Source organism: Rhodoferax koreense (genome assembly GCF_001955695.1).
GTDB lineage: Bacteria > Pseudomonadota > Gammaproteobacteria > Burkholderiales > Burkholderiaceae_C > Rhodoferax_B > Rhodoferax_B koreensis.
The window spans coordinates 5,143,527-5,199,588 of record NZ_CP019236.1 but is presented as its reverse complement, the minus strand read 5'-3'; the positions used below and the strand labels follow the sequence as shown (position 1 = coordinate 5,199,588).

Genomic DNA, 56,062 nt, shown 5'->3' with positions numbered 1-56,062 from the left:
AAGCCATGCGCCATCTTCAAGACCTCCACGTTCTGATCCTCGGCCTCGGCGCCTCCGGCCTGGCCATGGCCCGCTGGTGCGCGCGCCATGGCGCGGTCGTGACCGTGGCCGACACGCGCGAAGCGCCGCCGCAGCTGGCCGCGCTGCAAGGCGATCTGTCCGCGGTCCGCTTCATCGCCGGCCCGTTCGATGCCGCGCTGGTGCATGGCACCGAAATCCGCGCCGTCTACCGGTCCCCCGGCCTGTCGCCCGAGAGCATCGCGCCGGTGGTCGACGCCGCGCGCGCCATCGGCCTGCCGGTCGGTGGCGAGCTCGATCTGTTCGGCATGGCCCTGGCCGATCTGGCCCAGCCACCTGTATCCGAAATCCAGGCCGACGAGGCGTGGACCGAGCCGGATGAAAGCACGAAACCGGTGCCGCAACCCGATGCCGACGACCCCGAACTCGAACAGGCCGACGGCCAGCCCCTGCCCGAAGGCGAGGCCGACGGCGATGCACCGGTGGACGACGACAACGCGCCGCTGCCCGAGCCGCCCGCGCCCAAGCAGCCCACCGGCTACCACCCCGTGGTGCTCGGCATCACCGGAACCAACGGCAAGACCACGGTCACGTCACTCACCGGCCAACTCATTGCGCGGGCCGGCAAGACCGTGGCCGTGGCCGGCAACATCGGCCCGACGCTGCTCGACACGCTCGCCGCGGCCATCGATGCCGCCGGTGACGACCTCGCCGCGCTGCCGCAGGTCTGGGTGCTGGAGTTGTCCAGCTTCCAGCTCGATGCCGCCAACACCTTCGAGCCCACGGCCGGCACCGTGCTCAACATCTCGCAGGACCACCTCGACTGGCACGGCAGCATGGCCGCCTACACCGCTGCCAAGGCGCGCGTGTTCGGCGCCAGGGGCCTGATGCTGCTGAACCGCGAAGACCCGGCGGTGATGGCCATGTTGCCCGCGCCGATCAAGGTCAAGCTGCAGAAGCCGCAGGTCCGCGCCCACGTCACCTTCGGCGGCGACATGCCGACGCGGCCCGGTGACTTCGGTCTCGAAGTCGTCAACGGCATGACTTGGCTGGTGCGCGCCATGGAGGCCGACGAGACCAAGCGCAAACGCAGCGAGGCGGCTGACGACCTGCACATCCAGCGCCTGATGCCGGCCGATGCGCTGCGCATCCGCGGCCGGCACAACGCCGTCAACGCACTCGCCGGCCTGGCATTGGCCGTCGCCGCGGGCTGCGCGCTCGCGCCGGTGCTGTACGGTCTGCGCGAATACACCGGCGAGCCGCACCGCGTGGAGCCGGTCGCGACCGTGCAGGACGTGGAATATTTCGACGACAGCAAGGGCACCAACGTCGGCGCCACCGTGGCGGCACTCAACGGCCTGGGCGCCGAGCGGCGTGTGGTGCTGATCCTGGGTGGCGAAGGCAAGGGCCAGGACTTCGCACCGCTGGCCGCGCCCGTATTGCGCTACGCGCGCGCCGTGGTGCTGATCGGCCGCGACGCGCCGTTGATCCGCGCCGCACTCGAAGCTGCCGGCGTGCCGCTGCACGAAGCCGGTTCGATGGCCGAAGCCGTGACCCTGGCCAGCGAAAGTGCGCAGGCCGGCGACGCCGTGCTGATGTCGCCGGCCTGCGCCAGTTTCGACATGTTCAAGGACTACGCGCACCGTGCGCAGGTCTTCGTCGACGCCGTGCACGCGCTGGCCGATGACCTAGCCATGTTCGATGCCGCCATGGAGAAGACGCGATGAGCGCCCAGTCGATGCGCTGGGCCGGCTGGTTCAAGGGCCTGCCCAAGGCCGCGGCCGATGCGTTGCCGGTGCGGCTGGGCGCAAGCAGCTTTTCGCGCACGCCCAGCCAGCCCAAACACGTGAAGGGTTTCGACCAGCCGTTGCTGTGGGTCACGGTGGCGCTGCTGGCCTGGGGCCTGGTGATGGTGTATTCCGCGTCGATCGCCATGCCCGACAACCCGCGGTTCGCCAACTACACGCACAACTTCTTCCTGATCCGGCATGCCGCGTTTCTCGGCGTGGCCTTCGTGGCCGCGCTGATCACCTTCCAGGTGCCCATGCGCACCTGGGAGCGCTGGGCGCCGTGGCTGTTCGTGTTTTCGCTGATCCTGTTGGTACTGGTGCTGGTGCCTGGCGTGGGCCGCGTGGTCTATGGTGCGCGGCGCTGGCTGCCCCTGGGCATCATGAACTTCCAGCCCTCCGAGATGGCCAAGTTCGCCGTGGTGCTGTATGCCGCCGACTACATGGTGCGCAAGATGGACGTGAAGGAAAACTTCTGGCGTGCCGTGTTGCCGATGGGCGTGGCCGTCGGCGTGATCGGCATCCTGCTGCTGGCCGAACCCGACATGGGTGCGTTCATGGTGATCGCCGTGATCGCCATGGGCATCCTGTTCCTGGGCGGCGTGAACGCGCGCATGTTCTTCCTGATCGCCACCATCCTCACGGGCGCGTTCTGCCTGATGATCGCCTTCAACGACTACCGTCGGGCGCGCATCTTCGCCTACCTCGATCCGTGGAGCGACACCAATGCGCTGGGCAAGGGCTACCAGCTCACGCATTCGCTGATCGCCATCGGCCGCGGTGAGATTTTCGGCGTGGGGCTGGGCGGCAGCATCGAAAAGCTCAGTTGGCTGCCCGAGGCCCACACCGACTTCCTGCTGGCCGTGATCGGCGAGGAATTCGGCCTGGTCGGCATGGTGGTGGTGATCGGCCTGTTCTTCTGGCTGATCCGCCGGATCATGCACATCGGCCGCCAGGCCATCGCGCTGGACCGCCTGTTCGCGGGCCTGGTGGCGCAGGGCGTCGGCATCTGGATGGGTTTCCAGACCTTCATCAACATGGGCGTGAACCTGGGCGCGCTGCCGACCAAGGGCCTGACCCTGCCGCTGATGAGCTTCGGCGGCTCGGCGATCCTGTGGAACCTGATTGCGCTGGCCGTGGTGTTGCGGATCGACTTCGAAAATCGGCAACTGATGCATGGGATACGCGCATGAGTCACACCGATTTCACCCCAATGGGCAGCACCGCGAACGTGGTGGGCGGCGCAGTGATGCACGGAGGCAGGGCATGACCCAACACTGCGCCCTCGTCATGGCTGGCGGCACGGGAGGGCACATCTTCCCGGGCCTGGCCGTGGCCGAGGCCCTGCGCGAACGTGGCTGGCGCGTGCACTGGCTGGGCGTGCCCGGCAGCATGGAAAGCCAGCTCGTGCCGCCGCGGGGTTTCGCCTTCGAGGCCATCGACTTCTCCGGCGTGCGCGGCAAGAGCCTGGCGACCCTGGCGCTGCTGCCGCTGCGGCTGTTGCGCGCCTTCTGGCAAAGCATCAAGGTGGTGCGCCGTGTGCAGCCCGACGTGGTGCTGAGCATGGGCGGCTACATCGCGTTCCCCGGCGGCATGATGGGCGTACTGCTCGGCAAGTCGCTGGTGCTGCACGAACAGAACTCCGTGCCCGGCCTGGTCAACAAGGTGCTGTCGGGCGTGGCCGACCGGGTGTTCACTGCGTTCCCCAACGTCTGGCCCAAGGCCGCGTGGGTCGGCAATCCGCTGCGCGCGCCGTTCCTGTGCCAGCCCGGCCCGGCCGAGCGTTTTGCCGGACGCAGCGGGCCGTTGAAGCTGCTCGTGGTGGGCGGCAGCCTGGGCGCGCGTGCGCTCAACGACACCGTGCCCAAGGCCCTGGCCATGATTCCCGAAGACCGGCGTCCGATCGTGCTGCACCAGAGCGGCGCCAAGCAGATCGACGAACTGCGCGCCAGCTACGCCGACGCCGGCGTGCAGGCCGAACTCACGCCTTTCATCGACGACACCGCCCGGGCCTATGCCGAGGCCGACATGGTGATCTGTCGCGCCGGCGCCAGCACCGTGACCGAACTCGCCGCCGTGGGCGTGGCCGCGCTGTTCGTGCCGTTTCCCGCGGCGGTGGACGACCACCAGACCACCAACGCCAGGTTCCTCGTCGAGCAGGGCGGCGGCTGGTTGATCCCGCAAAAGGAGCTGACCCCGGTGGGGCTGGCGGCCATGCTCAACAAAATGGAGCGCAGCACCTTGCTGCAATGCGCCCTGAAAGCCAAGAAGATGCAAAAGATCGGCGCCACCGAAGCCGTGGTCGCAGCCTGCGAGGAGCTAGCCAAATGAAGCATGCCGTCCGTCATCTGCATTTCGTGGGCATCGGTGGTTCGGGCATGTCCGCCATCGCCGAAGTGATCCACAAGCTCGGCTACACCGTCTCCGGCTCCGACCAGAGCGACAGCGCGACGCTGCGCCGACTCGCGGGGCTGGGCATCCACACCTTCGTCGGCCACGACCCGGCGAACGTGCAAGGTGCCGATGCCATCGTCACGTCCACGGCCGTGAAGGCCGACAACCCCGAGGTGCTGGCTGCGCGCGAGAACCGTGTGCCCATCGTGCCGCGCGCGCTGATGCTGGCCGAGCTGATGCGCCTGAAGCAGGGCATCGCCATCGCCGGCACGCACGGCAAGACCACGACCACCAGCCTGGTGGCCAGCGTGCTGGTCGAGGCCGGGCTCGATCCGACCTTCGTCATCGGCGGCCGCCTCAACAGTGCCGGTGCCAATGCGCGCCTGGGCAGCGGCGACTACATCGTGGTCGAGGCCGACGAATCCGATGCCTCCTTCCTGCACCTGCTGCCGGTGATGGCGGTGGTGACCAACATCGACGCCGACCACATGGAGACCTACGGCCACGATTTCGGCAACCTGAAGAAGGCCTTCGTCGACTTCCTGCACCGCATGCCCTTCTACGGCACGGCCATCCTGTGTACCGACGACCCGGCGATCCGCGAGATCCTGCCCGACGTGACCTGCCCGGTCACGAGCTATGGCTTCGACGAGGGTGCCCAGGTGCGCGCGATCGACGTGCGCGCCGTCGGCGGCCAGATGCATTTCAACGTGCAGCGGCGCAATGGCGTGACCCTGCCGGACCTGGCCGTCGTGCTCAACCTTCCTGGCCGGCACAACGTGTTGAATGCGCTGTCGGCGATCGCCGTGGCGGTCGAACTCAACGTGCCCGATGCGGCGGTGCAGCGGGCGCTGGCCACTTTCCAGGGCGTGGGCCGGCGCTTCCAGGCCTACGGCGAATGCACGGCACGCGACGGCGGCAGCTTCACCGTGGTCGACGACTACGGCCACCATCCGGTGGAGATGGCGGCCACGCTGGCCGCCGCGCGCGGCGCGTTCCCGGGCCGGCGGCTGGTGCTGGCCTTCCAGCCGCACCGCTACAGCCGCACGCGCGACTGCTTCGAGGATTTCGTCAAGGTCATCGGCGAGGCCGACATCGTGCTGCTGTCCGAGGTCTATGCGGCCGGTGAAGCGCCGATCGTCGCGGCCGACGGCCGCGCGCTGGCACGGGCCCTGCGTGTGGCCGGCCGCGTGGAGCCGGTCTTCGTCGACGACATCGCCGCCATGCCGCAGAGCATCTTCGACGCGGCACAGGGCGGCGACGTGGTGTTGTGCATGGGCGCGGGCTCGATCGGCGCCGTGCCCGGCAAGCTGGTCGATCTGCTATCGAAAAAAGAGCTGCAGGCGGTGGAAGAATGAGCGCTACAGGCCAAAATCATTCAAATCTGGGTAAGGTTGCCGTACTCATGGGCGGCGCTTCGGCCGAGCGCGAGGTGTCGCTGATGTCGGGCACCGGCGTGCTGGCCGCACTGCGCAGCCAGGGGGTGGACGCGCATGCGTTCGACCCGGCCGAGCGGGATCTGGTCGAGCTCAAGCGCGAGGGCTTCGCGCGCTGTTTCATCGCGCTGCACGGCCGCTTCGGCGAGGACGGCACGGTGCAGGGTGCGCTTGAACTGCTGGGCATTCCCTACACCGGCTCGGGCGTGATGGCGTCGAGCATCGCCATCGACAAGATCATGACCAAGCGGGTCTGGATCGCCGAGGGCGTGCCGACGCCGAAATACCGCCTGCTCGCCCAGGGCAGCATCGACCGGCGCCAGGTGATCGAGGTGCCGGACGAGCTCGGCCTGCCGGTGATCGTCAAGCCGGCGCGCGAAGGTTCTTCCATCGGCGTGAACAAGGTCGAGGGCTACTCGGGCATGGTGGAAGCGGTGGACGCCGTGCTGCGCCTCGATTCGCAGGTGCTGTGCGAGGCGTTCATCGAAGGCGACGAGGTGACCTGCCCGGTGCTGGGCACCGGGGACGAGGCGCAGGCCCTGCCGGTGATCCGCATCGTCGCGCCCGAAGGCAACTACGACTACCAGAACAAGTACTTCACCGACACCACGCAGTACCTGGTGCCCTGCGGCCTGCCCGCCGGCGAAGAGGAGGCGATCCAGGCTCTGGTGCTCAAGGCCTACCGCGTGCTCGGCTGCCGCGGCTGGGGGCGCATCGACGTGATGATCGACAAGGCCACGCGCAAGCCCTACCTGCTGGAGATCAACACCTCGCCCGGCATGACCAGCCATTCGCTGGTGCCGATGTCGGCCCGTGCCGCCGGCCTGTCGTACGAAGCCCTGTGCCTGCGGCTCTTGCAGGCCGCGGCGCTGGACAACGCACCGGGAGCGCCTCAGCCATGAGACCCCAGCTGGCCGTGCCGACGGACGTCAAGCTCATGAACGCGACCGCTTCGGTCCTGTTCCTGGGCTTTGCCGTGCTGTTGCTGGCCAGTGGCGTGTGGTGGGCGCTGCGCCAGCCGATGTTCACCATCTCGGGCATCACCGTGCAGGGCGAAGTCAGCCACAACAACGCATTGACGCTGCGCGCCAACATCGCCAACAAGGTGCGCGGCAACTTCTTCACGATCGACCTGGCCGCCACCAAGAGCGCCTTCGAGACCGTGCCCTGGGTGCGTCAGGCCGTGGTGCGGCGCGAGTTCCCCAACCACCTGCGCGTGATCCTGCAGGAGCACCAGGCGGCGGCCTATTGGGGGCCGGAAGGCGAGTCGCGGCTGCTCAACAACTACGGCGAGATCTTCGAGGCCAACGTGGACGAGGTCGAGCGCGAAGATCTGCCGCGCCTGACCGGGCCGGCCGAGGAGTCGGGCCAGGTGCTGGGCATGTACCGCGTGCTCGCGCCGCTGTTCGAGCCGCTCGACGTGGGCCTGGAAGAGGTGGACCTGAGCAACCGCGGTGGCTGGCGCGTGGCCACCGACGGCGGCGCGGTGATCGAACTCGGGCGCGGCACGAGCGACGAGATCGTGCAGCGCGCACAACGTTTCATCGCCACCATCAGCCAGGTGGCGGGGCAATATGGGCGCACGGTCGAGGCGGTGGAACGCGCCGACCTGCGGTATGGCGAGGGTTATGCGTTGCGCATGCGCGGGGTGAGCACAGGGACGGCACCACCGCCGCCCAAGAAGAAAACAGCAACAACGACGCACTGAGCAGAACGAATACGGGAATACAGGACGCACTTATGGCAAAAGAGTACAAGGATCTGGTCGTCGGACTCGACATCGGCACCGCCAAGGTGATGGTGGTGGTGGCCGAGGTCATGTCGGGCGGTGAATTGAAGCTGGCCGGCTTCGGCGTGGCGCCGAGCAACGGCTTGAAGCGCGGCGTGGTGGTCAACATCGACGCCACGGTGCAGAGCATCCAGCTCGCGCTGAAGGAGGCCGAGCTGATGGCCGACTGCAAGATCTCGCACGTCTACACCGGCATCACCGGCAGCCACATCCGCGGCATCAATTCGAGCGGCATGGTGGCGGTGAAGGACCGCGAGGTCACGGCCGCCGACGTGGCGCGCGTGGTCGAGACGGCCAAGGCCATCAACATCAGCACCGACCAGCGCCTGCTGCTGGTCGAGCCGCAGGAATTCGTGATCGATGGCCAGGACGTGAAGGAGCCGATCGGCATGAGCGGCATCCGCCTGGAAGCCAAGGTGCACATCGTCACCGGCGCGCAAAGTGCGGCCGAGAACATCATTAAGTGCGTGCGCCGCTGCGGCCTGGACGTGGACCAACTGATGCTGAACCCGCTGGCCAGCAGTCTTTCGGTGCTGACCGAGGACGAACGCGAACTCGGCGTGGCGCTGGTGGACATCGGCGCCGGCACCACCGACGTGGCGATCTTCACCAACGGCGCGATCCGCCACACGGCCGTGATCCCGATCGCCGGCGACCTGATCACCAGCGACATCGCGATGGCGCTGCGCACGCCGACCAAGGACGCGGAAGACATCAAGGTCGAAAGCGGCTATGCCAAGCAATTGCTGGCCGATCCCGACGCGCAGGTGGAAGTGCCCGGCCTCGGCGACCGTGGCCCGCGCATGCTGAGCAAGCAGGCGCTGGCCGGCGTGATCGAGCCGCGTGTCGAGGAAATCTATTCGCTGGTGCAACAGGTGATCCGTGAGTCGGGCTTCGAAGAAGTGCTGTCCTCGGGCATCGTGCTCACCGGCGGCAGCGTGATCATGCCGGGCATGGTCGAACTCGGGGAGGACATCTTCCTCAAGCCGGTGCGCCGCGGCGTGCCCAAGTATGCGGGCGCCTTGTCCGACATGGTGTCGCAGCCACGCGCCGCCACCGTGATGGGCCTGCTCGAAGAAGCGCGCATCGGCCGCCTGCGCGGCTTCAAGGTGGCGCAGAAAAACGGCTCGATGAAGACCGCCGTCGGCCGGGTCAAGGACTGGTTCGTGGGGAACTTCTAGGCCATGAACGACAAACTCTGGCTCGCCCGCGGCAGCCCCCCTTTTCTGACTGGGCGATGGCGTCACTGCCATCCCCCGTGGAGGTGTTGATGCCTCTTTCAAAAAAATAAGACCAGACCGAACCCTTCAAAACAAGCAACTGCACTTAATGGAACATCAGGAGAAAAACATGCCTATCGAAATGATTGAAGTCGAAGAATTCAACCTCGGCACCCAGATCAAGGTGATCGGCGTCGGCGGTGGCGGCGGCAATGCCGTCGAACACATGATCGGCTGCGCCGTGCAAGGCGTGGAATTCATCAGCGCCAACACCGACGCCCAGGCCCTGGGCCGCAGCGTCGCGCACAAGACCATCCAGCTCGGCCAGAGCGGCCTGGGCGCGGGCAGCAAGCCCGACAAGGGCCGTGAGGCCGCGGAACTCGCCGTGGACGACATCCGCGCGGCGATCGCCGGCGCCCACATGCTGTTCATTACCGCCGGCATGGGCGGCGGCACCGGCACCGGCGCTGCGCCCGTGATCGCCCGCGTGGCCAAGGAAATGGGCATCCTGACCGTGGGCGTGATCACCAAGCCCTTCGAGTTCGAAGGCCCGAAGCGCATGGCCAATGCCGACACCGGCCTGACCGAGCTCGAAGCCAACGTCGACTCGCTGATCGTGGTGCTCAACGAGAAGCTGCTCGAAGTGCTGGGCGAAGACGTCACGCAGGACCAGGCCTTCGCCTATGCCAACGACGTGCTGAAGAACGCCGTGGGCGGCATTGCCGAAATCATCAACGTGCCCGGCCATGTGAACGTCGACTTCGAAGACGTGCGCACCGTGATGGGTGAACCCGGCAAGGCCATGATGGGCACGGCCGTGGCCGAAGGCCCGGACCGCGCGCGCATCGCCGCCGAACAGGCCGTGGCCTGCCCGCTGCTCGAAGGCATCGACCTGTCGGGCGCCAAGGGCGTGCTGGTGCTGATCACCGCCGCCAAGGGTTCGCTGAAGCTGAACGAATCGCGCCTGGCCATGAACACCATCCGCGCCTACGCTTCGCCCGACGCGCATGTGATCTACGGCACGGCCTACGACGACAGCCTGGGTGACCAGATCCGCGTGACCGTGGTCGCCACCGGCCTGAGCCGCCAGGGCGCGCGCCGCACGGCGCCTCCGCTGCAGGTGGTGCAACGCACCGGCACCGACAACGTCGGCTACCAGATCCCGAACCTCGGCGGTGGCATGGCCACCGGCCTGGGCGGGACGGGCGTCGCGACACCCGACTACGACTCGCTGCGCGGCCCGGCCGTGTGGCGCACGCCGAACCGCACGCAGGCCAGCGCACGCGTGGACGCGCTGTCTTCGGGCGGCATGGACGACTACGAGATTCCAGCCTTCCTGCGCAAGCAAGCCGATTGAGCTTGCCTATGCGGGTGATCGGGATATTCCGATCATCCGCATGAGGCGCGCCGGTAAAATCAAGGGATGCTGCAGCAACGTACCCTCAAGTCCCTGACCAGCGCCATCGGCGTGGGTCTGCACAGCGGCCAGCGCGTCGAGTTGACGCTGCGCCCGGCCGCACCGGACACGGGCATCGTCTTTCGCCGGGTCGACCTGCCGGAGCCGGTGGACATTCCGATCTCCGCCATGGCCGTGACGGACACGCGCATGGCCTCCACCATCTCGACCGGCAGCGCCAAGGTGCACACGGTCGAGCATCTGATGTCGGCCTGCGCGGGCCTGGGCATCGACAACCTGTACGTGGACATCAGCGCCGAGGAAGTGCCGATCCTCGACGGCTCGGCTTCCTCCTTCGTGTTCCTGCTGCAGAGCGCGGGCATCGAGTTGCAGCGCGCGCCCAAGCGTTTCATGCGCATCGTCCAACCCGTGGAGGTGCGCGAAGGCGAGGGCGCCAACGTCAAGTGGGCGCGGCTCGATCCCTACCACGGCTACAAGCTCAGCTTCGAGATCGACTTCGACCATCCCGCCGTGGACTCCACCGGCCAGCGTGTCGAGTTCGACATGGGCGAAGGTTCGTATTCGCGCGACATCGCCCGGGCGCGCACCTTCGGCTTCACCAAGGACGTGGAGATGATGCGCGCCAACGGCCTGGCGCTCGGCGGCGGCCTGGACAACGCCATCGTGATGGACGATTACAAGGTGCTGAACGCCGACGGCCTGCGCTACGACGACGAATTCGTCAAGCACAAGATCCTCGACGCCATGGGCGACCTGTACCTCGTCGGCAAGCCGCTGCTGGCCGCCTACAGCGCCTTCCGCTCGGGCCACGCGATGAACAACAAGCTGCTGCGCGCCCTGCTGGCGCAGCCCGACGCCTACGAGATCGTCACCTTCGAAGACGAGAAACGCGCGCCGCGCGGCTTCGCGCAACTCGCCCGCGCCTGGTAGGCCCGCGCAGGTCTTCCGATGCTGCTTTTCCGTTGGGCCATCCTGCTGTTGCTGCTATCTGCGGCCGTGTCTTTCGCGTTCTACATCGGCACGGGCCAGCCGCGCTTCAAGCGTTATGGCTGGGTGGTGCTGAAGTGGACGCTGCTGGCGGCGGGCGGCTTCTTCACCGTGCTGATCCTCGAGCGGATCTAGCCCATGTAACGCTTCATCCGGGCGCCGCGAGCGTGCCGCGCCGGTCGATCTTGCGGCTCAGCACGATCGAAGTCTGCGTCTGGTTCACACCGTCGATCAGGCCGATGCGGTCGAGCAGCGCATCGAGTTGCTCGTGGGTTTCGCAGCGCAGGAACACCAGGTAGTCGAAAGGTCCGCTGACCGCCGAGGCTTCCTCGACCTCCGGCATGCGCATCAGCGCACTCAGCACGGCCGCGGTGGTCTTGGGCTGAATGCTCAGGCCGCAATAGGCGCGTACCGCCGAACCTTCGAGCCGCTGTCCCAGGCGCACGCCGTAACCGGCCACCACACCTTCCCGTTCCAGCCGCGCGATGCGGGTGACCACCGTGGTGCGCGCCAGCTTGAGTTTGCGTGCAAGCTCGGCCACGGGCTCGCGCGCGTTGGCCTGCAGCAGGCTGAGCAGGCGGCGGTCGGTATCGTCCAGCGTAGCCATGGCGTGAAGTCGTTTTGATTAGTAATTAAGTCGTTCTGTCAAAAACTATACGACTTTTTGACGCTATGTGCGCTACGCATCGACGCCCCTGTTGCCTACGATGGGCCATCGCAACACGTCAAGGGCCGACCATGAACACCTCCACTACTTTCCGTCGCACGGTCACCGTCCTCGGTGCGGGCAAGATCGGTTTCGCGATTGCGCTGTTGCTGCGGCGTTCGGGCGCCTACGAGGTGTGTGTCGCCGACCAGGACGCGGGCAGCCTGCGGCGCCTGCAGGCGCTCGGCTTCGAGGTGGCGCTGATCGAGAACGGCGACGACGACGCTTCGTTGCGCCAGGCCGTGACGGGCCGTTTCGCGGTGCTCAATGCCTTGCCGTTCCACCGCGCCGTGGCCGTGGCGGCCGTCTGCGCGGCGGAAGGCGTGCACTACTTCGACCTCACCGAGGATGTGCAAAGCACGCAAGCGATCCGCGGCCTGGCCAAGGGTGCGCGCAGCGTGCTGATGCCGCAATGCGGGCTGGCGCCGGGCTTCATCGGCGTGGTCGGCAACGACCTGGCGGGACGTTTCGACCGCGTGCTCGACCTGCGCATGCGCGTCGGTGCGTTGCCGCGCTATCCGCTGAACACGCTGCGCTACAACCTCACCTGGAGCACCGAAGGCCTGATCAACGAGTACTGCAACCCCTGCGAGGCGCTGGTCGATGGCATGCCGGTGCAGGTCCCGGCGCTGGAAGGACTCGAGACCTTTGCGCTCGACGGCGTGGAATACGAAGCCTTCAACACCTCGGGTGGGCTCGGCACGCTGACCGAAACCCTGCGCGGCCGCGCCCGCAACGTGGACTACAAGTCGGTGCGTTACCCGGGCCATTGCGCCATCATGAAGCTGTTGCTCAACGACCTGCGCCTGCGTGACCGGCGCGACCTGCTGAAGGACATCTTCGAGGCCGCGATTCCGGCCACCGAGCAGGACGTGATCGTGGTCTTCGCCACCGCCTCGGGCTACCGTGGCCAGCGGTTGATCCAGGAGTCGTATTCGGCGCGCATCGTCGGCCAGCCGCTCGACGGGCAGACGCTGAGCGCGATCCAGCTCACCACCGCCGCCGGCATCTGCTGCGCGATCGATCTGGTGGCGCAGGAGGTTTTGCCGACCGCCGGTTTTGTCGGCCAGGAGCAGATGACCCTCGACGCCTTCCTGCACAACCGCTTCGGCTGCGTGTATGCCGAATCGAGAATGCCGGCCTCGGTACTGGCCTGAGTTCAGCCGGCTGTGCGATGGCTTGGCCAGGGCAGCCTGGGGCAGTTTGGAAATTTCAGTACGGAAGTGGCGATTTGTGCCGAAAAGCAAGTGCGTCGGGAATTAAAGTTGCTTTGGCTTCAAATTGTTACTTCATCTGGAAAAATCAGTGCCACTCTTCAACCGTTTATCCATCCGGGCCCGGCTGTACTTCAGCATGGTGTTTTCTCTGCTGGCGCTGGTGCTGATCGGCGCCATGGGTTATGTCGCGCTCGACAGCACGCGCGGCACCATGACGGAACTGCTGACCCAGAAAGTGCCCGCACTCACCGATGTGGGTGATCTGCGCACCACGCTGGGTCAGGTGCGGCGCCTGGAGAAGGACGTCATCATCAGCGGCAACAACGCCGTCGAGGTGGCGGCCCTGCGCGAAAGCTGGGGCAAGTCGCTGGCGGCGCTGCGCACCGGCATGGCCACCCTGCGCAAGCGGCAGGCGTCGGACGCAGGCTTCGTGAAAGGCATCGATGGCGTGACCGCGCTGCTCAAGCAGTACGAGGACGGCATCGCCCCGGTGCTCGAGCAGATCGAGCGGGCGCAGATCGACGGGGCGGTGGCCGGCGCCTACGCCGACCGGGTGAAAGCCCACATGGAAAACGCCGACAAGCTGCTCTCCGAACTGGTGGCGGCTTCGCGCAGCCAGATGCAGGCGGCGCAGCAAGGCCTGGAGGAGCGCACGGCGATGCTGGCCGGCTGGCTTGCGGCCATCCTGGCGCTTTCGCTGGCCGTGCTGATCCCGCTGACCCTGTTCAGCGTGCGCGCCATCTCGCGTTCGCTGGCGCGGGCCAGCGCGCTGGCCGACCGCATCGCCCAGGGCGACCTCTCGGTGGACGTGGACACCAGCGCCCAGGACGAAGTCGGCCAGCTCGTGCAGGCCATGGCGCGCATGCAGGAGTCGCTGCGCGGGCTGGTGCGCGAAGTGCAGAGCGCCGGGGAAAGCATCTCGCTGGCCAGCAGCGAGATCGCCAGCGGCAACCAGGACCTGAGCGAGCGCACCGAACAGACGGCCAACAACCTGCAGCAGGCCGCGTCGTCGATGGCGGAACTCATGGACGGCGCCGAGAAGAGCGGCAGCGCCTCGCGCCAGGCGAACACTTTTGCCTCGACGGCGGCCGAGGTGGCCGAGCGCGGCGGCAACGTGGTCTCGCAGGTGGTGCGCACCATGGACGAGATCAACACCAGTTCCAGGAAGATCGCCGACATCATCGGTGTGATCGACGGCATCGCCTTCCAGACCAACATCCTGGCGCTCAACGCGGCGGTGGAAGCGGCCCGTGCAGGCGAACAGGGCCGCGGCTTCGCCGTGGTGGCCAGCGAGGTGCGCGGCCTGGCCCAGCGCTCGGCCCAGGCGGCCAAGGAGATCCGCGACCTGATCGGCGCCTCGGTGGAGCGGGTGCAGGGCGGCGCGCGGCTGGTCGGCGATGCGGGCCAGACCATGGACGAAATCGTGAAAAGCGTGCGCCAGGTGACCGGCATCATGGGCGAGCTCGCCGCCTCCGCCGCCGAGCAGGGCCGGGGCATCGGCGAGATCAGCGGTTCGATCCAGCAGCTCGACCAGATGACGCAGCAGAACGCCGCGCTGGTGGAGCAGTCGGCCGCGGCATCGGCCTCATTGGCCGATCAGGCCGTGCAACTGTCGCGTGCCGTGAGGCTGTTCAAGCTGAATCCTCAAGGTACGCGCAGCGTGGCGGAGGCCCCCGGCCTCGGCCACGCTGCGCCGCTGCGGTTGTCTCCCGGCTGAGCAGTCGCGAGCGCTAGTGCGTGCGCCCGTCGCGGTACATGCCGCTGGTCTTGCGCGCCAGCGGGGTGGCTGCGGCAAGCCGGGCCATGGCATGGCCCACATGGGCGTGGGTGATGGCCATGCCCAGGGCATCCGCCGCGTCCTTGCCGGGCAGCACCGGCAGCTTCAGCAGCCGCTTCACCATCTCCTGCACCTGCGACTTGTCGGCCCGGCCGTGGCCGACGATGGCCTTCTTCATCTGCAGCGCGGTGTATTCGGAGACCGGCAGGTTGTTCGACACCAGCGCCGTGATGCACGCGCCGCGCGCCTGGCCGAGCAGCAGCGTGGACTGCGGATTGACGTTGACGAAGATGATCTCGACCGAAGCCGCGTCGGGTTCATAACGCGCCGTGACTTCGCGGATGCCGTCGAACAGCACCTTGAGCCGCGCCGGCAGTTCACCCAGATCGAGGTGCGTGGTCTTGATGGTGCCGCTGGCCACGTAGGTCAGTGCCGAGCCATCGACGTCGATCACGCCGAAGCCGGTGGTCTGCAGGCCGGGGTCGATGCCGAGGAGTCGCATGGGATGGGGATGGGGGTGGGGAGCGGCTACAGGCGGAAGAACCACCGCACCGAGTGAAAGAAGATCGGCGCGGCGAAACACAGCGCGTCGACGCGGTCGAGCAGGCCGCTGGCGCCGGTGACGGACTGGCCCTGCAAACCCCAGTTGGTGATGCCGCGGTCGCGCTTGAGCGCCTTCATCACCAGGTGGCCGAGCGAGCCCGAGATGCAGGCGATCAGCGCCATCGCCACCGCCTGGCCGGGCTTGAAAGGCGTGATCGCCGACAGCAGGCCGCCGAGCAGGCTCGCCAGCACCACGCCGATCAGCCAGCTCAGCCAGTTGAAGCTCTGGCTGATGTGCGGCGCCTGCGGCGGCCGCTTGAGCTTGCGCCAGGCCAGGTGCTGCACCAGCATGCAGGTCTGCACCACGAACACCAGGAAGAAGACGAGGAAGGCGCTCTTGTCGCGGTAGCCGGGGAAGTCGAGCAGCAACAGCGCCGGCACATGGCTGATGCCGTAGACGCACACCATGATGCCCCATTGCAGCTTGGCATTGCGTTCGAGGAAGCGGTGCGGATCGTCGGCCAGCGCGCTCACCACGGGAATCGCCAGGAACACGTAGACCGGGATGAACACCGTGAACAGATCGAAATGCTCGGTGCCGACGAGCCAGAACTGGATCGGCAGCACCACGAAGAAGGCCAGGATCAGGCTGCGGTGGTCGCCGCGGTGCGTGGGCGACAGCGTGATGAACTCGCGCAGCGCCAGGAAAGCCACCAGCCCGAACAGCACGGTGGCCGCGCGTTCGCCGAGCGCCCAGCCGATCCAGAAGATCACCGCCATGGTCCAGGTGGTGCGCAGCAGGCGCGCATCGTCGAGCAGTTCGAGCTTGCGGGCCTCGCTGCGCGCGTCGGCCGCGCGTTCGCGCAGCGAGACGATGAACAGCGCCGCCGAGGCCAGCACCAGGACACCGAAGACGATGATGAACAGGGCGGCGACCTGTTCGGTGCCGGTCAGGCTGCGGAGATATCTGTTCATCTAGACGTCCCGCAAGGCGACGACGGCGCTGCGCGCGCGATCGAGGAAGGCGCGGCGTTCCTCGCCGGGTTCGACCTGCATCGGCGCGCCGAAGGTCACGGAGCACAGCACCGGCACCGGAATCACCTCGCCCTTGGGCATCACGCGCTGCACGTTGTTGATCCACGCCGGGATCAGCACCACCTGCGGGAACCGCAGCGCCAGGCTGAACAGGCCCGACTTGAAGGGCTGCGGCTCGCCGGTGTGGCCGCGCGTGCCTTCCGGGAAGAGGATGATCGAGTCGCCGCTCTGCAAGGCGTCCGCCAGGGGTTCCAGCGGGTCCTGCTCCACCCCGGCGGCGTCCTTGCTGCGGTTGCGGTCCACGTAGACGGCATTGAACACCTTGGTGGTGAGCCACAGGCGGAACGGGCTGGTGGTCCAGTAGTCCTTGGCCGCGATCGGCCGTGTGATGCTGCGCAACTCCTGCGGCAACGCGGCCCAGATCAGCACCAGGTCGGCATGGCTCTGGTGGTTGGCGAAATAGATGCGCTGCTCCGCCTTGGGCGGGCAGCCGTGCCAGCGCGCCTGGGCGCCGGTGAGCAGGCGCACCAGGCCCAGCAGGAAAAGACTCATGAACTTGGCAAGCATGGCGGCGATCATAAGATGCCCCTCGTACCACTCCTCTTACCATCCCCTGCTTCTCTTCCCGTAGTGATGCCCCACCGCATGCCAGACATATCTTCCACTGCGCCTTGCCCCTGCGGCCGGCTCGACGCCCGGCGCCGACCGCTGGCCCATGCGGCCTGCTGCGCGCGCTACATCGACGATTTCGCGGCGCAGCCCGCGCCCGATGCCGAGTCGCTGATGCGCTCGCGCTATAGCGCCTTTGTGCGCGAGCGTGCGGATTACCTGCTGGCGACCTGGCATGCGAACCAGCGGCCGCCCAGGCTGGATTTCGATGCGGGCGCCAGGTGGCTCGGCCTCACGGTGAAATCGCACCGGCCGATCGATGCCGACCATGCCGAGGTCGAATTCGTGGCGCGCCAGCGCGGCGCGGACGGCCGTGCCACACGCCTGCATGAACGCAGCCGCTTCGTGCGCGAGCAGGGGCGGTGGTTCTATGTCGACGGCGATCAACTGGCCGGTGGATAGACGGTCCGATCAAGGCTTTATGCAGGCCGGCCGGGCGACGACAGCTCCTGATTCAATAGCGTAACAAGGGTTGCGGATTGTTTTTTTCGCGGGAAATCCCCAATAGGGGATTTAATTAATTAATGAAAAATTACAATCCTCGCCGCGACATGCCCGTCGCGCGAAATTGCAACCCCTTGCCGAGCGCCCTGACCAGTCGCGCGCCGGCAGTTCAGGAGACATGATGTTGAAGCTTTCCAAATTGGCCACCGCCGTGGTGCTGGCCGCGTCCGCCGGCACCATTCCCGCCATCGTGCATGCCGGCGAAGTCGAGGTGCTGCATTACTGGACTTCCGGCGGCGAAGCCAAATCGGCGGCCGAACTCAAGAAGATCATGCAGGGCAAGGGCCATGTCTGGAAGGACTTCGCCGTGGCCGGTGGCGGCGGTGATGCGGCGGCCACCGTGCTGAAGAGCCGGGTGGTGTCGGGTAATCCGCCGGCCGCTGCGCAGATCAAGGGCCCGGCGATCCAGGAATGGGCTGCCGAAGGCGTGCTGGCCAACCTGAACGCGGTGGCGACCGCCGAGAAATGGGACACGTTGCTGCCCAAGGTCGTGGCCGATGCCATGAAGTACAAGGGCAACTACGTCGCCGTGCCGGTCAACGTGCACCGCGTGAACTGGGTCTGGGCCAACCCCGAAGTGCTGAAGAAGGCCGGCGTCGCTGCCATGCCCAAGACCTACGACGAATTCTTCGCCGCTGCCGACAAGATCAAGGCCGCCGGCCTGATCGCCGTGGCCCATGGCGGTCAGAACTGGCAGGACTTCACCACCTTCGAGTCGGTCGTGCTCGGCGTGGGCGGCGCCAAGTTCTACAGCGACGCGCTGGTCAAGCTCGACCCCAAGGCCATCAACAGCGACACCATGAAGAAGTCGCTGGAGACCTTCCGCAAGATCAAGAGCTACACCGACCCGGCCTCCAGCGGCCGTGACTGGAACCTCACCACCGCCATGGTGATGCAGGGCAAGGCTGGCTTCCAGTTCATGGGCGACTGGGCCAAGGGTGAATTCCTGGCCGCGGGCAAGGTGCCGGGCAAGGACTTCCTGTGCGCCGCCGCTCCTGGCACGGCCAACGCCTTCACCTTCAACATCGACTCGTTCGCCATGTTCAAGCTGAAGTCGGCCGACGCGCAGAAGGCACAGAACGACCTGGCCGTGGCCATCATGAGCCCGGCCTTCCAGGAGACCTTCAACCTGAACAAGGGTTCGATCCCGGTGCGGCTGAACATGGACATGAGCAAGTTCGACGATTGCGCCAAGACCTCGGCCAAGGATTTCGTCGAAACCGCCAAGGCCGGCAGCCTGGTGCCTTCCATCGCCCACAGCATGGCCGTGAGCCCGGCCGCCGAAGGCGCGATCAAGGACGTGGTGAGCCAGTTCTGGAACGACGACAAGATCACGGTGGCGGATGCGATGAAGAAAATTTCATCGGCAGCAGCCACGAAGTAACACCGGTCCTCACCCCGACCCTCTCCCGCGCGCGGGAGAGGGGGCAAGACTGGGCCGGTGACGGCCTTGAAAGTCGCTCCGCATGAAATCAAGTTTTGAAAACACCTTGCCCAAGCTGGTGATCGCCCCGGGCTTCGTGCTCGGCTTTGCGTTCATCTACGGGCTGATGGTCTGGAACGGCGTGTTGTCGGTCACGGCTTCGCGCATGTTGCCCAACTACGACGAGTTCGTCGGCCTGGAGCAGTACGTGAAGCTCTGGGAGATGGACCGCTGGTGGCTGGCCTTGAAGAACCTCGGTATCTTCAGCGTGCTGTACGTCGGCGGCGCGATGCTGATCGGCATGGCGCTGGCCATCCTGCTCGACCAGAAGATCCGCGCCGAAGGCTGGCTGCGCACCATCTATCTCTACCCAATGGCGCTGTCCTTCATCGTCACCGGCACAGCCTGGAAGTGGATGCTGAACCCCAGCCTGGGCCTGGAGAAGCTGATGCACGACCTCGGCTGGGCCAGCTTCAGCTTCGACTGGCTGGTGCAGGGCGAAACGGCCATCTACTGCGTGGTCATCGCCGGCATCTGGCAGTCGGCCGGCTTCGCCATGGCGTTGTTTTTGGCGGGCCTGCGCGGCATCGACGACAGCATCATCAAGGCCGCGCAGATCGACGGCGCCAGCCTGCCGCGCATCTACTGGCGCATCATCCTGCCGATCCTCAGGCCGGTGGTGTTCTCCACCATCATGGTGCTGTCGCACCTGTCGATCAAGAGCTTCGACCTGATCATGGCACTCACCGGCGGCGGCCCCGGCTTCGCCACCGATGTGCCGGCCACCTTCATGTACGTGATGAGCTTCACGCGCGGCCAGATCGGCCTGGGCGCGGCCAGCGCCACGATGATGCTGGCGACCGTGGCCGCCATCGTCGTGCCCTACCTCTACAGCGAGCTGCGGAGCAAACCCCATGACCGCTAAATCCCTTCTGCGCGGCCTGCTGTATGCGGTGCTGCTGCTCGCGGCGCTGTTCTTCCTCGCGCCGCTGTACGTGATGCTGGTCACCGCGTTCAAGGATGCCGAGGAGATCCGCAGCGGCAACCTGCTGAGTCTGCCTTCCGCGCTCAATTTCGACGCCTGGCGGGCCGCCTGGGGCAGCGCCTGCACCGGCACCGACTGCCGCGGCCTGCAGCCGTTCTTCATGAACTCGGTGGTGATGGTGTTTCCGGCCGTGCTCATTTCCACGCTCTGGGGCGCGGTGAACGGTTATGTGCTGAGCCTGTGGAAGTTCAAGGGCAGCGACGTGCTGTTCGGTTTCATGCTGTTCGGCGTGTTCATGCCGTTCCAGGTGGTGCTGCTGCCGATGAGCCAGGTGCTCGGCTGGCTCGGTATCTCGAGCTCGATCGGCGGCCTGATCTTCGTGCACTGCCTGGCCGGGCTGGCGGGCACCACCCTGTTCTTCCGCAACTACTACGCCGCCGTGCCCAAGGAACTGGTGAACGCCGCGCGCATCGACGGCGCAGGCTTCTGGCGCATCTTCTTCCGCATCATCGTGCCGCTGTCCACGCCCATCGTGATGGTCACGCTGATTTGGCAGTTCACCAACATCTGGAACGACTTCCTGTTCGGCGTAGCCTTCAGCGGCGCCGACAGCAAACCCGTCACCGTGGGCTTGAACAACATGGTCAACACCAGCAGCAGCGTGAAGAGCTACAACGTCGACATGGCCGCGGCGCTGATCGCCGGCCTGCCGACGATGCTGATCTACGTGCTGGCCGGGCAATATTTCGTCAAGGGACTTACAGCTGGTGCTGTGAAAGGGTAAGAGAACATGGCATCCGCACTGCAAATTTCCGGCATCCGCAAGACCTTCGGCAACGGCGACAAGGCCGTCGAAGTGCTGAAGCGCATCGACATCGACGTCGCGCCCGGCGAATTCCTGATCCTCGTCGGCCCCTCGGGCTGCGGCAAGTCGACCTTGCTCAACATCATTGCCGGCCTGGACGAGCCCACCGAAGGCGCGATCCGCATCGGCGAGCGCGACGTGGTGGGCGTGCCGCCGGCCGCGCGCGACATCGCCATGGTGTTCCAGAGCTACGCGCTGTACCCCACGATGAGCGTGGCCGACAACATCGGCTTCGCGCTCGAGATGCGCAAGGTGCCCAAGGCCGAGCGCACCAAGCGCATCGCCGAGGTCGCAGCCATGCTGCAGATCGAACACCTGCTCGATCGCCGGCCCTCGCAGCTCTCGGGCGGGCAGCGCCAGCGCGTCGCCATGGGCCGGGCGCTGGCGCGCCAGCCGCAACTCTTCCTGTTCGACGAGCCGCTGAGTAACCTGGACGCCAAGCTGCGCGTGGAGATGCGCGCCGAGATCAAGCGCCTGCACCAGGCCAGCGGCATCACCAGCGTCTACGTCACGCACGACCAGATCGAGGCCATGACGCTCGGCAGCCGCATCGCGGTGATGAAGGGCGGCGTGCTGCAGCAGCTGGGCACGCCGGACGACATCTACCGCCGCCCGGCCAATACCTACGTGGCGACCTTCATCGGTTCACCAACCATGAACTTGATAGCGGGCCACGCAGGCAGGGAAAGCGCCAGAGGCCAATTTGATATCGAAGGCGGCAGCCTGGCTCTGGCATGCCCGTCGCCGGCGGAGGGCACGCTGATGGGCCTGCGGCCCGAACACATCACGTTCGGCGACAACACCGGCTGGCGCGGCCAGGTCAGCCTGGTGGAGCCGACCGGCGCCGACACCTTCGTAGTGGTGCAGACCGGTGCGGGCAACGTCACCGTGCGGACCTCACCCGAGACGCGCGTGCGGCCCGGCGACCACGTGGGGCTGGCGGTGCAGGCCGAGAACGTGAGCTGGTTCGACGCACAGAGCGGCGCCCGGCTCTGAGTCGAAAGCCTCAAAAGCCTTTTCAACGGCCGGTCTCGGCTTCCAGCGTGTCCCAGTAGCCGGCTTCGTGCAGCCGGTACATGGGCTGCTCGTAAGCCGGATTGGCGATGCGGATCAGTCTGCGGCCGCGCAGGTCGAGGCCGTGCAGGATGTCCTTCTTGAACGCGGTGTACATCTTCTCCATGCGGCCGTCGGCCCGCAGGCGCTCCAGACCCAGTTCCAGCCGTCGCCTGAGCCTTTGGCCCTCCGGGCTTTGGCTGACCAGGAAGTAGCGCGCCAGCGGATAGGCCAGCAGCAGGCTGCGGTCGATGGCCAGCGCGGGTTCGGCCGTGCGGTGGCGCTGGTATTCGGCCACGACCTCGTTGATGCCGCGTGGAAAGATGTCGAAGCGCTTGCCGGCCAGCATGTCGAACAGGCCTTCGTAGTTGCGGCCCGACACCACGCGGAGCTGGGCATTCGCCAGGATGTCGATGTCGGCCCAGCCCAGGCCCTGTCCCACCGTGAAGGCGCGCAGGTCGGCCAGCGTGCGCACGCCAGCGAGCCGGGCCTGCGTGTCCTTGTGGATCAGCAGCACCCGGTAGCCGGACAAGCCCTTGTCCAGCGGCACCGGCACCAGCGCGAGCCGGTCCGCATAGTCCGGCGGCAGCAGCACCCGCAGATACACCTGGATCTGGCCGCCGACCAGGGCCTCCATCGAGCGCTGGTGGTTCATGACCGCCGGCGCCTGTTCCAGGCGGAACGGGCCGTACTCGGCCTCGGTGGCCTGCAGCGCGGCTTCCAGCAGCCGCCAGTAGTAGCCGTAGCGCACATCCGAGCCGGATTCGGGCCGCGGATGGATGATCGTGGTGGTGGGCAAGGTTCCGGATCGCGCGGCCTGGGATGCGGCCGCGCCGTCACCGCCGGCCGACAGCGCCACCCCGATGAGGAGCACAAGAAACCGCCTGAATGGATTCAACGCCGTTCTCCGTTCGTCCCGCTTGCCGCCCAGCCCTGTCCCCGGTGTCAATTTACATCGAAGCCAGGTCGCCGGAAAGCCTTTGGCCGAAGTCTGCCGGCCCGGTGGCCGCCGGCAGCTGGATGCGCACCAGCAGGCCATGCGGCACCACCGGTGCCACGGCCACGGTGCCGCCGTGCCGCTGCACGATGCCTTCGACGATGGCCAGGCCCAGGCCGCAGCCGCCCGGCACCTCGCTGGCGCGCCAGAAGCGTTCGAACACATGGGCGAGTTCATCGGCGGCCAGGCCAGGGCCGTTGTCCTCCACCTCGATCACGGCCAGGCCCGGCTCGGTGCGGCTGGCATCGGCGCGCAATGTCACCGTCGCGCCGCGTCCCGCGTAGTGCAGCGCGTTGTCGATGAGGTTGATCAGGGCTTCGCGCAGCAGCAGTTTTTCACCGAGCAGCGGCAGCGTCTCGGCGCCCTCGAAACCGAGATCGATGCCTTGCGCGATGGCACGCGGCGTGCTCTCGCGCGCCACCTCGCGCACCAGCGCCGCGGCGTCGAACGGGGCGAAGCTGATGTCGGCCTCGGTGCGTGCGAGCGACAGCATCTGGTGCACCAGGTGCGCGCTGCGCAAGGCACCGGCATGCACCTTCTGCAGCCGCTCCCGCAGCGCGGCCGGGTCGGTCTCGCGCAGCGCCAGCTCGGTCTGGCCGATGAGCCCGGCCAGCGGCGTGCGCAACTGGTGCGCCGCGTCGCTGAGGAAGCGTTTTTCCTGGCGCACGCTGCGCTGTACCGCGGCCAGCAACTGGTTCACCGCGCCGGCCAGCGAATGCACCTCGAGCGGCGCCTCGGTGAGCTCGATCGGCGCGAGTGCACTCAGCGTGCGGCCGGTGCGGTCGCCCAGCGAGGCCTCGAGTTTCTTCAGTGGCCTGAGGCCCCGCGTGATGCCGGCGGTGATCAGCACGCCGAGCAAGCTGCCGGTGAGCAGCAGCGGCAGCAGCATGTCGGCCACCAGTTCCCGCGCGATGCGGTGCTGCACCGTCATGCTCTTGGCAATCTGCACGCGCAGGCGCTGCGGTGCACCGGCCTCGCCGTAGTTCACCTCGAGCAGCGCCACGCGCACCGGCTGGCCGTCGAGTTCGGCGCTGTAGACGCGCGTCTCGCCGGCGGGCGGCGGGTCGGTCCACGGCGGCGGCGGCATGCTGCGGTTGCCGAGCACGAACTGCCCCGGCGGCGACGACACCATGTAGCGCACGCGGTCGCTCGGGTCCTGCTCCAGGATGTCCTGCGCCGCGCGCGGGAAGTCCACCAGCAGGCCAGAGCCCATCGGCTTGACCTGCCGCGACAGCGAAAGCACCGTCTGCGTCAGCGACTGGTCGATGGTGTTTTCGGCATAACTCAGCGCGATGCGGTAGGCCAGCGCGCCTCCCACCAGCCACAGCAATACCTGCGGCAGCAGCAGCCACAGCAACAACAGCCGCTTCAGCGACAGGCCGGGCGCCCGGCCCGCGGCGGGCGGGGTGGTCATGGCCCCGAAGGTTCCAGCAGATAACCCAGGCCGCGCACGTTGCGGATGGACAGGCCCGACTCGCCGAGCTTGCGGCGCAGCCGGTGCACGTAGACCTCCAGCGCGTTGGAGGCCAGGCCCGCATTGACCGCGCTGGCGGTGCCCGCGGCGTTGTCGGCGGGCTCGGCCTGCCAGGCCGTGATCACATCCTCGCGGCTCACCACCTGGCCGGTATTGGCCACCAGCAGCGCCAGCAGGGTCCATTCGCGATGCGTCAGGTCCAGCGGCTCGTCGCCGAGCCAGGCCAGCGGCTGCACCGGGTCCACGCGCAGGTGCCGGCCGCCGGGTTCGGCCACCTCGAGCGAGCCACCGAAGGCCGGCAGCCGCGAACGGCGCAGCAGCGCCTGCAGGCGCGCTTCGAGCTCGGCCATGCTGAAAGGCTTGGTGAGGTAGTCGTCGGCGCCGGCGTTCAGCCCTTGCACGCGGTCTTCCACGCCGTCGCGCGCGGTGAGGATCAGCACCGGCAGGGCCAGCAGCCGCCGGCGGATCCAGCGCAGCACCGCCATGCCGTCGACCACCGGCAGGCCGAGGTCGAGGATCACGCCGTCGAAGCGCGCGGCTTCGAGCTGGGCCTGCGCGATGGCCCCGTTGGCCGCCGTGTCCACGCTGTGGCCGGCCTGCGCCAACTGCGCCGCCAGCGCGTCGCGCAGCAATTCGTCATCTTCTACGATCAGCAGGTGGGCCATGGGGGGGAGCATAACAAGGCGGCGCCGTTCGGGCGTGGAAGGCCGCCCTGCAGAAGCACGCGCGCGGATCGCTTGTTACCATCCTCCGCTTCTGAAAGGGACGGGATGAAATTCGAAGCGGTGTTGTTCGATTGTGATGGCGTGCTGGTCGATTCCGAGCCGATCACCAACGGGGTGTTGCGCGACATGCTCGAGGAACAAGGCTGGGTGCTCACGCCGGCCGAATGCATGCACATCTTCGTCGGCAAGGCGGTGAAGGACGAGGTGGCGGCCATCGAGGCCAACACCGGCAAGCCGGTCACCGAGGCCTGGATGTCCGAGTTCCGCGCCAGGCGCAACCAGGGCCTCGAGGAGCGGCTCCTGGCCGTGCCCCAGATCCACGGCGCGGTCGAGGCCATCCACGCCTACCACGCCGGGCGCATCGCGTGTGCGTCGGGCGCGGACCGCTTCAAGGTGGAGTTGCAGCTGGCCAAGGTCGGGCTGATGCGCTATTTCGAGGGGCGGGTTTTCAGCGGCCACGAGATGCCGCGCTCCAAACCCGCGCCCGATGTCTACCTCGCCGCGGCCGCCGCACTCGGCGTGGACGCTGCGCGCTGCGCGGTGGTGGAGGACACGGTCACCGGCGTGATGGCCGGCGTCGCTGCCGGGGCCACCGTGTTCGGCTATGTGCCCGGCACGCCGGAGCACGATGACCCGCATCCGCTGCTGGCCGCGGGGGCGGTGGCCATTTTCGGGCGCATGGGCGAACTCCCCGCGCTGGTGAACGGCGTCTAGACGCCGGTCAGGGCGCCGGCTTGTGGAACAGCACCAGCCGGGTGGTCACCGTGGCGCTGTCGCCGTTTTCCGATGTGCTGGTGGTGAATTCCTTGGTCGCCATGACGTCGCCGCCGACGATGGTCCAGTTGCGGATGGCCAGGCCGAAGTTCGGATCGGCCAGGCTTTCGAGCCAGGTCGGGTAGCCGTTGATCACCCAGTTGTCGTACTGGGGCGAGGTCGATGGGTCGTTTTCGCAACCGCCGCTACTTCTGGGGGTGCGCAGCGTCCGGCTGTAGCCCGAGCCGAAGCCGTGCGGCACCACGGCCGGTGAGAAGACGAAGTCCTGCACCAGCGCGCGTTGCGCCACGCCGCCGGATTGCGCGGTGAACCCGAGGTTGCCGAGGATGCCGGCATTCACACCTTGCACACCGCTGACGGAGGCGCAGGTGTTCGGGTAGTAGACGGTGTAGTTGCTCGAGACCAGCGGGACTTCGGCCACGGTGCCCGACACGAACAGACCGCCGCTGGCGAACACGCTGACGCCGAGGTTGAACGGCATCGGCAGGCGGGCGCTCACGGTTTCGTTGACGTTGCGCGCGTACTGGTCGGTACCGCCGGAGAAGCGCAGGTCCGAGTCGATCTGCAACTCGAAATTCAGGCATTTGGCCGTGGCCGCCTCGGCGTCCTGCAGCCAAGTGGGCTCGACACCCTTGCCGTCGGACAGGCCCAGCAATTGCGCCTGCCGCGACAGGCCGAGGTAGTAGGGCAGCATGCGGGTGATGATGTGCTCGTCGCGGCACAGCGCATATTCCTCGCGGGTGCAGGCGGCGGTGGCCACGCTCATCAGCGAACCGCCCAGGGCGTCCTGCGCACTGCCGTCGTCCGCATAGCCCAGCAACTGGCGCTGGCGCGCCGTGCCCAGCACGGTCTGGATCGCCAGCCGGCCCGCGGCGCAGCTGCTGCCCGCGGCGGCCACGCGTGGCTTGACGACCTGCTCGTCGTAGGCCTTGAAGATGTCGTCCAGCAGCAGTTCGGCCGGCGCCTGGCCGAGCAGCTGGCGTTGGCGCTCCTGCGCCAGCCGTTCCGCCGCCAGGCTTTGCAGCCGCGCTTCCGCATCGCCGCCGAAGCGGTGGCGCACAGGCTCCAGCGTCGCGTTGGTGCCGGTGGTGGCCAGCAGCAGCGCGTAGCCGCTGAAATGCATCAGCTTGAGTTTGACCTCGCGCGCGGCCGGGTCGAGCGCGGCCAGCGAGACGGTGTTGTCGGCGCCGCTCCAGCCGATCGGGATCTGCCGCTCGATCGGCGCGCTGGCGCCGGCCGGCGGGGTGATGGTCAAGGTCACGAAATCAAGGAAGCTCGCGCCTTCGGGCCCGAGCTGGACGCCATAACCCGCGCCGGTGGCCAGGCCGGGCACGCTCACCGAAGAAAGCGGTGTCATCGTGATGTCAATGGCCTGCACCATGGCGTCGGCGGGCACGGTCAGCGTGAAGACCGTGCCGTCGGCACCGGTGGCCGTGACGGTGCCACCCGTGGGGGACACGGTCTGGGTGACGCTGCGCGCCGTGTCGGCGGCCAGCGTGGCGCGCAGCGGGCTGGCGTCGACCGTCAGCGTGGTGCCGGCCGCGCCGCTGGCGCCAGTTCCACCGGTTCCGCCCGTGCCGCCTGGCGTGGTGTCCGCGTTGCCGCCACCCCCGCCGCCGCATCCGACCAGCACCGCGGCCAGGCCTGAGGCCAGCCAGCGCGTGGACGGCCAGCGGCGGACGGGCCGGATCTGCCGGTGAGCCATGAGGGGTTTGTCGGGAAATGTCGGGCAGGTGGGCATGGCGAAGTGCTCCTGGAAGGACGGAAAACTCGGATGGCGGCGTGGGGCGGAAACCCTTGGGAGCGGGCCGTGCCGCAACGCGCGAGCCATCCTAAAACCAACCGGCACCGGCGCAAATGGTTTTATTACCGGCTCAATGCCCGCCCGGTTCTCCGGTCGTTTCGCCGGCCGTTGACTTGCCCGCGGCCTCGGCCCTGCGGCGTTTGCGCACCACCACTTCGGCGAGGTCGATCTCGTGCACCAGTTCGCGCAACGTGTCGTCGTTGATGCGGTGGCTGCGCCGCAGCGTGTAGAGCGCCTGGCGCTCGGCCCGCAGGCACGACAGGCGCAATTCCATCTCCAGCGCGTGCAGCCGGCGGGCCGTGGCCGGATCGGCGCCGCCGGCCGCGTCGGGCCGGTCGAGCGCCTGCCCCAGGATGCGGCGCTGGTAGTCGCCGGCCACGCGCGCGGCGACTTCGGCCCGTTCCACGTCACGGTGTGCCGCGGCCAGCGGTGGCAGCGCGTCCAGGCTGTCCACCGCCGCCTGCGCGGCCAGCACGCGGGCTTCGCGTTCCTCGCGCCGGTGCGGGTTCTCGCGCTCGGCGGGCAGCTGGCGCATCAGCAGCGGCAGGCCGATGCTCGCCGCCAGCAGCGTGAACAGGATCACCCCCGTGGCCAGGAAGATCAGCAGGCCGCGCGCCGGGAACGGGCTGCCGTCGGTGAGCGTGAGCGGCACCGACAGCGCCCCCGCCAGCGTGATCGCGCCGCGGATGCCCGCGAGCGCGGCCGCGGCGACGATGCGGCGCGAGGGCACATCGACCGGACGGCCCTTGCGCACCGCCACATGGATCGCGCGGCGCACGGCCAGCGCCATCCAGAGCCAGCGCAGGCCCAGCAGCACGAGGGAGATCGCCAGCACGTAGCCCGCCAGTGTCCAGGCGAAGCCCTCGCCGTAGCTCAGGCCGCTGCCGATGATGGCCGGCAGCTGCAGGCCGAGCAGCAGGAAGATGGTGGCGTTGAAGGTGGACTCGATCATGGTCCAGGCGCTTTGCGCCTGCATGCGCTCGGCCACGTGTTCGCTGCGTTCGAGGTCGGCGAAATTCAGGGTCATGCCGGCGCTGACGGCCGCCAGGATGCCCGAGACACCCAGGTGTTCGGCCACCAGGTAGGCCGCGAACGGCAGCAGCAACAGCAGCACCACGGTGTGGATGTTGGCGTCCTCGTGCAGCTTGGAGGTGACCGCGTCGCGCAGCCGGCTGAACAGCCAGGCCGTGACCATGCCCACCCCCAGGCCACCGCCCACCAGCCACAGGAAATCGGCCCCTGCCGCGCGCCACGAGAACACGCCGGTGAGCGTGGCCGCCACGGCGAACTTCAGCGCCACCAGACCCGAGGCGTCGTTGAGCAGCGACTCGCCCTCCAGGATGTGCATCAGCGGCCCCGGCAGGCCGACGCGCCGGCCGATGGCTGCCACCGACACCGCATCGGTCGGCGACAGCACCGCGGCCAGCGCGAAGGCCACGGTCAGCGGCATCGACGGGATCATCCAGTGCACGAAGTAGCCCAGGCCGAGCACGGTGGCGAAGACCAGCCCGAAGGCCAGCGTGACGATGGGCCGGCGCAGCGCGTAGAACTCGCGCTTGGGCATGCGCCAGCCGTCGGCGAACAGCAGCGGCGGCACGAACAGCAGCAGGAACATCTCCGGGTCCAGTGCCACGTGCAGGCCGTCCTGCGGCAGCGAGATCGCCGCGCCCAGCGCGATCTGCAGCAGCGGCAGCGGCACGGCCGGGATGTAGCGCCCGGCCAGGCCGGTGAAGGCGCCGAGCAGGAGCAGCAGCAGGACCAGTTCGACGGAGGACATCAGGTGACGGGAGGCGGCGCTGGCATGGGGTTGTGCGGATGCGGGGATCCGGCGGCGAGGAGTACGCTTGCTGTTTTCTTTATATCTGCGCTTTGGTTCCGGTCGGAACCGGTGCGGTAAAGACCGTGTAATTTTTCCCCTAGAATTGACGTTTACGTAAACGTCAATTGCCGACGTCCAGAACGCAAAGTTCGAAAAGAGAACAAGGAAAGCCGCATGCCGATCCTGGAGACACAACTCAACGCCCGCTCCGCCGATTTCCAGGCCAACGCCGCGGCCATGCGCGCACTGGTGGACGACCTGCGCACGAAGCTGGCCCAGGCCGCGGCCGGTGGCGGCGAGGCGGCGCGTGCCAAGCACACGGCACGCGGCAAGCTCTTGCCGCGCGAGCGCGTGCAGATGCTGCTCGACCCGGGCACGCCCTTCCTGGAACTGTCGCCTTTGGCCGCGCTCGGCATGTACCCCGACCGCGACGGCTCGGACAGCGCGCCCTGCGCCGGCCTGATCACCGGCATCGGCCGCGTGAGCGGCGTGGACTGCATGATCGTCTGCAACGACGCCACGGTGAAGGGCGGTACCTACTACCCGTTGACGGTCAAGAAGCACCTGCGTGCGCAGGAGGTGGCGCAGCAGAACGGGCTGCCGTGCATCTACCTGGTGGATTCGGGCGGGGCCAACCTGCCGAACCAGGACGAGGTCTTCCCCGACCGCGACCACTTCGGCCGCATCTTCTACAACCAGGCCAACATGAGCGCGCAGGGCATCGCCCAGATCGCGGTGGTGATGGGCTCGTGCACGGCCGGCGGCGCCTACGTGCCGGCGATGAGCGACGAATCCATCATCGTGAAGAACCAGGGCACCATATTCCTGGCCGGCCCGCCGCTGGTGAAGGCCGCCACCGGTGAAGTGGTGAGCGCCGAAGACCTGGGCGGCGGCGACGTGCACACGCGGCTCTCGGGCGTGGCCGACCACCTCGCGCAAAACGACATGCATGCGCTGGCGCTGGCCCGCGCCTCGGTCCGTAATCTGAATAGAAAAAAGCCTGCGACGCAGGTGGAATCTGCGCCTGATGCTCCTCATTTCGCAGCAGAAGAGCTGTATGGCGTGATTCCGGTGGACACGCGCAAACCCTTCGACGTGCGCGAGATCATCGCCCGTATCGTCGACGGCAGCGCGTTCGACGAATTCAAGGCGCGCTACGGCACCACCGTGGTCTGCGGCTTCGCGCGCATCGAGGGCATGTCGGTGGGCATCATCGCCAACAACGGCATCCTGTTCAGCGAATCCGCGCTCAAGGCCACGCACTTCATCGAACTGTGCTGCCAGCGCAAGGTGCCGCTCGTCTTCCTGCAGAACATCACCGGCTTCATGGTCGGGCGCCGGTACGAGAACGAAGGCATCGCCAGGAATGGCGCCAAGATGGTCACCGCCGTGGCCACGGCCAACGTGCCCAAGTTCACCGTCATCATCGGCGGCAGCTTCGGTGCGGGCAACTACGGCATGTGCGGCCGCGCCTATTCGCCACGCTTCCTGTGGATGTGGCCGAACGCGCGCATCTCGGTGATGGGCGGCGAGCAGGCCGCCGGCGTGCTGGCCACGGTGCGGCGCGACGGCATCGAGGCCAAGGGGGGCACCTGGAGCGCCGAGGAGGAAGAAAGCTTCAAGGCGCCGATCCGCAACCAGTACGAGGTGCAGGGCCATCCGTACTACGCCACCGCGCGGCTATGGGACGACGGCGTGATCGACCCGGCCGACACGCGCCGCGTTCTGGCGCTCGGCCTGAGCGCGGCGCTGAACATGCCGATCCCGGATGTGAAGTTCGGTCTGTTCCGGATGTGAAGGCCATGGTTTGCGTTGCCCGATCCAGCGCCGCTGTTCTTCTTCTTGGCCTGGCGCTTTGCACGCTGGCACGCGCGGATGAAGTGCCGCCGAATCCGGCGCTCGGCGAGCGTATCGAGTTCACCAAGAACGACAAGCTCTTCCCGGTGAACCTGCAGATCACGGTGTTCCAGCCTGAAGGGGCAGGGCCGTTTCCGGTCGTGGTGTTGAACCATGGCAAGGACGGCGGCAATGCGCACCTGCAGGGACGTAACCGCGCCGTGGCCGCCACGCGCGAATTCCTCAAGCGCGGTTACGCGGTGGTTGCGCCCATGCGGCAAGGCTTCGCGGGCTCGGGCGGTGCTGCTGTGGGTGAGGGTTGCAACATCGAAGGCAACGGTGAGGCTCAGGCCGAAGACGTGAAGACGGTGGTGCGCTGGCTGGGCACGCAATCCTGGGTCGACACCAGCCGCATGATGATGATGGGCCAGTCGCATGGCGGACTCACCACCATGGCCTATTCGCAGGAGCCGCACCCCGGCTTCAAGCTGTTCGTGAACTTCGCCGGCGGGTTGCGTTACCTCGTCGGTTGCCAGTGGGAATTGGCCTTGCGCGATGCGATGGGAAGTTATGGCCAGAAGAGCCATGTACCGTCGATTTGGTTTTATGGCGCAAACGACAGCTACTTCCCACCGAACGTCATCAAACCGGCGTTCGAGGCTTTCATGGCCGCGGGCGGCAACGGAGAAATGGTCGCCTATGGGCCGTTCGGCGTCGATGCGCACGCGATGTTCGGCAGCGCCGATGGGCTGGACATCTGGCTCGACAAGGTGTTGGCCAAGATGCGCAGCGTCGGCCTGCCCACCGACGTGGTGGCGCCGCGGTACGGCCTGTCGCCGGACGCGCCGCCGCCCTCCGGCTACGCGAAGGTCGATGATCTCGATGCCTTGAAGCGCGCCAATCCGGGCTCCGAGGCGTCCTACCGGATATTCCTGGCCAAACGCCCGCCGCGCGCCTTCGTCATCGCCACCAGGATCGGCCAGCAGGCCTACACCTGGGGCGGCGACGACCCGCCGAAAAGAGCGCTCGAGCTGTGCAAGCAGCGCCACAAGGAAACTTGCACCGTCTATGCCGTGGACGATCACGTCGTCTGGCAACAACCATGAGGAGACAGCCATGAGTGAGGTGGAAACAAAGATCGCGGCACATGTGGCCGTGGTGCGGCTGAACCGCCCCGAGGTGCGCAACGCCTTCAACGACGAGGTCATCGCCGGCCTGGCCGAAGCCTTCGCCACGCTGGGCGCAAACGACGACGTGCGTGCCATCGTGCTCGCCGCCGAGGGCCCGGGCTTCTGTGCGGGTGCCGATCTCAACTGGATGCGCCGCATGGCGGAATACGGTGTCGAGGAAAACCTGGCCGACGCGGCCAAGCTGGCCGAGATGCTGCGCCGGCTCTACACCTGCCCCAAGCCGACCATCGCGCGCGTGCAGGGCGACGTGTTCGCCGGCGGCATGGGCCTGGTGGCCGCCTGCGACATGGCGGTGAGCGTGGACACCGCCAGCTACTGCCTCAGCGAGGTGCGGCTGGGCCTGATCCCGGCCACCATCGGCCCGTACGTCGTGCGTGCCATGGGGGCCCGCGCGGCGCATCGTTATGCGCTCACGGCGGAGCGTTTCGGCGCGGCCGAGGCGCTGCGCATCGGTTTCGTGCACGAGGTCGTGGCCGCCGATGCACTCGACGCCAAGGTGGCCGAACTCACCGGCGCACTCGTCAACGCCGGCCCATCGGCGGTGCGTGCCAGCAAACGCCTGGTGCAGGACGTGGCGGGGCGCGACATCGACGCGGCGCTGATCGCGCGCACGGTGCAAGGCATCGCCGACATCCGCGCCAGCGCCGAGGGCCGCGAAGGGATGACGGCCTTTCTGCAGAAACGCAAGCCGGCCTGGCTGGCGGGCTGAGGGCTGCCCATGGAAGCACTGTGGCAAAACTTCGTGCAGTGGCTGCACACGCTGGGTCTGCACTTCGGCCCCGGCGCGGCCCGTGTAGCGGGTGACATGGCGGGCGAGGTCGGCGCGGGCGTGGCGCACGTGGCGCAGCGCATGGACCTGGCCAGCCTGCTGGCCCTGGCCGCCGCGCTCGGCTGGGCCAGCGGTTTCCGGCTGTATGCGGTGGTGTTCATCACCGGCCTGGCGGGGCTGGCCGGCTGGATTCCGCTGCCGGCGGGGCTGCAGTTGCTGCAGCATCCCGCGATGCTGGCCGCCAGCGGCAGCATGTTGTTCCTCGAATTCTTCGCCGACAAGATTCCGGGCGTGGATTCCTTGTGGGACATCGTGCAGAGCGTGGTGCGCATTCCCGCCGGCGCAGCGCTGGCCGCGGCCGTTTTCGGTGCCGACAACGCCACCATGGCCGCCGTGGCCGGCCTGATGGGCGGCACCCTGGCAGCCACCAGCCAGGCCGCCAAGACCACCACGCGCGCGGCGATCAACGCGTCGCCCGAACCGTTCTCCAACGTGCTGGCCAGCCTGGTGGAAGACGCCATGCCGGTGGCCGCGGTATGGCTGGCCACCACGCATCCGCTCGTCTTCGGCGGGCTGCTGCTGGTCGTGGTGGTGCTGATGTGGATCGTCACCTGGGTGCTGATCAAGTTCTTGAAGGCCGCGTTCGCGCGGCTGTCGCGTTGGTTTTCGGGTTCTGAAAAAGGTGGGCTGAATGTTTAAGAAAATCCTGATCGCGAACAGGGGGGAGATCGCCTGCCGGGTTGCGGCGACCGCCAGGCGCATGGCCATCAAAACGGTTGCCGTGTATTCGGATGCCGACGCCAACGCCAAGCACGTCGTTGCCTGCGACGAAGCCGTCCACATCGGCGGCAGCGCACCTAAGGACAGCTACCTGCGCTGGGAACGCATCCTCGAGGCCGCGCGAGAAACCGGTGCCGAAGCCATCCACCCGGGCTACGGTTTCCTCAGCGAGAACGAAGACTTCGCACGCGCCTGCGCCGCCGCCGGGCTGGTGTTCATCGGCCCGCCCGCGTCGGCGATCCAGGCCATGGGCCTGAAGGCCGAATCCAAGCAACTCATGGAAAAGGCCGGTGTGCCGCTCGTGCCCGGTTACCACGGCGCCGACCAGGACCCGGCGCTGCTGCGCCGCGAGGCCGACCGCATCGGCTACCCGGTGTTGATCAAGGCCAGCGCGGGCGGCGGCGGCAAGGGCATGCGGGCGGTCGACAAGGCCGAGGACTTCGCCGGTGCGCTCGCCTCGTGCCAGCGCGAAGCCATCAACAGCTTCGGCGACGATGCGGTGCTGATCGAAAAATACGTGCAGCGCCCGCGCCACATCGAAATCCAGGTGTTCGGCGACATGCATGGCAACTACGTCTACCTGTTCGAGCGCGATTGTTCGGTGCAGCGCCGCCACCAGAAGGTGCTGGAGGAAGCGCCCGCGCCCGGCCTCACGCCGGCCATGCGCGAGCAGATGGGCAACGCCGCCGTGGCCGCCGCGAGGGCGGTGAACTATGTGGGGGCGGGGACGGTGGAGTTCATCGTCGAACAATCCGGCGATGGCATGAAGTTCTTCTTCATGGAGATGAACACGCGGTTGCAGGTCGAGCACCCCGTCACCGAAGCCATCACCGGCCTCGACCTCGTCGAATGGCAACTGCTGGTCGCGTCCAACCACAAGCTGCCGCTGCGCCAGGATGCGTTGCGCATCCACGGCCATGCCATCGAGGCCCGCATCTGCGCCGAGACGCCCGACAACCAATTCCTGCCCGCCACCGGCACGCTGGCCGTGTACCGCAAGCCGGCCTGCACCAGCTTCGAACGTGGCCAGGTGCGCATCGACGACGGCGTGCGTGAAGGGGATGCGATCTCGCCGTTCTACGACTCCATGGTGGCCAAGCTCATCGTGCACGGCGCCACGCGGGCCGAGGCGCTGGCCCGGCTCGACGCGGCCCTGGCGCAGGTCCAGATCGTCGGCCTGGCCACCAACGTGCAGTTCCTGCGCCATGTGGTGCAAAGCCGGTCGTTTGCCGAGGCCGATCTCGACACCGCGCTGATCCAGCGCGAGCAGGCGGTGTTGTTCCGCCAGGAAAAGATCGGCCTGGCGCTCGCCGCGGCGGCGGCCGTGGCGTCGACCCTGCTGGCCGAGCGCGCCGGCGTCGACGGCGCAACATGGGCTGACCCCTGGGCGCGCCGCGATGGCTGGCGCAATGCGGGCTTGAACGTTCGGCGCTTCGCCTTCGATTTCCACGGCGATGCGGCCGAGGCCACGCTGACCTACCTGCACGACGGCGCGCTGCACCTGGCCGTGGATGGGCAATCCGGCCCGCTGCGGTTCGAAGCCGGCGCGGGCGACATCACGCTGCAGTTCCTCGGCCAGCGCCACCCACTGCGCGTCGACCGCCGCCTCGAGGAGGTCCACATCTTCGCGCCGCAGGGTGCCACGCGCATCACCGTCGTCGACCTGCTGGCGCATGCGGGCGAGGTGCACGGCGAGGCCGGCCGGCTCACCGCGCCGATGCCGGGCAAGGTCGTGTCCTTCGCGGTGAAAGCCGGTGAAACGGTGAAGAAGGGCCAGGCCCTGGCGGTGATGGAGGCCATGAAGATGGAGCACACCATCGCCGCGCCTGCCGACGGCGTGGTGCAGGAACTGCTGTACGCGCCGGGCGACCAGGTGACCGAGGGCTCCGAACTGCTCAGGCTCGCGGTTTAATAAGGGCTGTCCAACCCCAATTGACTTCCATGCGCATCACCTTCTGTTGTACCGGCACCAAGGCCCAACCCTGGCTCGAGGGCCTGCGCGCGGCGCTGCCCGAGGCCACCATCGAGGAATGGGCGCCCGGCGCGCCGCAGGCCGACCACGCCATCGTCTGGGCGCCGCCGCAGGCCATGCTGGACGAGCAGCCCGGCCTCAAGGGCATCTTCAACATCGGCGCGGGTGTCGATGCGTTGATGCGGCTCGCGCTGCCGGCCGGCGCCACGGTGGTGCGGCTCGATGATGCCGGTATGTCGGTGCAGATGGCCGAATACGTGTGCCACGCCGTGATCCGGCATTTCCGCGAATTCGATGTTTGCGAGGCCAACCAGGCCCATGCGCGTTGGGCCTTCAACAAACAACTGCGCCGCAGTGACTTCCCGGTGGGGATCATGGGCATGGGCGTGCTGGGGGAACGCGTGGCGAAGTCGCTGCTGCAGTTCGAGTTCCCGGTCAACGGCTGGAGCCGTTCGCCGAAATCGGTCGAAGGCGTGCGTGGCTTCAGCGGCGAGGCGCAGTTCGACGACTTCCTCGCCGCCACGCGCGTGCTGGTCTGCCTGTTGCCGCTCACGCCCGACACGGTGGACATCATGCGGTTCGACACCCTGTCGAAGCTGCGCCCCGGCGGCTATGTGGTGAACGTGGCGCGCGGCGGCCACCTGGTCGATGACGACCTGATCAGCCTCATCGACCGCGGCCACCTCGCCGGCGCCACGCTCGACGTGTTCCGCACCGAGCCGCTGCCCGAAGACCACCCGTTCTGGTCGCACCCGAAGATCGCCGTCACCCCGCACACCTCGGCCCGCACCGTGCGTGACGACAGCATCGCGCAGATCGTGGGCAAGATCCTGGCGATGGAGCGGGGCGAGCCGATCGCGGGTGTGGTGCATGCGGACCGGGGTTACTGAAGGAAACTGCCATGTCTTTAAGCAGCACGCTGCCCAGCAAAGTCAAACTCGTCGATGTAGGCCCGCGCGACGGCCTGCAGAACGAAAAGCAGATGGTGCCGGCCGCCGTCAAGATCGAACTCGTGCAGCGGCTGCAGCAGGCCGGCCTGAAGGAGATTGAGGTCACGAGCTTCGTGTCGCCCAAATGGGTGCCGCAGATGGCCGATGCGGCCGAGGTCATGGCCGGCATCACGCGCCAGCCGGGCGTGCGGTATTCGGTGCTCACGCCCAACCTCAAGGGTTTCGAGGCCGCGCTGGCCACCCGGCCCGACGAGATCGTGGTCTTCGGCGCGGCCAGCGAGGCTTTCAGTCAGCGCAACATCAACTGCTCGATCGCCGAAAGCATCGAGCGCTTCCGGCCTGTGGTCGAGGCGGCGCGTGCCAACGGCATCTACGTGCGCTCGGCCATTTCCTGCGCCGTGGGTTGTCCCTATGAAGGCGAGATCGCGCCCGAACGCGTCGAGATGGTCGCGCGGCTGATGAAGGGCATTGGCGTGCAGCACTGCGGCGTGGCCGACACCATCGGCGTGGGCACGCCGATCAAGGTGCAGCGCGCACTGGACGCGGCACTGCGGCACTTCGCCATCGACGACATCTCGGGGCATTTCCACGACACCTATGGCCAGGCCCTGGCCAACACGCTGGCCAGCCTGCAGATGGGCGTGTGGCAGTTCGACACCTCGGTGGCCGGCCTGGGAGGTTGTCCCTATGCGAAGGGCGCCACCGGCAACGTGTCGACGGAAGACGTGGTGTACCTGCTGCACGGCCTGGGCATCGAGACCGGCATCGACCTGGACCGACTGGTGGACGCGGGGCAATACGTCAGCGATTTCCTCGGCCGCAAGCCGAATTCGCGCGTGGCCACGGCGTTGCTGAACAAGCGCCAGAGCGCTGGTTGAAGGCACTTCGACAAGCTCAGTGCGAACGGGCTGGGGTGAGCCGGGTTGTCGCGCCCCGTGGAAAAATTACTGACCCACCGGCCCGGCCAGGCGTGCCTTGAGGTAATCCAGGAACACCTGGGCCGTGCGTGACAGCGTGCGGCCCACCAGCGTCTGCACCTCGATGTTGCGCAGGTCGAGCCCCCGGTCCTTCAGGCGGACCGCAGCCAGTTCGCCGCGCGCCACCTGGTAACGCACCGAGATTTCGCCGCAGATGGTGATGCCCAGCGGCGCGTGCCGCAGAAAGCCCAGCAGCGCGCTGATGTAGCTGCTGGTGAGCACCGGCTCCAGGTCCAGTCGCTGGCGGCTGCAGGCGATGTCGAACAGCTGGCGCACCGTGGTGTCCGGCTCCGGCAGCGCCAGCGGATAGGGCTGCAGCTGCAGCAGGCCGAGTTGCTTCGCCTGCGCCAGCGGGTGCGCGTGGCCCATCACCGCCATCACCGGCGAAGGCTGCAGGTGTTCGATCTTGATGTCCTTCTCGGCTCCCCGGCTCATCACCACGCCGATGTCCGCGTCGCCGTGCAGGATGCGGCGCGTGGCTTCCGCCGGCGGATACACGCCAAGGTGGAACTGGATGCCGGGATGCTGGCCGGAAAAATCACTGATGAGCCGCGGCAGGAACTCCATCGCAAAACCTTCGGTGGCGGCGATGCGCACCCGCCCGCGCTTCATGCCCTGCAGGGCGAGCACGTCCTGCACCACGCGCTCGGCCTCGTGTGCCGACTTGATCGCATGCACCGCCAGCAGCTCGCCGGCCGCACTCGGCACCATGCCGCGCGCATGCCGGTCGAACAGGCTTGCGCCGAGCAGCTCTTCCAGGTGCGCGATGTGCCGGCTGATGGCCGAGCCGGCCACGTTGAGCCGCGTCGAGGCTTCGCTGATCGAGCCGCAGCGCACGACTTCGAGGAAGTAGCGCAGCGCGGTGTCCTGGAGCTGGCGTGCGACGAGTTGCGAGGTGGGCATGGTTTTTCCGATGACAGCGGTCTATCGCATTGTGATTCACGCGCGAGATGAAGCGTTGCCTTTTTGATAACGACGAGGTCGAAAATCTGTAATGGCGGAAACGCTTGCAGGGCCTCATTCTTGCAACTGGTCAAGCGAATCGGTTTCAACCAACACGCAAGGAGTTAGTAATGGGGCATCCATCCACCACCCTGGTGCAGCGCGGCATTCTGGCGCTGGCCTTGGCCGCCGCGGCGACGGCCATGACCTCGGCCCACGCCGGCAGGGCCAACGACACACTCACCTACGCCTCCGACAGCGAGGTCGAGAACGTGAGCCCGTACCACAACAACATGCGCGAAGGCGTGATCCTCGCGGCCATGGCCTGGGACACGTTGATCTACCGTGACACCAAGACCGGCGAGTTCAAGCCCCAGCTCGCCACCGCCTGGAAGTGGGAATCGCCCACCGCGTTGAACATCACCCTTCGCCAGGGCGTGCTGTTCCAGAACGGCGACAAGTTCACCGCCGACGACGTGGTCTACACATTCAACGAAGTCACCGGGCCGGATGCCAAGATCGCCACGCGGCAGAACACCGACTGGATCAAGAACGTCGAGAAACTCGGCGAGTACCAGGTGCGCATCAACCTGAAGACACCGTTCCCGGCCACGCTCGAATACCTGGCCGGCCCGACGCCCATCTACCCCGCGGCCTACTTCAAGAAGGTCGGGCTCGAAGGCTACAGCAAGGCGCCGATCGGCACCGGCCCGTACAAGATCACGGCTGTCATTCCCGGCCAGGGCGTGACCATGGTCAAGAACCCGGCTTACTTCAAGGACAGCCCGGTCGGCCAGCCGAAGATCGGCAACGTCAAGTTCGTCGTCATCCGCGACCCCGAGGCGCGCCTGGCTCAGCTCATGACCGGCGCGGTGGACTGGATCTGGCGCGTGCCGGCCGACCAGGCCGAGTCGCTCAAGGCTGCGCCCAACCTCACCGTGCTCAGCGGCGAGACCATGCGCGTGGGCTTCATGTCGATCAACAACAACGGCAGCACACCCGAGTCCGCGCCGTTCAAGGACGCGCGCGTGCGCCAGGCGCTGAACATGGCCGTCAACCGCAAGGGCCTGGCCGACAGCCTGGTGCGCGGCGGCAGCCAGCCGGTGTATGCCCCGTGCTTCCGAACGCAGTTCGGCTGCGAGACGGGCAAGGTCGTCAAGTACGAATACAACCCGGCCAAGGCCAAGGCCCTGCTGGCCGAGGCCGGCTTCCCGAACGGCTTCGATACCGACCTCTGGGCCTACCGCGAACGCGAATACGCCGAGGCCATGATCGGCGACCTGCGCAAGGTCGGCATCCGCGCGCGCCTGCACTTCGTGCAATACCCAGCGCTGCGCAACGAGATCCGCTCGGGCCGCGCGCCGCTGTCGTTCCAGGCCTGGGGTTCGTTCTCGATCAACGACGCCTCGGCCTTTGCCGGCAACTACTTCAAGGGCGGCCCGGACGACACCGCCAAGGACCCGCAGACCATCGCCCTGCTGCAGACGGCCGACGCCACCGTCGACAAGACCGAACGCAAGGCCAAGTATGCGCAGGCGCTGCAGCGCATCTCCGAGCAGGCCATGTGGGCGCCGCTGTTCTCGTATTCGACCAACTACGCGTTCACGTCCGACCTGAAGTTCGACGCCCAGCCGGATGAGTTGCCGCGCTTCTTCGCGGCGAGCTGGAAGTAAGCCGAACCTGAACCGAAGCCGAGGGCCAGAACCATGCTGATCTACATCTTCCGCCGGCTGCTGGTGGCCCTTTCGGTCATGCTGACCGTGGCCGTCATCAGCTTCATGCTGCTGCACCTGTCGGGTGACCTGGCCACCGCCATCGCCGGACCGGAATCGAGTGCCGCCGACGTGGAGAAGATCCGCGTGCAATACGGGCTCGACCGGCCGATCACCGCGCAGTTCTTCGACTGGCTCGGTGCCGCTGCGCGGCTCGACTTCGGGCGATCTTTCTACTTCCAGAACACGGTGGTCGAACTCATCGGCGAACGCCTGCCGATCACGCTCAAGCTCGGCGGCGTCGCCCTGCTGCTGGCCGTGGTGGTGGCGATCCCGCTGGGCGTGCTGGCCGCGATCTACCGCGACACCTGGATCGACCGGCTGTCGCTGATGGTGGCGGTGATCGGCCAGGCCATGCCGACCTTCTTCTTCGCGCTCACGCTGATCATCGTGTTCTCGGTCGGGCTCAAATGGTTGCCGGTGGCGGGCAACACCACCTGGCAACACTTCGTGCTGCCGGCCGTGGCGCTGGGCTACTACGCCATGCCGGCGATGATGCGGCTCACGCGCGCCGGCATGCTCGACGTGCTCGGCTCCGACTACATCCGCACCGCGCGCGCCAAGGGTCTGAGCCCGGCACGCGTCGTCTTCAAGCATGCGCTGCGCAACGCCATCATCCCGGTGGTGGCGCTGGCCGCGGTGGAGCTCGGCTTCATGCTCGGCGGCTCGGTGGTGATCGAATCCGTGTATTCGATGCAGGGCCTGGGGCAGCTCGCCTGGGACTCGATCTCGCGCAACGACTACCCCGTTGTGCAGGCCGTGGTGCTGATCATCGCCGTGTTCTACATCGGCCTGACCTTCGTGGCCGATGTGCTCAACGCCGCGCTCGATCCGCGCATGCGAACCCGATAAGGCATCGCTATGAACGCTTCCACTTTGTCTCCTTCCACAATGGCCGCCAAGCCGGTACTGGCCCTGCCGCGCACACCCGCCTGGCGCCGCCTGCTGCGCCGTGTGCTCGGACAACACGGCCTGACCATCGGCGCGGTGATGCTCGGCCTCATCGTGCTGGCCGCGCTGTTCGCACCCTGGCTCGCGCCGCACGACCCCTACGCGCAGGACGTCACGCAACGTTTGATCCCGCCCATCTGGCACGACAAGGGCAGTTGGGAGCACGTGCTCGGCACCGACAAGCTCGGCCGCGACTACCTGAGCCGGCTGCTGTACGGCGCACGCGTGTCGCTGGTCATCGGCTTGGTCACGGCGGTGATCGCCGGCACCATCGGCACCACGCTCGGGGTGCTGGCCGGCTACTACGGCGGCCGTGTGGACGCGGTCATCAGCTACCTGATCACCACGCGCCTGGCCATGCCGGTGGTGCTGGTGGCGCTGGCCATGGCCTCGCTCGTCGGTGGCTCGCTGAAGGTGGTGATCATCCTGCTCGGCCTGTTGTTGTGGGACCGCTTCGCCATCGTCACGCGTTCGGCCACGCAGCAGTTGCGCGACGCCGAATTCATCGCCGCGGCCAAGGCCCTGGGCGCCTCCACGCCTTACATCCTGCTGCGCGAGCTGCTACCAAATTTGATGAGTGCGCTCACCGTGGTGGCCACGCTGGAGATGGCGCACGCGATCCTGCTCGAATCCACGCTGTCCTTCCTCGGCCTGGGCGTGCAGCCGCCCACGCCGTCCTGGGGCCTGATGGTGGCCGAAGGCAAGGCCTACATGTTCTTCCAGCCCTGGGTAATCCTGATCCCGGGCGTGGTGCTGGCGCTTTTGGTGTTGGCCATCAACCTGGTCGGCGACGGCATCCGCGATCTCACGGCACCCGACGGCCGGAATTGAAGGAGCACAAGACATGACGAAAAAGCCTTTGCTCGAAGTGAAGAACCTGCGCGTGGACCTGCCCACCGAGCGCGGCCTGCTGCATGCCGTGCGCGGCATCGACTTCCACGTGAACCGCGGCGAGATGTTGTGCCTGGTCGGCGAGTCCGGCTGCGGCAAGTCCATGACCTCGCTGGCGTTGATGGGCCTGCTGCCACGCAAGGCGCAGCGCACGGCGGACCACATCCGCTTCGACGGCATCGACCTGCAGACCCTGCCCGAGCGCGAGATGACGGCGCTGCGCGGCGCCCGCATGGCGATGATTTTTCAGGAGCCGATGACTTCGCTCAACCCTTCGTACACGCTCGGCGACCAGCTCTGCGAGGCGCTGCGTGCGCACAGCAAGGTGACGGCCGCCCAGGCGCGCGACCGCTCCGTGCACCTGCTGGAGCGCGCGGGCGTGCCGCAGGCCGCCGAGCGCCTGCGCCAGTATCCGCACCAGCTTTCGGGCGGGCTGCGCCAGCGCGTGATGATCGCCATGGCGCTGATGTGCGGCCCCGACCTGATCATTGCCGACGAGCCGACCACGGCGCTGGACGTGACCATCCAGGCGCAGATCCTGCGGCTGATCCGCGAGCTGCAAAAGGAGTTCGGCACCGCCGTGGTCTTCATCACGCACGACCTCGGCGTGGTGGCCCGCATCGCCGACCGCGTGGCCGTGATGTACGCGGGCGAAGTGATCGAGACCGCGCCCGTGGGCGAGTTGTTCGCCCACCCCACGCACCCCTATACGCGCGGCCTGCTCAACTGCATCCCGGTGCGCGGCAAGACGCTGCCCGGCAGCCACCTGCAGGCCATCCCCGGTGTTGTGCCCAGCCTGGTGGGCGATGTGCAGGGCTGCGCCTTCGCCAACCGTTGCGCCCACGTGCAGCCGGACTGCGCGCAGACGCCCCCCTACGTGGCGCTGAACGGCGGCCATGCGGCGCGTTGTGTGCTGGCCCGCGCCGAGACACCGTTGATGGCGGAGGCCGCATGAAACCGAAGATGAACCCGGCGCCGGCGGACGGCGCCATCGCCCTCGAACTCTGCGCGCTGAACCGCGTCTACCAACTCAAGCGCGGCCTGTTCCGCTCGCCTGGCGAGATCAAGGCGGTGAACAACGTCTCGCTGCGCATCCACAAGGGCGAGACGCTCGGCCTGGTGGGCGAATCGGGCTGCGGCAAGAGCACGCTGGCCAAGATGCTGCTCGGCCTGCTGCCGGCCACGTCGGGCAGCGTGCTGATCAACGGCCAGGAGATCGACACCAGCCAGCGCAAGGCGCTCGCGCGCGCCATCCAGCCGATCTTCCAGGACCCGTATTCCTCGTTGAACCCGCGCCGGACCGTGGCCGACATCGTGGGCGTGCCGCTGGCCCTGCACCAGGTCGGCACGGCCGCCGAGCAGAGGAAACGCGTCAAGGAAATGCTCGACCTGGTCGGCATGCCCGAGCGCACCCACAGCCAGTACCCGAACCAGCTCTCCGGCGGCCAGCGCCAGCGCGTGGCCATCGCCCGGGCACTCGTGCTGCGGCCCGACATCCTGATCTGCGACGAGCCGACCTCCGCGCTGGACGTGTCGGTGCAGGCGCAGATCCTGAACCTGCTGCTCGACCTGAAGGCCGAGTTCGGCCTGACCTACCTGTTCATCAGCCATGACCTCGGCGTGGTCGAGCACCTGGTGGACCGCGTGGCTGTGATGCATCGGGGCGCCATCGTCGAACTCGGCACGCGCGAGCAGATCTTCGCGCGGCCGGCACACGCCTACACCCGCATGCTGCTGGCCTCCGCGCTCACGCCCGAGCCCGGCCTGGGCGTTCCCGACATCGAACGCGAAGCCTCGCTCGCCATCGTCTGAACCACTCCACAAAAACACACCTCGAAGGAATCTCCATGAGCCGCCACCAAGCCATCGAACAGACGCTGGCCATCTTCGACGACGGGCGCTTCCAGCAGACGCTGGCCCGCCGCGTCGCCTTCCGCACCGAAAGCCAGGACAGCGCCAGCGGCCCGATCCTGCACGCCTACCTCGATGATGAAATCACGCCCAAGCTCGAAGCGCTGGGCTTCACCTGCCGCGTCATCGACAACCCCGAGCCCGGCAAGAGCCCGTTCCTGCTGGCCGAGCGCATCGAACCCGAGGCCGCCTTCACGCTGTTGACCTACGGCCACGGCGACGTGGTGCGCGGCTACGACGCGCAGTGGCGCGCGGGCCTGAACCCCTGGGAGATCGTGGTCGAAGGCAACCGCTGGTACGGCCGCGGCACGGCCGACAACAAGGGCCAGCACACGATCAACCTCACGGCCCTGGAGCAGGTGCTCGCGGTGCGCAATGGCCGTCTCGGCTACAACGTGAAGATCATCCTGGAGATGGGCGAGGAGGCCGGCTCGCCGGGCCTGAACGAAGTCTGCGCGTTGCACAGCGAACTGCTCGCCGCCGACCTGTTCATCGCCTCCGACGGCCCGCGTGTTTCGGCATCGCGCGCCACCATGTTCCTCGGCTCGCGCGGCGTGTTCAACTTCGACCTGCACCTGAAGCTGCGCGAAGGCGGCCACCACTCGGGCAACTGGGGCGGCCTGCTGCGCAACCCCGGCATCCGCCTGGCGCATGCCATTGCCAGCCTGGTCGATGCCAAGGGCAAGATCCTCGTGCCCGGCCTGCTGCCCAAGGAACTGCCTGAGAGCGTGCGTTTCGCATTGAAAGACATCGAGGTCGGCGGCGACGTGAACGACCCGGAGATCGATCTCGACTGGGGCGAGCCCGGCCTGTCGGCGGCCGAACGTGTGATCGGCTGGAACAGCCTCGAAGTGCTGGCCTTCACCACCGGCAACCCGGCCATGCCGGTGCATGCCATCCCCGCCGAGGCGCGCGCGCACTGCCACATGCGCTACGTGGTGGGCAGCGACCCGACGCAGTTCCTGAAGCACATCCGCGCGCACCTTGACGCACACGGCTTCGACGACGTGGAACTGCGCGGCACCGACGTGCACATGGCCGCGACGAGGCTCGACCCGGACGACGCCTGGGTGCGCTGGGGCCTGGCCTCGATCGAACGCAGCACCGGCAAGCCGCCGGCCCTGCTGCCCAACCTCGGCGGCTCGCTGCCGAACGACGTGTTTTCCGAGACCCTCGGCCTGCCCACTTTGTGGGTGCCGCATTCCTACCCGGCGTGCTCGCAGCATGCGCCCAACGAACACATCCTGGCCGACGTGACGCGCGAGTCGCTGCACATCATGGCCGGCCTGTTCTGGGACCTGGCCGAGGAAGGCCCGGCCGTGTTCAAGGCGCGTACATGAGCGCCGCGCCGAGCCGCCTCAAGCAAGCTCGCACCGCAGTGCGTAGCACGGAGGTTTCACAATGAGCGCACTGCAAGTGGATGCGGCCACGGCCTGGCTTGCCGACAAGCGTGGCGCGATGCAGGCCGCATTGGCCACCCTGGTCGACATCGATTCCAACAGCCACGACAAAGTCGGCACCGACCGCGTGGCCGAGGCCATGCGCGGCTGGCTGCTCGGTGCACGCATCGAGGCCGAACACCGTCCCGATGCGGTCGACGGCGACGTCTTGCTCGCGCGCCTGCCCGGCGCAGATCCAACGCAGGCGCCGGTCGTGCTGATGGGCCACCGCGATACGGTCTTCCCCACCGGCACCGTGCTCGATAGGCCTTGGCGCGTGGAAGGCGACAAGGGCTACGGCCCCGGCGTCTCCGACATGAAATCCGGCCTGGTGCTGCAGTGCTTCGTGCTCATGGCGCTGCAACGCTTGGCGCCGCTGCCGTTTCCCGTGCTCGGCCTGTTCACCGCCGACGAGGAGATCGGTTCGCACCGCGGCCGTGTGGCCATCGAGGCCCATGCGCGCGGCGCACGCGCGGCCTTCAACGCCGAGCCGGGCCGCGTCACCGGCAACCTGGTCACGGAGCGCAAGGGCGGCGCCAACTTCCTGATCCAGGTCACGGGCCGCGCGGCGCATGCGGGCATGAACCATGCCGACGGTGCGAGCGCCATCGAAACCCTGGCGCGCAAGATCCAGGCGCTGCATGCGCTGACCGACTACGCGGCGGGCATCACGGCCAACGTCGGGCTGATCAGCGGCGGCATGTCGAGCAACACCGTGGCGCCATCGGCCGAAGCCAAGCTCGACGTGCGCTTCTGCACGCTGGCCCAGCGCAATGCCCTGTTCGCGCGCATCCGCGAGATCGTGGCCGCGCCGGGCGTGCCGGGCACGCTGGCCACCGTCGCGCAGACCTCGGAATTCCTGCCGCTCGAGCCGCGCTGGAGCCAGGATCTGCTCAAGCGCTACCAGGCCAGCGCTGCGCAGATCGGCTTCGCCGTGGAAGGCGAATTCACCGGCGGCTGCTCGGACGCGGGCTTCACGGCCTCGCTCGGCATCCCCACCTTGTGCGGCGTCGGCCCGGTCGGCGCCAAGGCGCACACCGACGGCGAATACTGCAACCTCGACACCCTGGTGCCGCGGGCGCAGGCGCTGGTGGGCACCATCCTCGGTCTGGCGGCGGAGGCTTGAGCACGACGTGTGCAGGCCAACCCCGTTCGCACCAAGATCAACCTCGTTCGCACGGATACACCCTGTTCGCGCAGATGAACCTCCGTTCGCACCGAGCCTGTCGAAGTGCCACCCGCCGCATGTCCCTGGCCCGGCGTTAAGATCGTTCGCTGCGGCCATCCGGGCCGCCATTCATTCAAGAGGCCGAAGATCCTATGTGCGGAGCCGAACTCCATTCCCTGCCCGAAGGCGTGCAGCGTGTCGTCAAGGCGCTCGAAGCCGCGGGCCATCCCCACACGCCGGTGATGCTCGAAGATGCGGCGCGCACCGCGCAGCAGGCGGCCGACGCGCTCGGCATCGAAGTCGGCCAGGTGGCCAAGAGCATCATCTTCCGCCGCGTGCTCGACAACGCCGCGGTGCTGGTCATCACCTCGGGCGACCGGCGTGTCGACGAGAAGAAGGTGGCCGCACTCGTGGGCGGGCTGGACCGTGCGAACGCCGAATTCGTGAAAGCCAAGACCGGCTTCACCATCGGCGGCGTCGCGCCGGTCGGCCATGTGGAAATGCCCGTGACGCTGATCGACCGCGAGCTGTTCCGCTTCGGCACCATCTGGGCCGCGGCCGGTCATCCGCACAGCGTGTTCGAGTTGAAGCCGCAGGATCTGGAAGCGCTGACGCTCGCGCCAATCGCCGACGTGGTGCAGGACCCTTACGCCCAGAAGGCCTGACGGACGCACGCGATGAAAGAGATCGTCTTCCATCTCGATTTCATCTCGCCCTATGCCTATCTCGCGTTCGAGCGCCTGCCGCAGGAACTCGCCGGCCTGAGCTACCGCGTGGTGCACCGGCCAGTGCTGCTGGCCGGCCTGTTGCAACACCATGGCAACAAGGGGCCGGCGGAAATCCCCGCCAAACGCGACTGGTTGTACCGCCAGGTGCTGTGGCTTGCGCAGCAGCATGGCGTGCCCATGCAATTACCCGCGCAGCATCCGTTCAATCCGCTGGCACTGCTGCGCCTGGCCCTGGCCTGCGACGCGCAGGGCGAGCCGAACCGCCATGTGTGCGCCACGGTGTTCCGCCATGTGTGGCAGGGTGGTGCCGATGCGGCAGATGCCGCACGGCTGGCCGCACTGCGTGCGGAGCTCCAGCCGAGCCGCGACCCGGACAGTGCCGAGGTCAAGCAACAACTGCGCGGCGCCACCGAGGCCGCGGCCCAGGCCGGTATCTTCGGCGTGCCGAGCTTCTTGGTGGACGGCAAGCTGTTCTGGGGGCTGGATGCGCTGCCGATGCTGCGGGCCTATCTGGCCGGGGATGCGTGGTTCGACGGGTCGCAGTGGGCTTCGGTGGCCGAGGTGCCGGTCGGCGTGGTGCGGCAGCGTTGAGTTGCCCGCCCTGGCCTGCGGCGTTGACGCGCTCCAGGTCTTCGGAAATCTGAGCGCTAGGGCTGCTTTAAGCCACGGCCAATGGCCTCTTCCCAACTTGCCCCTCCCGGGCCACCTCGGCCTTTCCAAACGCCTGCGTGAGATCCGCAATCAAGTCCTGTGGATCCTCCAAGCCCACATGCAGCCGCACCACCGGCGCCGTTCCGGCCCAATAGCTGTGTTCCCGCAGCCGCTCGGGTTGCGCCACGAGCGCCAGGCTTTCATAACCACCCCATGACGCACCGATGCCGAAGTAGGCCAGCGCATCGACGAATCGGTTCGCCGCCGCCTCGTCAGCCTCACGGAACGCGAAAGACACCAAGCCGCTAGCACCGCTGAAGTCGCGTTGCCACAGCGCATGGCCCGGGTCTTCGGGCAGGGCGGGGTAGAAGACACGCGCCACCTGTGGATGTTGCTGCAGGTACCGCGCGACCTGCGTTGCATGGCGCTGGTGCTGGGCCAGCCGCACGGGCAGCGTACGCAGGCCGCGCAACGCAAGGTAGGCGTCGTCGGCGCCGATGGCCAGGCCCAGGGCTTCGTGGGTGGTGCCGATCTTCGCGGCGAGGGCCGGGCTGTCGACCACCACCACGCCCTGCATCACGTCGGAATGGCCGGCGATGTATTTGGTCGCGGCCTGCACCGAGATGTTCGCGCCGAGTGCCAGCGGCTTGTAGAACCAGCCGCCGCTCCAGGTATTGTCGGCCACCACGGTCACACCGCGAGCCCGTGCGATGCCGGTGAGTTGGGGCAGATCGAGCACTTCGTACAGCAGCGAACTCGGCGACTCGAGGTACAGCAACCTGGTGTTCGGGCGGATCAGCGCGGCCAGGTCGTCCTGGCCCGGCGAGAAGTATTCGAGCGTGATGCCCAGGCGCTGCAGCAGGGTCTGGTCCACACGTCGCACGGGCGAATACACGCTGTCGGCCACGAGCGCGTGGTCGCCGGGCGACAGCAGGGCCAAGAGCACGAGCGAGATCGCGGCCAGGCCGGATGGCGCGAGGAAGGCGCGGTGGCCGCCTTCGAGGTCGGTCACCGCGTCTTCGAGCGCGCGGTGCGTATCCAGGCCGTGCCGTCCGTAGGAGGCGATGCGTTCGCCGGCCGCGCGGCGGTGGTGGTAGTCGGCATGGGCCGCGGTGTTTTCGAAACGCACGGTGCTGGTGCGCACCACGGGCACGTTGACCGGGCCCGAGCCATCGCGCAACGCGGGCGCGCCGGCGTGCAGCAGGCGGGTTGCGGCACCGACGGGTCTGCCTGAACTCATGCCGCCACCTCGCTCTGCTTGAATTGCGTGGCGTTGTAGTTCACCACGCGGCCGGTTTCGAGTTCGACGCCGATGCGGCCCGAGAGTCTTTCGAGCGGCTTGCCGTACAGGTGGAAATGCAGCGTGGGCTGGTCGCCGACGACGTGGATGCTGTGGATGTCTTCGGGCAGGAAGGCGATCGAGGTGCCGGGCTGCACGGTGAGTTCGCGCACCAGGGCGAGTTGGGCATGGTCCGGGTTGCTGCCGTCGTCGCTGCGGCTGTAGACGCGGTTCTCCTCCTGGCCCTCCACGGCCACGATCACGGCCCAGGTCGTGTGGTTGTGCGGAATCGTGGTCTTGCCGGGGTTGATCGAATTCAGGTACAGCGCCAGGCCTTCATCACCGTCGCCGGCGTTGAGCCGGTAACGCGTGGAGGCACCCACGCCCAGGCTGGCGGCCGGCGGCGGGAAGTCGGCGCGGCTGAACAGCGCCTTCTGCGCGGCCAGGCGTTCGAGGCGGGTGGTGACCACGGCGAGCGTGGCGCGGTCGATCGGGTGACGGTCCAGGGTCTGGCGGATGTCGGCCAAGGCTTCGGCGACGGCGGCCTGGCGCTGCTGGGCCACGGAGGTTGCGATGGTCTGGGTCATGGGGGCTCCTGGTTTCTGGGTGTGGAGAGATTCAATGCGAAAAATGTCAAAGTGCAAAGCGCGCGCGGCTGAAGGCCACCGGCGGATCGGGCAACAGCACGGGTGAAGGCCGGTTGCGGCTGCCTTCGCCGAGGGCGCGGTGCAGGAAGGCGCGGGTGCGTTCACTGGCCGGGTCGCCGAAGATGCGTGCGGCCGGGCCGTGTTCGACGATCAGGCCGGCTTCGGTGAAATACACCTCGTCGCTGATCTCCTCGGCGAAACGCATCTCGTGCGTCACGAGCACGCAGGTCAGGCCGTCGTTCACGAGGTCGCGGATGACGGTCAGCACCTCGCCCACGGTCTCAGGGTCGAGGGCAGACGTCACCTCGTCGAACAACATGAGTTCGGGCTGCATCGCCAGTGCACGGGCGATGGCTACGCGTTGTTGCTGGCCGCCGGAGAGTTCGCCCGGATAGGCCTTTTCCTTGTGGCCGAGCCGCACCTTCTCCAGCAACACCCGGGCCTCGCGTTCGGCGGCGGCGCGGTCCCGGCCGGCCACCCGTGTGGGCGCGATCACCAGGTTCTCGAGCACGGTGAGGTGCGGAAACAGGTTGTACTGCTGGAACACGAAGCCCACGCGTTTGCGCAGCGCGATGAGTTCGGCCTCGGTGCGCAGCGCATCCACCTGGGTGTCGCCCACGCGGATGCTGCCGCGCTGCGGCCGCAGCAGGCCGGTGATGCAGCGCAGCACGGTCGATTTGCCCGAACCGGAGGGCCCGATGATGGACACGGCCTGGCCGCGGCGCACTTCCACTTCGATGCCCTTGAGCACCTGATTGGCACCGAAGGACAAATGCACGTCGTGCAGCGCGACCAGTGGCGGTTCCTTCTTCAGGGCAAGTGTGGCGAGATAGGCGTCAGAAGCGGTCATGGCGGCGTTCCAGCACGCGCGTGGCGCGGGCGATCGGGTAGCAATAGGCGAAGAACAAGGTCAGCAACGTGAAGTAGACGAGGATGGTGAAGTCGGTGCGGGCCACGGTGTTGCTGGCGATCTGCGCCGTGTCCACCACGTCGTGCACGCCGACCAGCGAGGCCAGCGAGGTGCTCATGGTGATGCTGGCATACAGGTTCATCCACGGCGGCAACATGCGGCGCACACATTGCGGCAGCACGATCAGGCGGAAGATCTCGCGGCGGCGAAAAGCCAGCGACTGCGCGGCTTCCCACTGCGCGCTCGGGATCGACTGGATCGCGCCGCGGAAGATTTCCGCCACATTGGCGCTGGCCGGCAGCGCCAGGCCGAGCACGACCTTGATCCAGTCGGGGAACGGAAAGGTCCACGACACCAGCTGGATCTCGAAAGGAAACACGTAGGTTGTGAAGTAGATCAGCACCAGGATCGGCGCATTGCGAAAGGCCTGCACGTACCAGCGCGTGACCGTGCGCAAGGCCTTGGAAGGCGACAGCGACAGCGCGCCAATGAGCAAACCCACCAGCGTGCCGAGCGCCATGGCCAGCACGCTGATTTCGATGTTGACCAGCAGGCCGCGCAGCATCACCGGCAGCCATTTCCACAGGTGGGCGAAGACCACGGGCGTGCTGCCGGTGGCCGTCCAGAACGCAACCACCGCGGCCACGCACAGCGCCGTCAACACCCAGGGGCTGCGCCATGGGCTTGCAGCATCTGCGGGGTCTGCGGTGGTCGCAGGGTTCAGGGTGAGTTCACTGGCCATAACCGGGCATCCTCCAGCGTTCTTCCAGCCAGCGGCCGGCCAGGCTCACGAGCCAGGTCAACAGGCCGAAATACAGCAGGATCAACAGCAGCAGTTCGAGCACGTTGTCGCGCTGCGTCCAGATCATGATCGATTCGTAGGTCACGTCGCCCACGGCGATGGCCGAGGCCACGGCCGTCATCTTCACCAGGTCGATCAGGTTGTTGACCAGCGAGGGCAGGGCGAAGCGCACGGCCAGCGGCAGTTCGACCCGGGCCAGCAACTGCCGCTGCGAGAAGCCGAGAGAGCGCGCCGCCTCCAGCGTGATGCGCGGCACGGCCTCGATGCCCGCGCGCAGCGCCTCGGCATGGAACACACCCTTGTGCAGCGAGACCACGATCACCACCCACACGAAAGGCGTGAGCGGATTGGCGCCGCCGAGCGGGCGCAGCTGCTGCGTGATCAGCATGTTAAGCACGAGGAAGGCGCAGTACAGCTGCACCAGCGTCGGCGTGTTGCGCGTGACCTCGACGAAGGCCCGCGCCGGCTGGGCGAGCCATGGACGACCGGACGTCAGCGCCGCGGCGATGGCCACGCCGGCGAGCAGGCTGCCGGGAATGGTCAGCAAGCAAAGCTGCAGCGTGATGCCGAGGCCACGCACGAAGGCCGCGCGTTCGCTGGCATCGAGCGCGAAGGCGTAGTTGAGCCCGAGCGGCTTGAGCGCCGCCACGAGGCCAGGTAACAAGCCATCGATCATGCCGCCAGCGCCTCCGGCTCTGCCACCTTCAAGGCGCCGATGGCGCGTGCGATGCGCTGCGCCGCGTCGGCCAGCACGGTGTCGCTGGCGGCAATCGAGATGCGGAAGTACGGTGCAAGGCCATAAGCCGCACCGTCCACCGCGGCCACGCCCTCGGCATCGAGCAGCCAGTCGACCACGTCGCTGTCGGATTGGATGGCCCGGCCATCGGGCCGCACGCGGCCGATCAGGCCGCCGCAATGGACGTAGGCGAAGAAGGCGCCTTCGGGTGCGAGCAGCGAGAGGCCGGGAATCGCATTCAGCGCCCGGCTCACGAAAGCCGCGCGGCGCGCGTAGATGGCGCGCGACTCGGTCACGAAGCTCTGGTCTTCGGCCACGAGGGCCGATGCCACGGCCGCCTGGCCGATCGAGTTCGGCCCGCTCGAAGCCTGCGACTGGATCACCACCATGGCGTCGATCAAGGCGCGCGGCCCGGCGCCCCAGCCGATGCGCCAGCCCGTCATGGCATAGGTCTTGGACGCGCCGTTGACCAGCAGCGTGCGCTCGCGCAGGTCGGGCGCCACGTGCAGCAGATGCACTGGCGCTTCGGCGGTGAACCAGATGTGTTCGTAGATCTCGTCCCACAACACCAGCACGCGCGGATGGCGGCGCAGCACCTCGGCCAGCGCCGCGAGTTCGGCACCGGTGTAGACCGCGCCGCTCGGGTTGCCTGGCGAGTTCAGGATCAGCCAGCGCGTTTGCGGCGTGATGGCGCGCTCCAGGACTTCCGGTGTGAGCTTGAAGGCCGTGGCCTCGTTCACCGGCACGATCACCGGCGTGCCGTCGTTGACGGCCACGATGTCGGGAAACGAAGGCCAGTACGGCGCGGGCAGCACCACCTCGTCGCCCGCGTCGAGCGTGGCCGCCAGCGCGTTGAAGATCACCTGCTTGGCGCCATTCGAGACCACGATCTGCGCCGGCGGATAGTCGAGCGCGTTCTCGCGCCGGTACTTGGCGCTGATGGCGCGGCGCAATTCGGGCGTGCCCGCCGTGGGCGTGTATTTGGTCTCGCCGCGTGCCAGCGCCGCGATGGCGGCCTGCTTGATCGCTTGCGGCGTGTCGAAGTCGGGCTCGCCCGCGGTCAGCACCAGCACGTCGCGGTCCTGGGCGATGAGCGCTGCGGCGCGCTGGCTGGCCGCGGCATTGGCCGAGAGCTTGACGCGTTGGACGCGTTGCGAAAGTTGGAACGAAGAGGTCGTCATGTGGGATCCTTGTGGGGGATGTCAGGCGGCGAGCACCTTGCCGGGGTTGAGGAGGCCAAGCGGATCGAGCGCCTGCTTCAGGCGGCGCATCAGGTCGAGTTCGACCTCGCTTTTGTAGCGCGGCAGCACATCGCGCTTGAGCTGGCCGATGCCGTGTTCGGCGCTGATCGAGCCGCCGTGCGCAAACACGCTGTCGTGCACGACTTCGTGGATCGCGTCTTCCTGCGCGATCAGCGCCGTGACGGACTGGCCCGGCGCATGCGCGACGTTGTAATGCAGGTTGCCGTCGCCGAGATGGCCGAAGGCGACGGGACGCACGCCGGGGAAACGCGCTTCGAGCGCCGCCGCCGTGGCCCGCAGGAAATCGGGAATGCGGGAGATCGGCACCGACACATCGTGTTTGATGTTGCGGCCGTCGCGCCGTTGTGCCTCGCCCAGCGCCTCGTGCCGCAGCCGCCACAGGCCCTGGCTTTGCTGCAGGCTCTCGGCAATGGTCGCATCCACCACCAGGCCGTCTTCGAAGGCCTGGCCGACCACGGCCTCGAAGCGTTCGCGCGCATGGGCTTCGCCCTCAGAATCGGAGAGTTCGATCAAGGCGTACCACGGCCCGGCCAGCGATTCGAGCGGAATCTTCTGCTCGGGCAGGTGTTGTGCGATGAGCTTCAGCACCGTGTCGGACAACAGTTCGAACGCCGTGAGCGCCGCGCCGAAGCCGGCCCGCGCCTGCGACAAAAAAGCCACGGCGCTGACGATGCAAGGGAAGGCCAGCAGCGCCGTATGTTGCGCGGCCGGCAGTGGAAACATCTTGAGCGTGGCCGCAGTGATGATGCCCAACGTGCCCTCGCTGCCGATGTAGAGATCGCGCAGCGCGTAGCCGGTGTTGTCCTTGCGCAGTCCGCGCAGGCCGTGCCAGATCTTGCCTTCGGCAGTGACCACTTCCAGACCGAGCGTGAGCTCGCGCATGTTGCCGTAGCGCAGCACCTGCGTGCCGCCCGCATTCGTGCCGAGGTTGCCGCCGATGGTGCAACTGCCCTCCGAGCCCAGGCTCAGCGGGAACAGCCGGCCCGCGTCGAACGCGGCCTGCTGCACCGTGGCCAGCACGCAGCCGGACTCCACGGTGATGGTGTCGTTGTCGGTGTCGATGGCCAGCACCTGGTTGAGCCGGCCGAGCGAGAGCAGCACGGCCTGGCCGCCGGCGTCGGGCGTGGCGCCGCCCATGAGCCCGGTGTTGCCGCCCTGCGGCACCAGCGGAGCCCGGTGGTCGCGGCACAGGCGCACCACCTGCGCCACCTGCTCGGTGGTCGCAGGGCGCACCACGGCCAATGCGTTCCCGGTGAGGCGGCCATGCTGGTCGGTGAGGAAGGCCGCGGCGTCGCTGCCGGAGAGCACGTGGGCCGGGCCCAAGGTTTCGCGCAAGGCGTCGAGCAGCTGAGTCATGGGCTGACGCTCTGGCGTGACCGATGACGCCACCGACCGTTCGCACTGAGCTTGTCGAAGTGCCTTCTGCTCCCCGTTCGGGCTGAGCCTGTCGAAGCCGCACTTGCCCTCACCAGGCGCTTCGACAGGCTCAGCCCGAACGGGTGGGGCAGGACGCGGCAAAGCTTCACTTCGCGTCGGCCTCGAAAGGCGCCCGGTCGAACTTGCCTTGCTGCGCTTTCGCGTTGGCGGCCTTGAAGTAGGCATCCGGCACGCCATACCTGGCGGACAGCGCCACCAGGGTGCCGGCCTTGTGCCAGTCCTGGATCACCCGGTCGACATAGGCCTGGGTGTCGGCCTCGTTGCGGCGCGTCCAGACCACGGTGGGCGACGGGATCAGCTGGTCGTCGGTGGCCAGGCGGAAGTCTTTCCACTCGGCGGCGCTGGCGCCGGTCAGCGTCTGCACCATCGCCGGCTGGATGTGCACCGAGGCCGCGCAGGTGCCGCCCTTGAGCGCCAGCAGCGATTCCGGAATGCCCTTCAGGCCCTTGACCACGGCGCCGTAGGTTTCCTGCAACGGCCGCGCGAAGTTGCTGCCTTGCGAGACGCAGGCCACCTTGCCGCGCAAGTCTTCCCATTTGGTGATGCCGCTGTTCCTGGCCACGATAGCGGCGCCGCCGACCAGGTTGTAGGGCGTGGGCGCGAAGCTCAGGATCTCGCTGCGCTCCTGCGTCCACTGGATGTTG

53 protein-coding genes (2 of these 53 only partly in view) are annotated in these 56,062 nt (G+C 67.6%); 35 read left to right on the top strand and 18 right to left on the bottom strand.

Features of this window, described 5'->3' with window-relative positions:
* The 11 genes from mraY to RD110_RS28420 form a co-directional block, all read left to right on the top strand.
* Position 1 carries a 1-nt sliver of a phospho-N-acetylmuramoyl-pentapeptide-transferase gene (gene mraY, locus RD110_RS24060; protein WP_076202806.1) on the top strand. It extends 1,178 nt beyond the left edge of the window, so only 1 of the gene's 1,179 nt is visible here; its start codon lies off the left edge, out of view; the stop codon is cut by the window's left edge — 1 of its three bases falls inside, at position 1.
* 4 nt (positions 2 to 5) lie between these two features.
* Entirely contained in the window at positions 6 to 1,745 is a 1,740-nt protein-coding gene (gene murD / locus RD110_RS24055) for a UDP-N-acetylmuramoyl-L-alanine--D-glutamate ligase (RefSeq protein ID WP_076202803.1), read from the top strand.
* Positions 1,742 to 2,998: a putative lipid II flippase FtsW gene (gene ftsW, locus RD110_RS24050; protein ID WP_076202800.1), complete on the top strand. Its 1,257-nt coding sequence runs from the start codon at positions 1,742 to 1,744 to the stop codon at positions 2,996 to 2,998. The genes murD and ftsW overlap by 4 nt, the downstream gene beginning before the upstream one ends.
* A 73-nt stretch (positions 2,999 to 3,071) precedes the next feature.
* Entirely contained in the window at positions 3,072 to 4,136 is a 1,065-nt protein-coding gene (gene murG, locus RD110_RS24045) for an undecaprenyldiphospho-muramoylpentapeptide beta-N-acetylglucosaminyltransferase (protein WP_076202797.1), read from the top strand.
* Positions 4,133 to 5,557 (top strand): UDP-N-acetylmuramate--L-alanine ligase, encoded by a 1,425-nt coding sequence (gene murC, locus RD110_RS24040; RefSeq protein ID WP_076202794.1) that lies wholly within the window; start codon positions 4,133 to 4,135, stop codon positions 5,555 to 5,557. Before murG ends, murC begins: the two co-directional genes overlap by 4 nt.
* Positions 5,554 to 6,537 carry a D-alanine--D-alanine ligase gene (locus RD110_RS24035; protein ID WP_076202791.1) on the top strand — a complete coding sequence of 328 codons (984 nt, stop codon included), beginning with the start codon at positions 5,554 to 5,556 and terminating at the stop codon, positions 6,535 to 6,537. The genes murC and RD110_RS24035 overlap by 4 nt, the downstream gene beginning before the upstream one ends.
* A complete protein-coding gene (locus RD110_RS24030; protein WP_076202788.1) occupies positions 6,534 to 7,343 on the top strand; it encodes a cell division protein FtsQ/DivIB in 810 nt (269 codons plus the stop codon). Before RD110_RS24035 ends, RD110_RS24030 begins: the two co-directional genes overlap by 4 nt.
* Before the next feature lie 32 nt (positions 7,344 to 7,375).
* Positions 7,376 to 8,605, top strand: a complete 1,230-nt coding sequence (gene ftsA / locus RD110_RS24025) for a cell division protein FtsA (RefSeq protein WP_076202785.1) — start codon at positions 7,376 to 7,378, stop codon at positions 8,603 to 8,605.
* Between the two features lie 169 nt (positions 8,606 to 8,774).
* Positions 8,775 to 10,001, top strand: coding sequence for a cell division protein FtsZ (gene ftsZ / locus RD110_RS24020; protein WP_076205585.1), 1,227 nt, complete (start codon positions 8,775 to 8,777; stop codon positions 9,999 to 10,001).
* 66 nt (positions 10,002 to 10,067) lie between these two features.
* Positions 10,068 to 10,991 carry a UDP-3-O-acyl-N-acetylglucosamine deacetylase gene (gene lpxC, locus RD110_RS24015; RefSeq protein ID WP_076202783.1) on the top strand — a complete coding sequence of 308 codons (924 nt, stop codon included), beginning with the start codon at positions 10,068 to 10,070 and terminating at the stop codon, positions 10,989 to 10,991.
* An 18-nt stretch (positions 10,992 to 11,009) separates the two neighbouring features.
* Positions 11,010 to 11,183 carry a hypothetical protein gene (locus tag RD110_RS28420; RefSeq protein ID WP_204250002.1) on the top strand — a complete coding sequence of 58 codons (174 nt, stop codon included), beginning with the start codon at positions 11,010 to 11,012 and terminating at the stop codon, positions 11,181 to 11,183.
* A 13-nt stretch (positions 11,184 to 11,196) separates the two neighbouring features.
* Here the strand turns inward: RD110_RS28420 and RD110_RS24010 are convergent, their stop codons facing one another.
* The gene (locus RD110_RS24010) at positions 11,197 to 11,655 is read right to left on the bottom strand and encodes an Lrp/AsnC family transcriptional regulator (protein ID WP_076202780.1); all 459 of its coding nucleotides are present in this window, start codon (positions 11,653 to 11,655) and stop codon (positions 11,197 to 11,199) included.
* 131 nt (positions 11,656 to 11,786) lie between these two features.
* Here RD110_RS24010 and RD110_RS24005 point away from each other — a divergent pair, with 131 nt between their 5' ends.
* A complete protein-coding gene (locus RD110_RS24005) occupies positions 11,787 to 12,911 on the top strand; it encodes a saccharopine dehydrogenase family protein (RefSeq protein ID WP_076202777.1) in 1,125 nt (374 codons plus the stop codon).
* Between the two features lie 148 nt (positions 12,912 to 13,059).
* Positions 13,060 to 14,688, top strand: a complete 1,629-nt coding sequence (locus RD110_RS24000; protein WP_076202774.1) for a methyl-accepting chemotaxis protein — start codon at positions 13,060 to 13,062, stop codon at positions 14,686 to 14,688.
* A gap of 13 nt (positions 14,689 to 14,701) precedes the next feature.
* On the opposite strand, the gene ruvC is transcribed toward RD110_RS24000, so the two are convergent.
* Genes ruvC through RD110_RS23985 form a run of 3 tightly spaced genes read right to left on the bottom strand, consistent with a single transcriptional unit; the run spans position 14,702 to position 16,893 of the window.
* Entirely contained in the window at positions 14,702 to 15,250 is a 549-nt protein-coding gene (gene ruvC, locus RD110_RS23995) for a crossover junction endodeoxyribonuclease RuvC (RefSeq protein WP_076202772.1), read from the bottom strand.
* Positions 15,251 to 15,276: 26 nt separating this feature from the next.
* Positions 15,277 to 16,266, bottom strand: a complete 990-nt coding sequence (locus RD110_RS23990) for a phosphatidate cytidylyltransferase (RefSeq protein ID WP_076202769.1) — start codon at positions 16,264 to 16,266, stop codon at positions 15,277 to 15,279.
* The gene (locus tag RD110_RS23985) at positions 16,267 to 16,893 is read right to left on the bottom strand and encodes a lysophospholipid acyltransferase family protein (RefSeq protein WP_076205582.1); all 627 of its coding nucleotides are present in this window, start codon (positions 16,891 to 16,893) and stop codon (positions 16,267 to 16,269) included.
* 78 nt (positions 16,894 to 16,971) lie between these two features.
* On the opposite strand from RD110_RS23985, the gene RD110_RS23980 reads away from it, so the two are divergent.
* From RD110_RS23980 to RD110_RS23960, 5 genes are all read left to right on the top strand, one after another.
* Entirely contained in the window at positions 16,972 to 17,397 is a 426-nt protein-coding gene (locus RD110_RS23980; RefSeq protein WP_076205580.1) for a YchJ family protein, read from the top strand.
* A gap of 223 nt (positions 17,398 to 17,620) precedes the next feature.
* Positions 17,621 to 18,883, top strand: a complete 1,263-nt coding sequence (locus tag RD110_RS23975) for an ABC transporter substrate-binding protein (protein WP_076205577.1) — start codon at positions 17,621 to 17,623, stop codon at positions 18,881 to 18,883.
* An 82-nt stretch (positions 18,884 to 18,965) separates the two neighbouring features.
* Positions 18,966 to 19,847: a carbohydrate ABC transporter permease gene (locus tag RD110_RS23970; protein WP_076202767.1), complete on the top strand. Its 882-nt coding sequence runs from the start codon at positions 18,966 to 18,968 to the stop codon at positions 19,845 to 19,847.
* Positions 19,837 to 20,691, top strand: a complete 855-nt coding sequence (locus RD110_RS23965; RefSeq protein WP_076202764.1) for a carbohydrate ABC transporter permease — start codon at positions 19,837 to 19,839, stop codon at positions 20,689 to 20,691. The genes RD110_RS23970 and RD110_RS23965 overlap by 11 nt, the downstream gene beginning before the upstream one ends.
* A gap of 6 nt (positions 20,692 to 20,697) precedes the next feature.
* On the top strand, positions 20,698 to 21,768 hold the full coding sequence (locus tag RD110_RS23960) for an ABC transporter ATP-binding protein (RefSeq protein ID WP_076202762.1): 1,071 nt from the start codon (positions 20,698 to 20,700) through the stop codon (positions 21,766 to 21,768).
* Positions 21,769 to 21,790: 22 nt separating this feature from the next.
* Here the strand turns inward: RD110_RS23960 and RD110_RS23955 are convergent, their stop codons facing one another.
* The 3 genes from RD110_RS23955 to RD110_RS23945 all read right to left on the bottom strand — a co-directional run bounded on the left by RD110_RS23955 (position 21,791) and on the right by RD110_RS23945 (position 24,961).
* Entirely contained in the window at positions 21,791 to 22,699 is a 909-nt protein-coding gene (locus RD110_RS23955; RefSeq protein ID WP_076202759.1) for a hypothetical protein, read from the bottom strand.
* 76 nt (positions 22,700 to 22,775) lie between these two features.
* Positions 22,776 to 24,236 carry a sensor histidine kinase gene (locus RD110_RS23950; protein WP_076202756.1) on the bottom strand — a complete coding sequence of 487 codons (1,461 nt, stop codon included), beginning with the start codon at positions 24,234 to 24,236 and terminating at the stop codon, positions 22,776 to 22,778.
* A complete protein-coding gene (locus RD110_RS23945) occupies positions 24,233 to 24,961 on the bottom strand; it encodes a response regulator (protein ID WP_076202753.1) in 729 nt (242 codons plus the stop codon). Before RD110_RS23945 ends, RD110_RS23950 begins: the two co-directional genes overlap by 4 nt.
* A gap of 105 nt (positions 24,962 to 25,066) precedes the next feature.
* On the opposite strand from RD110_RS23945, the gene RD110_RS23940 reads away from it, so the two are divergent.
* Positions 25,067 to 25,735 carry an HAD family hydrolase gene (locus RD110_RS23940; RefSeq protein WP_076202750.1) on the top strand — a complete coding sequence of 223 codons (669 nt, stop codon included), beginning with the start codon at positions 25,067 to 25,069 and terminating at the stop codon, positions 25,733 to 25,735.
* 7 nt (positions 25,736 to 25,742) lie between these two features.
* Here RD110_RS23940 and RD110_RS23935 read toward each other — a convergent pair whose 3' ends face one another.
* On the bottom strand, positions 25,743 to 27,500 hold the full coding sequence (locus tag RD110_RS23935) for a DUF4402 domain-containing protein (protein ID WP_076202747.1): 1,758 nt from the start codon (positions 27,498 to 27,500) through the stop codon (positions 25,743 to 25,745).
* A 169-nt stretch (positions 27,501 to 27,669) separates the two neighbouring features.
* Entirely contained in the window at positions 27,670 to 29,376 is a 1,707-nt protein-coding gene (locus tag RD110_RS23930) for a Na+/H+ antiporter (RefSeq protein ID WP_076202745.1), read from the bottom strand.
* Between the two features lie 216 nt (positions 29,377 to 29,592).
* Between RD110_RS23930 and RD110_RS23925 the strand changes: the two genes are divergently transcribed.
* From RD110_RS23925 to RD110_RS23895, 7 genes are read left to right on the top strand one after another with little or no spacing between them, the layout of a single operon-like run.
* On the top strand, positions 29,593 to 31,215 hold the full coding sequence (locus RD110_RS23925; protein WP_076202742.1) for a carboxyl transferase domain-containing protein: 1,623 nt from the start codon (positions 29,593 to 29,595) through the stop codon (positions 31,213 to 31,215).
* Positions 31,216 to 31,220: 5 nt separating this feature from the next.
* Positions 31,221 to 32,360: a CocE/NonD family hydrolase gene (locus RD110_RS23920; protein WP_076205575.1), complete on the top strand. Its 1,140-nt coding sequence runs from the start codon at positions 31,221 to 31,223 to the stop codon at positions 32,358 to 32,360.
* 10 nt (positions 32,361 to 32,370) lie between these two features.
* On the top strand, positions 32,371 to 33,153 hold the full coding sequence (locus tag RD110_RS23915; protein ID WP_076202739.1) for an enoyl-CoA hydratase/isomerase family protein: 783 nt from the start codon (positions 32,371 to 32,373) through the stop codon (positions 33,151 to 33,153).
* A 9-nt stretch (positions 33,154 to 33,162) separates the two neighbouring features.
* Entirely contained in the window at positions 33,163 to 33,912 is a 750-nt protein-coding gene (locus RD110_RS23910; protein WP_076202736.1) for a DUF4126 domain-containing protein, read from the top strand.
* Entirely contained in the window at positions 33,905 to 35,905 is a 2,001-nt protein-coding gene (locus RD110_RS28975) for an acetyl-CoA carboxylase biotin carboxylase subunit (RefSeq protein ID WP_076202734.1), read from the top strand. The genes RD110_RS23910 and RD110_RS28975 overlap by 8 nt, the downstream gene beginning before the upstream one ends.
* Before the next feature lie 29 nt (positions 35,906 to 35,934).
* Positions 35,935 to 36,855, top strand: coding sequence for a 2-hydroxyacid dehydrogenase (locus RD110_RS23900; RefSeq protein ID WP_076202731.1), 921 nt, complete (start codon positions 35,935 to 35,937; stop codon positions 36,853 to 36,855).
* An 11-nt stretch (positions 36,856 to 36,866) separates the two neighbouring features.
* Positions 36,867 to 37,793, top strand: coding sequence for a hydroxymethylglutaryl-CoA lyase (locus RD110_RS23895; protein ID WP_076202728.1), 927 nt, complete (start codon positions 36,867 to 36,869; stop codon positions 37,791 to 37,793).
* A 66-nt stretch (positions 37,794 to 37,859) separates the two neighbouring features.
* Here the strand turns inward: RD110_RS23895 and RD110_RS23890 are convergent, their stop codons facing one another.
* Positions 37,860 to 38,795 (bottom strand): LysR family transcriptional regulator, encoded by a 936-nt coding sequence (locus RD110_RS23890; RefSeq protein ID WP_076202725.1) that lies wholly within the window; start codon positions 38,793 to 38,795, stop codon positions 37,860 to 37,862.
* A 170-nt stretch (positions 38,796 to 38,965) separates the two neighbouring features.
* On the opposite strand from RD110_RS23890, the gene RD110_RS23885 reads away from it, so the two are divergent.
* The 9 genes from RD110_RS23885 (at position 38,966) to RD110_RS23845 (ending at position 48,285) form a co-directional block, all read left to right on the top strand.
* Positions 38,966 to 40,507 (top strand): ABC transporter substrate-binding protein, encoded by a 1,542-nt coding sequence (locus tag RD110_RS23885; protein ID WP_076202723.1) that lies wholly within the window; start codon positions 38,966 to 38,968, stop codon positions 40,505 to 40,507.
* A 33-nt stretch (positions 40,508 to 40,540) separates the two neighbouring features.
* A complete protein-coding gene (locus RD110_RS23880) occupies positions 40,541 to 41,458 on the top strand; it encodes an ABC transporter permease (protein WP_076202720.1) in 918 nt (305 codons plus the stop codon).
* Between the two features lie 9 nt (positions 41,459 to 41,467).
* Entirely contained in the window at positions 41,468 to 42,388 is a 921-nt protein-coding gene (locus tag RD110_RS23875) for an ABC transporter permease (RefSeq protein ID WP_076202718.1), read from the top strand.
* A gap of 13 nt (positions 42,389 to 42,401) precedes the next feature.
* Entirely contained in the window at positions 42,402 to 43,403 is a 1,002-nt protein-coding gene (locus tag RD110_RS23870) for an ABC transporter ATP-binding protein (protein WP_076202715.1), read from the top strand.
* Positions 43,400 to 44,260: an ATP-binding cassette domain-containing protein gene (locus RD110_RS23865; RefSeq protein WP_076202712.1), complete on the top strand. Its 861-nt coding sequence runs from the start codon at positions 43,400 to 43,402 to the stop codon at positions 44,258 to 44,260. The genes RD110_RS23870 and RD110_RS23865 overlap by 4 nt, the downstream gene beginning before the upstream one ends.
* A 35-nt stretch (positions 44,261 to 44,295) precedes the next feature.
* A complete protein-coding gene (locus RD110_RS23860) occupies positions 44,296 to 45,699 on the top strand; it encodes a M20 family metallopeptidase (protein WP_076202710.1) in 1,404 nt (467 codons plus the stop codon).
* 61 nt (positions 45,700 to 45,760) lie between these two features.
* Positions 45,761 to 46,924 (top strand): M20 family metallopeptidase, encoded by a 1,164-nt coding sequence (locus tag RD110_RS23855; RefSeq protein WP_076202707.1) that lies wholly within the window; start codon positions 45,761 to 45,763, stop codon positions 46,922 to 46,924.
* Between the two features lie 194 nt (positions 46,925 to 47,118).
* Entirely contained in the window at positions 47,119 to 47,631 is a 513-nt protein-coding gene (locus RD110_RS23850; RefSeq protein WP_076202704.1) for a YbaK/EbsC family protein, read from the top strand.
* A 12-nt stretch (positions 47,632 to 47,643) separates the two neighbouring features.
* Entirely contained in the window at positions 47,644 to 48,285 is a 642-nt protein-coding gene (locus RD110_RS23845; RefSeq protein WP_076202701.1) for a 2-hydroxychromene-2-carboxylate isomerase, read from the top strand.
* Between the two features lie 67 nt (positions 48,286 to 48,352).
* Here RD110_RS23845 and metC read toward each other — a convergent pair whose 3' ends face one another.
* The 8 genes from metC to RD110_RS23805 all read right to left on the bottom strand — a co-directional run.
* On the bottom strand, positions 48,353 to 49,585 hold the full coding sequence (metC, locus tag RD110_RS23840; protein ID WP_076202698.1) for a cystathionine beta-lyase: 1,233 nt from the start codon (positions 49,583 to 49,585) through the stop codon (positions 48,353 to 48,355).
* A complete protein-coding gene (locus RD110_RS23835; RefSeq protein ID WP_076202695.1) occupies positions 49,582 to 50,211 on the bottom strand; it encodes a cysteine dioxygenase family protein in 630 nt (209 codons plus the stop codon). Before RD110_RS23835 ends, metC begins: the two co-directional genes overlap by 4 nt.
* Before the next feature lie 46 nt (positions 50,212 to 50,257).
* The gene (locus tag RD110_RS23830; protein WP_076202692.1) at positions 50,258 to 51,121 is read right to left on the bottom strand and encodes an amino acid ABC transporter ATP-binding protein; all 864 of its coding nucleotides are present in this window, start codon (positions 51,119 to 51,121) and stop codon (positions 50,258 to 50,260) included.
* Positions 51,108 to 51,923, bottom strand: a complete 816-nt coding sequence (locus RD110_RS23825; RefSeq protein ID WP_076202689.1) for an amino acid ABC transporter permease — start codon at positions 51,921 to 51,923, stop codon at positions 51,108 to 51,110. Before RD110_RS23825 ends, RD110_RS23830 begins: the two co-directional genes overlap by 14 nt.
* Positions 51,913 to 52,659, bottom strand: coding sequence for an amino acid ABC transporter permease (locus RD110_RS23820; protein ID WP_076202672.1), 747 nt, complete (start codon positions 52,657 to 52,659; stop codon positions 51,913 to 51,915). Before RD110_RS23820 ends, RD110_RS23825 begins: the two co-directional genes overlap by 11 nt.
* Complete coding sequence (locus RD110_RS23815; protein WP_076202670.1) at positions 52,656 to 53,900, bottom strand: aminotransferase class I/II-fold pyridoxal phosphate-dependent enzyme; 1,245 nt, start codon at positions 53,898 to 53,900, stop codon at positions 52,656 to 52,658. The genes RD110_RS23820 and RD110_RS23815 overlap by 4 nt, the downstream gene beginning before the upstream one ends.
* Positions 53,901 to 53,921: 21 nt before the next feature.
* The gene (locus RD110_RS23810) at positions 53,922 to 55,337 is read right to left on the bottom strand and encodes an FAD-binding oxidoreductase (protein WP_076202667.1); all 1,416 of its coding nucleotides are present in this window, start codon (positions 55,335 to 55,337) and stop codon (positions 53,922 to 53,924) included.
* 166 nt (positions 55,338 to 55,503) lie between these two features.
* Positions 55,504 to 56,062, bottom strand: partial view of a transporter substrate-binding domain-containing protein gene (locus RD110_RS23805; protein WP_076202665.1) — the 3' portion only. The gene runs 305 nt beyond the window's last position; only the last 559 of its 864 coding nucleotides appear in the window; the start codon falls outside the window, past its right edge — the gene reads right to left on this strand; its stop codon occupies positions 55,504 to 55,506.

Excerpts from the sequence above, each read along its gene's own strand:
- murD (WP_076202803.1), top strand. The coding sequence starts at position 6 with ATGCGCCATCTTCAAGACCTCCACGTTCTGATCCTCGGCCTCGGCGCC.
- ftsW (WP_076202800.1), top strand. The coding sequence starts at position 1,742 with ATGAGCGCCCAGTCGATGCGCTGGGCCGGCTGGTTCAAGGGCCTGCCC.
- murG (WP_076202797.1), top strand. The coding sequence starts at position 3,072 with ATGACCCAACACTGCGCCCTCGTCATGGCTGGCGGCACGGGAGGGCAC.
- murC (WP_076202794.1), top strand. The coding sequence starts at position 4,133 with ATGAAGCATGCCGTCCGTCATCTGCATTTCGTGGGCATCGGTGGTTCG.
- RD110_RS24035 (WP_076202791.1), top strand. The coding sequence starts at position 5,554 with ATGAGCGCTACAGGCCAAAATCATTCAAATCTGGGTAAGGTTGCCGTA.
- RD110_RS24030 (WP_076202788.1), top strand. The coding sequence starts at position 6,534 with ATGAGACCCCAGCTGGCCGTGCCGACGGACGTCAAGCTCATGAACGCG.
- ftsA (WP_076202785.1), top strand. The coding sequence starts at position 7,376 with ATGGCAAAAGAGTACAAGGATCTGGTCGTCGGACTCGACATCGGCACC.
- ftsZ (WP_076205585.1), top strand. The coding sequence starts at position 8,775 with ATGCCTATCGAAATGATTGAAGTCGAAGAATTCAACCTCGGCACCCAG.
- lpxC (WP_076202783.1), top strand. The coding sequence starts at position 10,068 with ATGCTGCAGCAACGTACCCTCAAGTCCCTGACCAGCGCCATCGGCGTG.
- RD110_RS28420 (WP_204250002.1), top strand. The coding sequence starts at position 11,010 with ATGCTGCTTTTCCGTTGGGCCATCCTGCTGTTGCTGCTATCTGCGGCC.
- RD110_RS24010 (WP_076202780.1), bottom strand. The coding sequence starts at position 11,655 with ATGGCTACGCTGGACGATACCGACCGCCGCCTGCTCAGCCTGCTGCAG.
- RD110_RS24005 (WP_076202777.1), top strand. The coding sequence starts at position 11,787 with ATGAACACCTCCACTACTTTCCGTCGCACGGTCACCGTCCTCGGTGCG.
- ruvC (WP_076202772.1), bottom strand. The coding sequence starts at position 15,250 with ATGCGACTCCTCGGCATCGACCCCGGCCTGCAGACCACCGGCTTCGGC.
- RD110_RS23990 (WP_076202769.1), bottom strand. The coding sequence starts at position 16,266 with ATGAACAGATATCTCCGCAGCCTGACCGGCACCGAACAGGTCGCCGCC.
- RD110_RS23985 (WP_076205582.1), bottom strand. The coding sequence starts at position 16,893 with ATGCTTGCCAAGTTCATGAGTCTTTTCCTGCTGGGCCTGGTGCGCCTG.
- RD110_RS23980 (WP_076205580.1), top strand. The coding sequence starts at position 16,972 with ATGCCAGACATATCTTCCACTGCGCCTTGCCCCTGCGGCCGGCTCGAC.
- RD110_RS23975 (WP_076205577.1), top strand. The coding sequence starts at position 17,621 with ATGTTGAAGCTTTCCAAATTGGCCACCGCCGTGGTGCTGGCCGCGTCC.
- RD110_RS23970 (WP_076202767.1), top strand. The coding sequence starts at position 18,966 with ATGAAATCAAGTTTTGAAAACACCTTGCCCAAGCTGGTGATCGCCCCG.
- RD110_RS23965 (WP_076202764.1), top strand. The coding sequence starts at position 19,837 with ATGACCGCTAAATCCCTTCTGCGCGGCCTGCTGTATGCGGTGCTGCTG.
- RD110_RS23960 (WP_076202762.1), top strand. The coding sequence starts at position 20,698 with ATGGCATCCGCACTGCAAATTTCCGGCATCCGCAAGACCTTCGGCAAC.
- RD110_RS23950 (WP_076202756.1), bottom strand. The coding sequence starts at position 24,236 with ATGACCACCCCGCCCGCCGCGGGCCGGGCGCCCGGCCTGTCGCTGAAG.
- RD110_RS23945 (WP_076202753.1), bottom strand. The coding sequence starts at position 24,961 with ATGGCCCACCTGCTGATCGTAGAAGATGACGAATTGCTGCGCGACGCG.
- RD110_RS23940 (WP_076202750.1), top strand. The coding sequence starts at position 25,067 with ATGAAATTCGAAGCGGTGTTGTTCGATTGTGATGGCGTGCTGGTCGAT.
- RD110_RS23935 (WP_076202747.1), bottom strand. The coding sequence starts at position 27,500 with ATGGCTCACCGGCAGATCCGGCCCGTCCGCCGCTGGCCGTCCACGCGC.
- RD110_RS23930 (WP_076202745.1), bottom strand. The coding sequence starts at position 29,376 with ATGTCCTCCGTCGAACTGGTCCTGCTGCTGCTCCTGCTCGGCGCCTTC.
- RD110_RS23925 (WP_076202742.1), top strand. The coding sequence starts at position 29,593 with ATGCCGATCCTGGAGACACAACTCAACGCCCGCTCCGCCGATTTCCAG.
- RD110_RS23920 (WP_076205575.1), top strand. The coding sequence starts at position 31,221 with ATGGTTTGCGTTGCCCGATCCAGCGCCGCTGTTCTTCTTCTTGGCCTG.
- RD110_RS23915 (WP_076202739.1), top strand. The coding sequence starts at position 32,371 with ATGAGTGAGGTGGAAACAAAGATCGCGGCACATGTGGCCGTGGTGCGG.
- RD110_RS23910 (WP_076202736.1), top strand. The coding sequence starts at position 33,163 with ATGGAAGCACTGTGGCAAAACTTCGTGCAGTGGCTGCACACGCTGGGT.
- RD110_RS28975 (WP_076202734.1), top strand. The coding sequence starts at position 33,905 with ATGTTTAAGAAAATCCTGATCGCGAACAGGGGGGAGATCGCCTGCCGG.
- RD110_RS23900 (WP_076202731.1), top strand. The coding sequence starts at position 35,935 with ATGCGCATCACCTTCTGTTGTACCGGCACCAAGGCCCAACCCTGGCTC.
- RD110_RS23895 (WP_076202728.1), top strand. The coding sequence starts at position 36,867 with ATGTCTTTAAGCAGCACGCTGCCCAGCAAAGTCAAACTCGTCGATGTA.
- RD110_RS23890 (WP_076202725.1), bottom strand. The coding sequence starts at position 38,795 with ATGCCCACCTCGCAACTCGTCGCACGCCAGCTCCAGGACACCGCGCTG.
- RD110_RS23885 (WP_076202723.1), top strand. The coding sequence starts at position 38,966 with ATGGGGCATCCATCCACCACCCTGGTGCAGCGCGGCATTCTGGCGCTG.
- RD110_RS23880 (WP_076202720.1), top strand. The coding sequence starts at position 40,541 with ATGCTGATCTACATCTTCCGCCGGCTGCTGGTGGCCCTTTCGGTCATG.
- RD110_RS23875 (WP_076202718.1), top strand. The coding sequence starts at position 41,468 with ATGAACGCTTCCACTTTGTCTCCTTCCACAATGGCCGCCAAGCCGGTA.
- RD110_RS23870 (WP_076202715.1), top strand. The coding sequence starts at position 42,402 with ATGACGAAAAAGCCTTTGCTCGAAGTGAAGAACCTGCGCGTGGACCTG.
- RD110_RS23865 (WP_076202712.1), top strand. The coding sequence starts at position 43,400 with ATGAAACCGAAGATGAACCCGGCGCCGGCGGACGGCGCCATCGCCCTC.
- RD110_RS23860 (WP_076202710.1), top strand. The coding sequence starts at position 44,296 with ATGAGCCGCCACCAAGCCATCGAACAGACGCTGGCCATCTTCGACGAC.
- RD110_RS23855 (WP_076202707.1), top strand. The coding sequence starts at position 45,761 with ATGAGCGCACTGCAAGTGGATGCGGCCACGGCCTGGCTTGCCGACAAG.
- RD110_RS23850 (WP_076202704.1), top strand. The coding sequence starts at position 47,119 with ATGTGCGGAGCCGAACTCCATTCCCTGCCCGAAGGCGTGCAGCGTGTC.
- RD110_RS23845 (WP_076202701.1), top strand. The coding sequence starts at position 47,644 with ATGAAAGAGATCGTCTTCCATCTCGATTTCATCTCGCCCTATGCCTAT.
- metC (WP_076202698.1), bottom strand. The coding sequence starts at position 49,585 with ATGAGTTCAGGCAGACCCGTCGGTGCCGCAACCCGCCTGCTGCACGCC.
- RD110_RS23835 (WP_076202695.1), bottom strand. The coding sequence starts at position 50,211 with ATGACCCAGACCATCGCAACCTCCGTGGCCCAGCAGCGCCAGGCCGCC.
- RD110_RS23830 (WP_076202692.1), bottom strand. The coding sequence starts at position 51,121 with ATGACCGCTTCTGACGCCTATCTCGCCACACTTGCCCTGAAGAAGGAA.
- RD110_RS23825 (WP_076202689.1), bottom strand. The coding sequence starts at position 51,923 with ATGGCCAGTGAACTCACCCTGAACCCTGCGACCACCGCAGACCCCGCA.
- RD110_RS23820 (WP_076202672.1), bottom strand. The coding sequence starts at position 52,659 with ATGATCGATGGCTTGTTACCTGGCCTCGTGGCGGCGCTCAAGCCGCTC.
- RD110_RS23815 (WP_076202670.1), bottom strand. The coding sequence starts at position 53,900 with ATGACGACCTCTTCGTTCCAACTTTCGCAACGCGTCCAACGCGTCAAG.
- RD110_RS23810 (WP_076202667.1), bottom strand. The coding sequence starts at position 55,337 with ATGACTCAGCTGCTCGACGCCTTGCGCGAAACCTTGGGCCCGGCCCAC.